The organism is Epibacterium sp. MM17-32, assembly GCF_022348205.1.
In the GTDB taxonomy this organism is placed as follows: domain Bacteria; phylum Pseudomonadota; class Alphaproteobacteria; order Rhodobacterales; family Rhodobacteraceae; genus Epibacterium.
The window spans coordinates 1-57,671 of record NZ_JAKRFC010000019.1 but is presented as its reverse complement, the minus strand read 5'-3'; the positions used below and the strand labels follow the sequence as shown (position 1 = coordinate 57,671).

At 60.2% G+C, this 57,671-nt stretch carries 51 protein-coding genes and 4 pseudogenes (1 of these 55 running past the window's edge); 25 read left to right on the top strand and 30 right to left on the bottom strand.

Going from position 1 to position 57,671, the window contains the following annotated elements; genetic code table 11:
• Nucleotides 1-350: the beginning of a dioxygenase gene (locus MHM88_RS21055; RefSeq protein WP_040179347.1), read on the bottom strand. It extends 526 nt beyond the left edge of the window; only the first 350 of its 876 coding nucleotides appear in the window; the start codon lies at nt 348-350; its stop codon lies beyond the left edge, outside the window.
• Nucleotides 351-615: 265 nt separating this feature from the next.
• Between MHM88_RS21055 and MHM88_RS21050 the strand changes: the two genes are divergently transcribed.
• The 6 genes from MHM88_RS21050 to MHM88_RS21025 all read left to right on the top strand — a co-directional run bounded on the left by MHM88_RS21050 (nt 616) and on the right by MHM88_RS21025 (nt 5,491).
• Nucleotides 616-996: a hypothetical protein gene (locus MHM88_RS21050; protein ID WP_040179435.1), complete on the top strand. Its 381-nt coding sequence runs from the start codon at nt 616-618 to the stop codon at nt 994-996.
• A complete protein-coding gene (locus MHM88_RS21045) occupies nt 993-1,850 on the top strand; it encodes an alpha/beta fold hydrolase (protein ID WP_040179345.1) in 858 nt (285 codons plus the stop codon). Before MHM88_RS21050 ends, MHM88_RS21045 begins: the two co-directional genes overlap by 4 nt.
• Before the next feature lie 232 nt (nt 1,851-2,082).
• Nucleotides 2,083-2,943 (top strand): 3-keto-5-aminohexanoate cleavage protein, encoded by an 861-nt coding sequence (locus tag MHM88_RS21040; protein ID WP_040179341.1) that lies wholly within the window; start codon nt 2,083-2,085, stop codon nt 2,941-2,943.
• Nucleotides 2,940-3,668, top strand: coding sequence for a CoA transferase subunit A (locus tag MHM88_RS21035; RefSeq protein WP_040179339.1), 729 nt, complete (start codon nt 2,940-2,942; stop codon nt 3,666-3,668). Before MHM88_RS21040 ends, MHM88_RS21035 begins: the two co-directional genes overlap by 4 nt.
• Nucleotides 3,668-4,291 (top strand): 3-oxoacid CoA-transferase subunit B, encoded by a 624-nt coding sequence (locus MHM88_RS21030; protein ID WP_040179337.1) that lies wholly within the window; start codon nt 3,668-3,670, stop codon nt 4,289-4,291. Before MHM88_RS21035 ends, MHM88_RS21030 begins: the two co-directional genes overlap by 1 nt.
• Before the next feature lie 75 nt (nt 4,292-4,366).
• A complete protein-coding gene (locus MHM88_RS21025; RefSeq protein ID WP_209227859.1) occupies nt 4,367-5,491 on the top strand; it encodes a benzoate/H(+) symporter BenE family transporter in 1,125 nt (374 codons plus the stop codon).
• Nucleotides 5,492-5,609: 118 nt separating this feature from the next.
• Here MHM88_RS21025 and virB11 read toward each other — a convergent pair whose 3' ends face one another.
• The 13 genes from virB11 to MHM88_RS20960 all read right to left on the bottom strand — a co-directional run bounded on the left by virB11 (nt 5,610) and on the right by MHM88_RS20960 (nt 17,090).
• Nucleotides 5,610-6,590 (bottom strand): P-type DNA transfer ATPase VirB11, encoded by a 981-nt coding sequence (virB11, locus tag MHM88_RS21020; protein ID WP_180888392.1) that lies wholly within the window; start codon nt 6,588-6,590, stop codon nt 5,610-5,612.
• A gap of 82 nt (nt 6,591-6,672) precedes the next feature.
• The gene (locus tag MHM88_RS21015) at nt 6,673-8,115 is read right to left on the bottom strand and encodes a TrbI/VirB10 family protein (protein WP_180888393.1); all 1,443 of its coding nucleotides are present in this window, start codon (nt 8,113-8,115) and stop codon (nt 6,673-6,675) included.
• Nucleotides 8,116-8,117: 2 nt separating this feature from the next.
• Nucleotides 8,118-8,852, bottom strand: coding sequence for a TrbG/VirB9 family P-type conjugative transfer protein (locus MHM88_RS21010; RefSeq protein ID WP_180888394.1), 735 nt, complete (start codon nt 8,850-8,852; stop codon nt 8,118-8,120).
• 5 nt (nt 8,853-8,857) lie between these two features.
• A complete protein-coding gene (locus tag MHM88_RS21005) occupies nt 8,858-9,538 on the bottom strand; it encodes a virB8 family protein (protein ID WP_180888395.1) in 681 nt (226 codons plus the stop codon).
• Between the two features lie 17 nt (nt 9,539-9,555).
• Entirely contained in the window at nt 9,556-10,569 is a 1,014-nt protein-coding gene (locus tag MHM88_RS21000) for a type IV secretion system protein (protein WP_180888396.1), read from the bottom strand.
• A complete protein-coding gene (locus tag MHM88_RS20995) occupies nt 10,570-11,004 on the bottom strand; it encodes a hypothetical protein (RefSeq protein ID WP_239368750.1) in 435 nt (144 codons plus the stop codon).
• The gene (locus MHM88_RS20990; protein WP_180888397.1) at nt 11,001-11,768 is read right to left on the bottom strand and encodes a type IV secretion system protein; all 768 of its coding nucleotides are present in this window, start codon (nt 11,766-11,768) and stop codon (nt 11,001-11,003) included. Before MHM88_RS20990 ends, MHM88_RS20995 begins: the two co-directional genes overlap by 4 nt.
• Complete coding sequence (locus MHM88_RS20985) at nt 11,765-12,877, bottom strand: transglycosylase SLT domain-containing protein (protein WP_180888398.1); 1,113 nt, start codon at nt 12,875-12,877, stop codon at nt 11,765-11,767. The genes MHM88_RS20990 and MHM88_RS20985 overlap by 4 nt, the downstream gene beginning before the upstream one ends.
• Nucleotides 12,878-13,082: 205 nt before the next feature.
• Entirely contained in the window at nt 13,083-15,476 is a 2,394-nt protein-coding gene (locus MHM88_RS20980) for a type IV secretion system protein B4 (protein WP_180888399.1), read from the bottom strand.
• Nucleotides 15,451-15,729 (bottom strand): type IV secretion system protein VirB3, encoded by a 279-nt coding sequence (locus MHM88_RS20975; protein WP_180888400.1) that lies wholly within the window; start codon nt 15,727-15,729, stop codon nt 15,451-15,453. Before MHM88_RS20975 ends, MHM88_RS20980 begins: the two co-directional genes overlap by 26 nt.
• 111 nt (nt 15,730-15,840) lie before the next feature.
• Complete coding sequence (locus MHM88_RS20970) at nt 15,841-16,122, bottom strand: TrbC/VirB2 family protein (protein ID WP_009574106.1); 282 nt, start codon at nt 16,120-16,122, stop codon at nt 15,841-15,843.
• Between the two features lie 16 nt (nt 16,123-16,138).
• Nucleotides 16,139-16,816 (bottom strand): lytic transglycosylase domain-containing protein, encoded by a 678-nt coding sequence (locus MHM88_RS20965; protein WP_239368748.1) that lies wholly within the window; start codon nt 16,814-16,816, stop codon nt 16,139-16,141.
• Nucleotides 16,776-17,090: a hypothetical protein gene (locus MHM88_RS20960; protein WP_008335576.1), complete on the bottom strand. Its 315-nt coding sequence runs from the start codon at nt 17,088-17,090 to the stop codon at nt 16,776-16,778. Before MHM88_RS20960 ends, MHM88_RS20965 begins: the two co-directional genes overlap by 41 nt.
• Before the next feature lie 132 nt (nt 17,091-17,222).
• Between MHM88_RS20960 and MHM88_RS20955 the strand changes: the two genes are divergently transcribed.
• Nucleotides 17,223-17,801 (top strand): hypothetical protein, encoded by a 579-nt coding sequence (locus MHM88_RS20955; protein ID WP_152460878.1) that lies wholly within the window; start codon nt 17,223-17,225, stop codon nt 17,799-17,801.
• Between the two features lie 271 nt (nt 17,802-18,072).
• Here the strand turns inward: MHM88_RS20955 and MHM88_RS20950 are convergent, their stop codons facing one another.
• From MHM88_RS20950 to MHM88_RS20890, 13 genes and pseudogenes are all read right to left on the bottom strand, one after another.
• Nucleotides 18,073-18,282 carry a helix-turn-helix domain-containing protein gene (locus tag MHM88_RS20950; RefSeq protein ID WP_152460876.1) on the bottom strand — a complete coding sequence of 70 codons (210 nt, stop codon included), beginning with the start codon at nt 18,280-18,282 and terminating at the stop codon, nt 18,073-18,075.
• 100 nt (nt 18,283-18,382) lie between these two features.
• Nucleotides 18,383-18,583, bottom strand: a pseudogene (locus MHM88_RS20945) (transposase); the annotation flags it as partial.
• Between the two features lie 141 nt (nt 18,584-18,724).
• The gene (locus tag MHM88_RS20940) at nt 18,725-19,570 is read right to left on the bottom strand and encodes an alpha/beta fold hydrolase (RefSeq protein ID WP_040179405.1); all 846 of its coding nucleotides are present in this window, start codon (nt 19,568-19,570) and stop codon (nt 18,725-18,727) included.
• A 20-nt stretch (nt 19,571-19,590) separates the two neighbouring features.
• Nucleotides 19,591-20,232, bottom strand: a pseudogene (locus tag MHM88_RS20935) (OmpW family protein).
• Between the two features lie 32 nt (nt 20,233-20,264).
• Nucleotides 20,265-21,998: a GMC family oxidoreductase N-terminal domain-containing protein gene (locus MHM88_RS20930; RefSeq protein ID WP_040179402.1), complete on the bottom strand. Its 1,734-nt coding sequence runs from the start codon at nt 21,996-21,998 to the stop codon at nt 20,265-20,267.
• Between the two features lie 86 nt (nt 21,999-22,084).
• On the bottom strand, nt 22,085-23,581 hold the full coding sequence (locus tag MHM88_RS20925) for an aldehyde dehydrogenase family protein (RefSeq protein WP_040179400.1): 1,497 nt from the start codon (nt 23,579-23,581) through the stop codon (nt 22,085-22,087).
• Nucleotides 23,582-23,674: 93 nt separating this feature from the next.
• Entirely contained in the window at nt 23,675-24,607 is a 933-nt protein-coding gene (locus tag MHM88_RS20920) for a helix-turn-helix domain-containing protein (RefSeq protein WP_040179399.1), read from the bottom strand.
• 487 nt (nt 24,608-25,094) lie between these two features.
• Nucleotides 25,095-26,294, bottom strand: a complete 1,200-nt coding sequence (gene pcaF / locus MHM88_RS20915; RefSeq protein WP_009804213.1) for a 3-oxoadipyl-CoA thiolase — start codon at nt 26,292-26,294, stop codon at nt 25,095-25,097.
• Between the two features lie 2 nt (nt 26,295-26,296).
• Nucleotides 26,297-27,217 carry an electron transfer flavoprotein subunit alpha/FixB family protein gene (locus MHM88_RS20910; protein WP_009804214.1) on the bottom strand — a complete coding sequence of 307 codons (921 nt, stop codon included), beginning with the start codon at nt 27,215-27,217 and terminating at the stop codon, nt 26,297-26,299.
• Nucleotides 27,217-27,975, bottom strand: coding sequence for an electron transfer flavoprotein subunit beta/FixA family protein (locus tag MHM88_RS20905; RefSeq protein WP_009804215.1), 759 nt, complete (start codon nt 27,973-27,975; stop codon nt 27,217-27,219). Before MHM88_RS20905 ends, MHM88_RS20910 begins: the two co-directional genes overlap by 1 nt.
• 76 nt (nt 27,976-28,051) lie before the next feature.
• Entirely contained in the window at nt 28,052-28,807 is a 756-nt protein-coding gene (locus tag MHM88_RS20900; protein WP_009804216.1) for an SDR family NAD(P)-dependent oxidoreductase, read from the bottom strand.
• Between the two features lie 72 nt (nt 28,808-28,879).
• Complete coding sequence (locus MHM88_RS20895) at nt 28,880-30,517, bottom strand: NAD(P)/FAD-dependent oxidoreductase (RefSeq protein WP_239368746.1); 1,638 nt, start codon at nt 30,515-30,517, stop codon at nt 28,880-28,882.
• A 115-nt stretch (nt 30,518-30,632) separates the two neighbouring features.
• Nucleotides 30,633-31,535: an alpha/beta hydrolase gene (locus MHM88_RS20890; protein WP_017468330.1), complete on the bottom strand. Its 903-nt coding sequence runs from the start codon at nt 31,533-31,535 to the stop codon at nt 30,633-30,635.
• Nucleotides 31,536-31,822: 287 nt separating this feature from the next.
• Here MHM88_RS20890 and MHM88_RS20885 point away from each other — a divergent pair.
• Nucleotides 31,823-32,850: pseudogene (locus MHM88_RS20885) on the top strand (IS110 family transposase).
• 324 nt (nt 32,851-33,174) lie between these two features.
• Nucleotides 33,175-33,923 (top strand): annotated as a pseudogene (locus MHM88_RS20880) (IS5 family transposase); the annotation flags it as partial.
• On the opposite strand, the gene MHM88_RS20875 reads toward MHM88_RS20880, so the two are convergent.
• Complete coding sequence (locus MHM88_RS20875) at nt 33,911-35,950, bottom strand: FAD-dependent oxidoreductase (protein ID WP_040609072.1); 2,040 nt, start codon at nt 35,948-35,950, stop codon at nt 33,911-33,913. The pseudogene MHM88_RS20880 and the gene MHM88_RS20875 overlap by 13 nt on opposite strands.
• Before the next feature lie 8 nt (nt 35,951-35,958).
• Nucleotides 35,959-37,404: an NAD-dependent succinate-semialdehyde dehydrogenase gene (locus MHM88_RS20870; RefSeq protein WP_084658595.1), complete on the bottom strand. Its 1,446-nt coding sequence runs from the start codon at nt 37,402-37,404 to the stop codon at nt 35,959-35,961.
• 180 nt (nt 37,405-37,584) lie between these two features.
• Here MHM88_RS20870 and MHM88_RS20865 point away from each other — a divergent pair, with 180 nt between their 5' ends.
• From MHM88_RS20865 to MHM88_RS20795, 15 genes are all read left to right on the top strand, one after another.
• The gene (locus MHM88_RS20865; RefSeq protein WP_009804224.1) at nt 37,585-38,379 is read left to right on the top strand and encodes an IclR family transcriptional regulator; all 795 of its coding nucleotides are present in this window, start codon (nt 37,585-37,587) and stop codon (nt 38,377-38,379) included.
• Between the two features lie 15 nt (nt 38,380-38,394).
• Complete coding sequence (locus tag MHM88_RS20860; RefSeq protein WP_007120593.1) at nt 38,395-39,555, top strand: acyl-CoA dehydrogenase family protein; 1,161 nt, start codon at nt 38,395-38,397, stop codon at nt 39,553-39,555.
• Nucleotides 39,556-39,573: 18 nt separating this feature from the next.
• Nucleotides 39,574-40,728: an iron-containing alcohol dehydrogenase gene (locus tag MHM88_RS20855; RefSeq protein WP_007120592.1), complete on the top strand. Its 1,155-nt coding sequence runs from the start codon at nt 39,574-39,576 to the stop codon at nt 40,726-40,728.
• Nucleotides 40,728-41,930: a CaiB/BaiF CoA-transferase family protein gene (locus tag MHM88_RS20850; RefSeq protein ID WP_007120591.1), complete on the top strand. Its 1,203-nt coding sequence runs from the start codon at nt 40,728-40,730 to the stop codon at nt 41,928-41,930. The genes MHM88_RS20855 and MHM88_RS20850 overlap by 1 nt, the downstream gene beginning before the upstream one ends.
• A gap of 52 nt (nt 41,931-41,982) precedes the next feature.
• Nucleotides 41,983-42,864 (top strand): AraC family transcriptional regulator, encoded by an 882-nt coding sequence (locus tag MHM88_RS20845; protein ID WP_232272173.1) that lies wholly within the window; start codon nt 41,983-41,985, stop codon nt 42,862-42,864.
• 73 nt (nt 42,865-42,937) lie between these two features.
• A complete protein-coding gene (locus MHM88_RS20840) occupies nt 42,938-43,396 on the top strand; it encodes a thioesterase family protein (protein WP_007120589.1) in 459 nt (152 codons plus the stop codon).
• Between the two features lie 149 nt (nt 43,397-43,545).
• Complete coding sequence (locus MHM88_RS20835; protein ID WP_009804227.1) at nt 43,546-45,717, top strand: ParB/RepB/Spo0J family partition protein; 2,172 nt, start codon at nt 43,546-43,548, stop codon at nt 45,715-45,717.
• A 126-nt stretch (nt 45,718-45,843) separates the two neighbouring features.
• The gene (locus tag MHM88_RS20830; RefSeq protein ID WP_009804228.1) at nt 45,844-46,224 is read left to right on the top strand and encodes a DUF3768 domain-containing protein; all 381 of its coding nucleotides are present in this window, start codon (nt 45,844-45,846) and stop codon (nt 46,222-46,224) included.
• Nucleotides 46,225-46,340: 116 nt separating this feature from the next.
• Nucleotides 46,341-46,637 carry a hypothetical protein gene (locus MHM88_RS20825; protein ID WP_009804229.1) on the top strand — a complete coding sequence of 99 codons (297 nt, stop codon included), beginning with the start codon at nt 46,341-46,343 and terminating at the stop codon, nt 46,635-46,637.
• 80 nt (nt 46,638-46,717) lie between these two features.
• The gene (locus tag MHM88_RS20820; protein WP_009804230.1) at nt 46,718-47,101 is read left to right on the top strand and encodes a DUF6878 family protein; all 384 of its coding nucleotides are present in this window, start codon (nt 46,718-46,720) and stop codon (nt 47,099-47,101) included.
• Between the two features lies 1 nt (nt 47,102).
• Entirely contained in the window at nt 47,103-47,579 is a 477-nt protein-coding gene (locus MHM88_RS20815; protein ID WP_037930962.1) for a hypothetical protein, read from the top strand.
• A 105-nt stretch (nt 47,580-47,684) separates the two neighbouring features.
• Nucleotides 47,685-48,314 (top strand): hypothetical protein, encoded by a 630-nt coding sequence (locus tag MHM88_RS20810; protein WP_037931030.1) that lies wholly within the window; start codon nt 47,685-47,687, stop codon nt 48,312-48,314.
• A gap of 515 nt (nt 48,315-48,829) precedes the next feature.
• Nucleotides 48,830-53,227, top strand: coding sequence for a strawberry notch-like NTP hydrolase domain-containing protein (locus MHM88_RS20805; protein ID WP_239368744.1), 4,398 nt, complete (start codon nt 48,830-48,832; stop codon nt 53,225-53,227).
• A complete protein-coding gene (locus MHM88_RS20800) occupies nt 53,224-54,270 on the top strand; it encodes a toprim domain-containing protein (RefSeq protein WP_008335668.1) in 1,047 nt (348 codons plus the stop codon). Before MHM88_RS20805 ends, MHM88_RS20800 begins: the two co-directional genes overlap by 4 nt.
• Before the next feature lie 298 nt (nt 54,271-54,568).
• Nucleotides 54,569-55,480: a DUF2493 domain-containing protein gene (locus MHM88_RS20795; protein WP_009804234.1), complete on the top strand. Its 912-nt coding sequence runs from the start codon at nt 54,569-54,571 to the stop codon at nt 55,478-55,480.
• 8 nt (nt 55,481-55,488) lie between these two features.
• Here the strand turns inward: MHM88_RS20795 and MHM88_RS20790 are convergent, their stop codons facing one another.
• Nucleotides 55,489-55,782: a DNA-binding transcriptional regulator gene (locus MHM88_RS20790; RefSeq protein ID WP_008335665.1), complete on the bottom strand. Its 294-nt coding sequence runs from the start codon at nt 55,780-55,782 to the stop codon at nt 55,489-55,491.
• A gap of 129 nt (nt 55,783-55,911) precedes the next feature.
• On the opposite strand from MHM88_RS20790, the gene MHM88_RS20785 reads away from it, so the two are divergent.
• Nucleotides 55,912-57,075: an ATP-binding protein gene (locus tag MHM88_RS20785; RefSeq protein ID WP_008335662.1), complete on the top strand. Its 1,164-nt coding sequence runs from the start codon at nt 55,912-55,914 to the stop codon at nt 57,073-57,075.
• The last annotated feature ends 596 nt before the right edge of the window (nt 57,076-57,671 follow it).

The following is a 57,671-nucleotide window of genomic DNA, read 5'->3' as shown; positions in this document are numbered from 1 at the left end:
CCCTTGGGCAGAACCGGCGGGTTCTCGCGGTAGAACGGGCCCAGAACGGTGGATTCGCTTTCGTTGCCTTCGACGGGATTGGTCATCATGTCGACCAGAACCTCGACGCCAAGGATGTCGCCCAGAAGGATGAACTCCTGCCGGTTGTCATTGCAGAGCTTACCAGCGCGGGCGAGGTAGTCGCAGACGAACAGGAATTCGTTATGCTGCAGTTTCACGTCCTTGATGAATGCGTGCAGGTGTTTGACCAGGCCAGTCGCGAGTTCGCGCTGGCGGTCGGTGATGTCTCCATGCTTACCGAGGCTCGCGATCACGACGTCGGTGATGTTGTGTTGGTTGACGATGCCCATGGGTAGTTCCTCCTCCTGGCAATCTGTAGATCCGGTTACGAGTTGCTTGACTGCCTCTCGTCGCAATACAGACTTTGCCGAGTCCGCAGATTTCCCCAATGCCCACAACGGTATTGCTTGATACCGACGGTAACCCGAGTCCTGTGAACCGGTGTTTTTCCAAAGACCTCAAGGTAGAGTATTGACCCATACCCTTGCCGGTATGGCCGACGGGTTCGCGATCGTGGCAGCTTTTGCTCAACTTATTAACGCATGGGAGGCCAAGGTGATCGACACCTTCACGCACATACAAACACGCCTTGAGGTAACGCCGCATTTGCTGCGCCTCGGCCGGCTGTTTTCCGAAACCGTGCTCATCGAGGTGGGCGGTGACGAATTTTACCTGACTTTCGACAAGGGGCACATCGTATCGGTCGTAGAGGGCCCAAGCCGCAAGACGCCTTGGCGCTTTGCATTGCGGACCGACTCCGAGGCTCTTACCAAATTCTGGCAAGCGCGCCCCGAACCCGGCTTCCATGACATCTTTGGACTGGTGAAGATCGGTCGCGGTCGGGTCGATGGCGACATTCTGAACCTCGTCAAAAACCTGCGCTTCTTCAAGGAAGTGCTGACTCTCGCCCGTGCAAAAGAGGAGTTGGTAGCATGAGCATCGAACCGATCACCGGTCGCTATGTAACTGCCACCATGAGCGGTGCCCCGCGCCGTATCTATTTCGAAGAGGCGGGGCAAGGGCGTCCGGTCATCTGCCTGCACACCGCAGGCGCCGATACCCGCCAGTGGCGTCACCTGATGAATGACGCCGAGATCACCGCATCGTACCGCCTGATCGCCTTCGACATGCCGTGGCACGGCAAATCGCTGCCGCCAGAAGGCTTCGAGACACAGGAATACCTCCTGACGACAGAAGCCTACATCGAAACCGTTCTGGCCGTCGTCGACTGTCTGGGCCTTGATCGCCCAGTCCTTGCTGGCTGCTCGATGGGCGGGCGCATTGCCCTCCAAATCGCGGCGCTTCACCCGGAAAAATTTAGCGGCTTCATTGCGATCGAAGCGTCGGATTTTCAGCCTGCCTGGTACGACATCGACTGGTTCCACAGACCCGATGCCCATGGCGGCGAGATGGGTGCTGCTCTCGTATCCGCCAACATCTCACCCTTTGCGCCCAACTCCGAACGCTGGAACACGCTTTGGATGTTCATGCAAAGCGGTCCGGGCGTTTTCCGCGGCGATCTGAGCTTTTACACCAAGGATGACAGCCTGATCCCGCGCTTGCCAACGATCGATACTGCAAAGACGCCGGTGCACATCATCGTAGGCGCCTATGATTTGACCTGCACGCCCGAGGATGCCGAGCGAACCGCCAACGCCATTCCTGGCGCCACTTTGGCCGTCATGGATGAACTGGGCCACTTTCCGATGAGCGAACACCCTGAGGGCTTCCGCCCGTTCTTCGTGGACGCACTGGAAAAGATGCCAAGCCCGGCGGCGAAAACTACCTGACCGATAACCCCTGCGCAGGAGGAGGAGTCATGTGCACGAACGCGAAAACCCCGTGTCCCGGATGCAAGAAACATGAAAAAGCCGACGCAGACTGGATGTTCTTCACCGATGACGAGCGAAAGGCCACCGAGGCATTGCGCAAGCGTCCGGCACTTTTCGACCGTTCCTTTCTGAAACCTGAACCCGCACATGCTGGCACCCGTCCGGTCGCATCCAACGGAGAAGTACACCCATGACCAATCCCTGCATTATCTGTGTGGCGATCACGGGCAGCCTGCCCACAAAAGCCAACAATCCGGCTGTCCCGATCAGTGTGTCGGAACAAGTAGATTCCACACACGAGGCTTTTGAGGCCGGGGCCACCATCGTGCACGCCCATGTGCGCAACGATGATGAATCTCCGTCTTCAGACCCTGAGAAGTTCGCCGCGCTGAAAGAAGGGATCGAGAAACACTGCCCCGGCATGATCATCCAGTTCTCGACCGGAGGGCGATCAGGCGCGGGTCAGACGCGTGGCGGGATGTTGCCGCTTTCGCCCGACATGGCCTCGCTGTCCGTCGGATCGAACAATTTCCCGACACGTGTTTACGAAAACCCGCCTGATCTGGTGGACTGGCTGGCCAGCGAAATGCTGACCTACAGCGTCAAACCGGAGATCGAAGCCTTCGACCTGAGCCATATCCTGAAAGCCAAGGACATGGCTGACAAAGGTCAGCTTGTGGGCACGCCTTACATCCAGTTCGTGATGGGCGTGAAAAACGCGATGCCGGTCGATCGTGATGTGTTCGACTACTACATCCACACCGTGCGCCGCCTCTTCGGTGAAGACGCTCCATGGTGCGCCGCGGGCATTGGTGCCAACCAGCTCAAACTGAACGAATGGGCTATCGCTGCGGGGGGTCATGCCCGCACCGGTCTGGAAGACAACGTTCGACTTGATCGCGACACGCTCGCTCCCAGCAACGCAGCCTTGGTGCGCCGGGCTGTTGAGATTTGTGAAAGAAACGATCGCTCGGTGGCAACGTGGCAAGAGGCGCGCCGCATTCTTGGACTGCGCTTGTCTGCGAATGCCTCAAAAGGACGCGCATCATGAACAAGGTATACAAAACAGCCGCCGAGGCTCTGGATGGCCTCCTGCATGACGGGATGTTGGTCGCGGCCGGAGGCTTTGGCCTCTGTGGCATTCCGGAACTTTTGATCGACGCCATTATGGCAAGCGGCGTGAAGGACCTGACCGTCGCTTCGAACAATGCGGGCGTCGATGACTTCGGCCTCGGCAAGCTCTTGGCCACCCGCCAGATCAAGAAGATGATGTCGTCCTACGTCGGCGAGAATGCCGAGTTCATGCGCCAGTATCTGAGCGGAGAACTGGAGCTGGAATTTAACCCGCAAGGCACGTTGGCCGAGCGCATGCGCGCTGGCGGGGCAGGCATCCCCGGATTCTACACCCAGACAGGTGTTGGCACCCAGATCGCCGAAGGCAAGGAAGTCAAAGAGTTCAACGGCAAAGAGTACATCCTCGAAGAGGGCATTTTTGCCGACCTGTCGATCGTCAAGGCGTGGAAAGCCGATGACACAGGCAACCTGATTTTCCGGAAGACCGCGCGCAACTTCAATCCGCCCGCCGCCATGTGCGGCAAGGTCTGCGTAGCCGAGGTCGAGGAAATCGTGCCGCGCGGTTCGATCAACCCCGACCATATCCATCTGCCGGGGATCTACGTGCACCGCCTGATACAGGGCGAACACGAAAAGCGGATTGAACAGCGCACAACGCGAGCGCGGTCCGAAGGGGCAACACGCAAGCGGGAGGAAGCATAATGCCCTGGGATCGCAACCGGATGGCGGCACGTGCCGCACAGGAACTCGAAGACGGCATGTATGTGAACCTCGGGATCGGCATCCCGACGCTTGTCGCCAACTACGTCGGCGACAAGGATATCACGCTGCAGTCGGAAAACGGCATGCTCGGCATGGGTCCGTTCCCGTTCGAGGGCGAAGAGGACCCGGACCTGATCAATGCCGGCAAGCAGACGATCACCGAGCTGAACCGAACCTCGTACTTCGACAGCGCCATGTCCTTCGGAATGATCCGCGGCGGCAAGATCGCCGCGGCAGTCTTGGGTGCAATGGAAGTTTCCGAGAAGGGTGACCTCGCAAACTGGATGATCCCGAGAAAGCTCGTGAAGGGTATGGGCGGTGCGATGGACCTCGTTGCCGGTGTTGGCCGTGTTGTGGTGGTGATGGATCACACCAACAAGCATGGTGACAGCAAGCTCTTGAAGGAGTGTACGTTGCCGTTGACTGGCAAAGGCGTGGTCGACAGGATCATCACCAACCTCGGTGTTCTGGACGTGACCCACAAGGGCCTGCACATCGTCGAATGCGCCGATGCTGTCTCCCGCGACGATATCATCAAGGCGACCGAGGCAACGATTGTCTGAAGCATCTAGATATCACGGGCTACGCCTGAATGACATTCCGGCTCCGCAATCGGGGCCGGTTTTCTTGCAGTCCTTGTGTCCTACGCCGGTCCGCTTCTGATCTATCTGAGCGCTGCGGAATCGGTGGGCACCTCGAAGGAGGGTTTTTCGTCCTGGGTCTTCGCAATTTCCGTGGCAGCTGGGCTGTCGAGCATCGGGCTCAGCCTGTGGTTCCGTGTTCCGGTCGCGATGGCATGGTCGGCCCCTGGCACGGTCCTTCTGATTTCTCTCGGGACATCCTTGTCACCCGCCGAGATGGTCGGTGCCTATGTCGCTGTGGCAGCGATTCTGGTGCTCATCGGCTTTTCCGGCGTCTTCGAACGGCTTGTACAACTCCTCCCGCCTTCGGTGACCAATGGAATGATGGCTGGCATACTCTTCGGATTCGGCCTAAAGGCCGCCGGAGGATTGGCAACTGATCCTGCCGCAATTGCGCTGCTGATCGTCGTCTTCGCCGTCTGCGCGATGCTCTTTCCCCGTTATTCCATGCTTGTCCTGCTGGCCTCGGCACTGTTGATCAGCGCCGTCTTCTACGATGCATCGGTTGGAACCGTGGGCGTGGTTTTCGCGTCCCTCGAAGTCAGCGGACCGGTCTTTTCAATGGGGGCCATGCTGAGCCTGGCATTGCCTTTGCTCATCACAACACTGAGCGGACAATACCTTCCGGGGATGGCGATCCTAAGGGCCAATGGCTTCCGGATTTCGGCAAATCCGATCCTCATTGTTGGCGGCCTTGTCTCTGTCTTGGCCGCGCTCTTGGGCGGAATAACAACCGCTCTGGCCTCGATCACCGCAGCCTTCTGTGCGGGATCGGATAGCCATGAAGACCCCGACCGCCGTTATGTCGCCGGCATCGCCTGTGGCGTTTTCTTCTGCCTTGGCGGCGTTTTCGCCGGGACCATCGTTGAAGTACTGGTGCTTTTGCCGACGGCGCTTATTGCCCTGCTGGCTGGTCTCGCGCTCTTACAACCTATCCTGAAATTCACCGGTGCGATGCTTGCGTCTGAAGATGCTCAGGCGGGGCTGCTGACGTTCCTGTTCACGGCATCTGGTGTGACCCTGTTCGGAATCGGTTCGGCCTTCTGGGGGGTGGTTATTGGGATCGCCGTCCACTTTCTAGGCAGGTCCGCCGAGTTGTTTTCGGGCAAAACACACACCTGAGAATTTGTGTCAAACGTATAGCCTAAGTGTAAGGTCGCAAGCCTTCTTGCTGTAGGTTACAGGCTTAAGCTTACTCGCTGCGCCAAATGTGTGCAAAGTACGGCTTCAATGATGTAAGTCACCACCCCGGCAAATAGAACTCCGTAATCCCCCGCTTCCCCTCGGCCCGCCCCAGTTGTACGATCACATCGATGGACTTGCGGATGTACTCGCGCACCTCGGCGAAGGTCAGCGGCGTTCCCGCCTGCAGTACCATGATCGCCAACCGATCGATGGCGAGTTCCGCGGTTTCGGCGTGGATGGTGGAGACCGAGCCGCCATGACCGGTGTTGATCGCTTCGAGATAGGTCAAGGCCTCGGCCCCGCGCAGCTCGCCAACGATGATCCGATCGGGGCGCATGCGGAGGGAGGCCTGCAGAAGGGCGTTGGCGCTGCGTTGCGACCCGGCACCTCGGTCGGCCAGAAGGGCGACGGTGTTCGGCTGACCAGGGAAGAGTTCGAAGGCGTCTTCGATGGTGATCAGCCGTTCGTGTTCACTGACATGGGTCAGAAGGTGGCGGGCGAAGGTGGTCTTACCGGTCGAGGTGCCGCCGCTGATCAGGACGTTGAGCCGCGCCTCGACAAGAGTTTGCAGTGCGGCCTCGAGGCTTTCTTCGGCGAGACTGGCGATGTTTTTCATTTTCTCGGCGCGGAGCGCATCGAGCGAGACGGCCTTGCCGAAGAGATAGGCGGGGGCGTAATCCTGGACGCTGCCCGAGGCGAAGAGGCGGATGGTGATCGAGGCCCCGCGATCGATGGCGGGTGGCACGGCGACCTGGACCCGAAGCGGGCGGCCGGCATATTCCACCTTGCCGGAGACGAGGGGGTTCTTTTCAGAGACGCGGGCCTTGGCGTCGCCGACGATGGTCTGGGCCATGTTGAGGGCGGTGGTGCGATCCACGGTCTGACCTTCGTGGCGCATGGTGGCGTCGCCTGCGACCTCGAGCCAGACCTTGCCGTCCGGGTTGATCGCGATCTCGACCACGTCGTCACGCCTTAGAAGGTCGCGGAACGGGTCGAGATATCGCTCGAGGTAGGAGGATGGTGACGCCTGATCCATCAATTCGGTGATTCCGGTAATATTGAACCTGGTTTCGCTGCCTCTCGCCTGCGGCTCGAACGCGAAACCTGATGCTTCTTTTTCATTGTGAACCGGAACCCCCGTAGATCACCACATCCCTGTCCACGAGCACGGTGACCGAGGCACCCTGATCGACATAGATCGTCGGTGCGATCGAAACCTGCTCGGCGATGACGGACCCGACCGCATCCTGCAGGTCGCTGCCGACATCGCCCAGGACGATGCTTGTCGTCTCGTTGTTGGCACTTTCCGCCGCCACGGCCGGTGCTGCCCCGATCACGGAAATCAGCGCCGCGCCACCGAAGCGCTCGGCGAACTTGGTGTCCACGAGACCGGTGAGGCCTGAGCGACCGAGTTGATCGCCGCCCACGGCGGAGATTTCCATCGAGGTTCCGTCCGGTGTCAGAACGCGGGTCCAGAGGATTAGGATGCGCTTCTGGTGCATCTCGATGCCGGAGCGGTATTGGCCAAAAAGGCGGGAGCCTCGGGGGATCAGGATCCGGTCCCCGGAAAACGCCGGGACCGGCTCGGAGACGACCGCCACGACAGACCCGGGTAGATCGCTGTTGATGGCGGTCTGGAGCGCGGCCTGGATGACGGACCCTTGGGTCAGCGTGCGCTCGGGATGGGTGAGGCGGGCGGCTTCTTGCACTTCGAGCGGTCGCGCGCTCTGCAGGAACTGCTCGTTTCCTGACAGGACCGGCTCCCCGGCGACAGCGGCCGCAGTGTCGGCCTCCGCCGCTGCACTTTGGCCACCACGCGGACCGTCTGCGTAGACCACGGCGGGGGATTTGATCTGCGCGGTCAAAAGCTCCTCGGCGACCCGTTCGGCCTCGCGCTGGCGCTGCTCCTCTTCCTGACGCCGGCGCTCTTCGAGAAGGCGCTGGTCGGCGATCAAACCTTCGCGGTCCAACTCTGCCTCCAGTCCCTCGCGCTGCGCCCGTTCGGCATCGAGCAAGGCTTGCAGCCCTTCGATGCGGGTATCGGTCTGGCGCTGCAGGTTGGCCAGCTCGGTTTCCTTTGCGGTCAGCGTCGCTTCAAGCGCTTCCTTTTGTTCGTCGAAGGCCTCGCGCAGGTCTGCGACGGCGGACTGGATTTCCGAGTTGCGGGCAGCCTGGCTGGCGGCGAGGGCCTCGCGGAGCTTGGCGATCTCGGCCAGCACCTCGGCGCTCGGTTCCGGGGCAGGGGCGGCGGGCACGTCCAGCGCTTCCTCGACAGCGATCAGCGCGTCATTGACCCTTTGCTCTGTCTCATCGGGTGGAAACTCCAGCCGCCCGCCGGTGCCGGGGCGGCGGTCCTGAAAGGTCTCGACATCGGAGGTCTCAAGCGCGCTGTCACTTGTCCGAAGCCCGGTGGCCAGGAAATACGCGACGCCGGCGCCACCAAGGGCGAGGGCGGCGGCGAGAGCACCAACCCCGAGGCTGTTGGCCCGGTGTTTGGATTTGCCGCGCTGGCTGAACTGGTCGAGGCGGTCCTGCAGATCGGGAGGGGTTTGATCGGCCATGGTCAGTTGCTCACGTATATGGTGCGCTCGTCGCGCCAGGCGCAGATCACCTCGTCGCCAATGCGTAGTGTCCAGTAGGTGTTCACCCCAAGCACCCGGACCGTGTTGCCTTGCTGGGTCCAGTTCACCGTGCGTTCGCGGCCCTGGTCATCGGCCTTGAAGAGGGCAGGTTGGCGACCGTTCTCCGGGAAGACGAAATACGTATAGCGCCCGTCGTCATAGATATGGCTGGGGCGGAAATCCCCTTCGCCCGAGACGCGGTAGTTGTAGTTGCGCGGGGCCTCAAAGCCCTTGGGCTGGGTTGCACCTGCCGTGCGACGCTCTTCGTCCGGGTAGCGGAAGCGGACCTCGAAGAACATGCCGGTGCGGTTCGGGATCGAGCCCTCGCGCAGGTGGAAGGAATAGGTGCGGCGGTTGGTGATCACCGTCATGTTGGTCGAGGCATTGGCCACATGCGGTTTGATGGTCAGCACGTTGCCAAGCTCGGGGATCGGGTCGACCTGGAAGCTTTCGGTGTCGCCGACAATCACCGCCTCGAAGCGCTCCCCCGCCCCAAAATGGATCGTCGTTGAATGCCGAAGATCGGTTTCGATCCTGTAGACCTGGTTCTCATTGTAGACGGCGGTGCGAATGCGGATGTCGAGCGGGCCGCCTTGCGGGGTGGCCTCGGCGAGGGCGGCAACAGGAAGGGCAAGCGCCAAGAGGACCATGGTGGGGAGCGCAGGTAGAGATCTCATTTGGGTCAATTCTCCAGGGTCTCGGCGTCGACGCGGTAGGAGGTCACCACGAAGCCCAAGGGGTTGGCCCAGACGTCCTGAAGGCGCTGGCGGGTTTCGGGTTGGAAGTCGTAGCCGACGGTGGCCACGTAGGATCGGGTCACGGTGCGGGTGTCGCGGGGACGGCGCAGCGTGCGGGTGAAGCGGACCTGGGCCACGCCGCGCTCGATCTGATTCACGGACTTGATGACCACTTCGATCTTGGCGTCACGGCCATATACGGTGATCGGATAGTCCTCATTGGTAGATGACCAGAGATCGCGCAATGTGCGGGCGGCATCGCCATCCGAGCGATCGAGCACCGAGTTGATGCGTTGCTCGCCATCTGTCAGGTCATAGGTCTCGCGGTCATCGACATAGGCCACGAGATTGGCCTGGATGATGGCGTCGCTTTCGGAAAGGGTCAGCGCCTGAACAGCGGCGACCCGGTCCATCTCGCCGGTCTCCTTGTCGACGACGACGACGAAGGTTTCGGTCGATTTGAGCGGAAAGAGGCTCGCGCCCGCGACCATGCCGGCCACGCCGACCAGCACGCCGGCCGCCGCGACGAACCAGGCGAAACGCTCGCGCCGCCGCGGCCCGTAGATGAAATCCGCTTCAAACGCGTCGCGGTCAGGCGCGGAGGAACTAAGTACCTTCTTCTTCAAGTCAATCGTCTTTCACATCAGGGTTTGCGGAAGGCCTTGGCGGCGGAGAGGAGCGCGCCGGGGCTTTGCCGGATCATCTCGCCGGTCTTCACCACGCCCGCATTGGCCATTTGGTTCAGCTCCTGCGGCGATTTGCCGGTGACGAGGCGCGAGGCAGCACCCGTGCCATACTCCCGCGTGTTCACGAAACCCTGGCGCGCGAGGCCGGTCAGCCCCACGGCATTCGAGGCAATGCCGACCACGCCGGTGAGGTTGGAGGCGATGTAGGGGACCGAGGCCATGATCCCGGCGCTAAGGATCAGGATGACGAGAAAGGGCAGGATGAGGCTGACGGTCTCGACATCGCCCGGATCGGCGGAGGCGTCCCCGATGGCCTCGGCGATCGCGACGATGATGCCCGCGGCCCCTGCGGCGGCGACCGGCATGAGCGCATAGCCGATGGTGGCGCGAGTCCAGGCCTCAAAAAGGGATTGCGTCGGTTTAAAGAGCGAGGTCACGATCATGAAGGGAGCGATCACGATCATCAGCGCGAAGACAATGCGGGCGAAGGCGATGATCCCTGCGGTGACGGCGGCGAAAACGGCGGAAAGGACGAAGAAGATGGCACCGAGGACCGCGCCGAAGACCCAGCCCGCGCGATCGCCGATCGTGTCGCCATAGGCGGTGATGCGGGCGACCATGTTGTCGAGGCTCTCATAGACGCCGGCCTCGTCGCCCGAGCCGGTGAGCGCAAGGATCGAGGCTCCGACGGAGTCGGGCACGCGCGTGACGATGTCGTAGATCATGCTGAAATTGTCCCAGCTCTGCGCGAAGATCCCCACGAGCGCGATCTTCATGCCGAAGGCAAAGCCGGTGCCGAAGGGCAGGGGGCGGAGTTGCATCACCGCGTTGATCCCGAGGAGCACGACAAGGAGCGCGGCCCCGGCAGAAATCACGTCACCGACAGCACCTGCCGAGGAGACAAAGCCGTCCTGCGCCACGGTATCCACCGCCGCGTCGACCTGGCTCAGGATGTCGCGAATAACACCCATCTACTTTACACAGGCCTCCGCAACTTGCGCCTCGAACGCGTCGGCCTGCGCGTAGAGATCGAGCACCTTGAAGGGCAGGCGTGGATTGTCCGAGGTCTGGAACCGGGGCAGGGCGATGAGTGCCTGGTCCCAGGTGAAGTCGTCCAGCAGGCAGGTGCAGTTCTCTGTGGCCAGTGCCTCTTCGGCGATCAGGATGCGCAGGATCGCGCGGTAACCATTGCGCAAGTATGCGGTCTCGGCGAGATCCACCGGGGGTTTGGGGACGCGGCACGCATCGGCGTCATCCCGTGCGATTTCCATCGAGGTGAAGGGACGATCCTGACCCAAGGCCGGGTCGGGCAGGACGAGGAGACCGACCGGCAGGGCAAGCGAAAGGCTGAGGAGGCCAGCTTCCATCAAGGTGAAACAGCTCGGGGTGAGTTTGGACTTGCTCATGGATCCACCGCCATCGAGCGGAACTTGCGCTCATCTGCCAGCGTCGCGGCATCGACAACGCCGAGTTGACCGGCACTGACGCCCTGGGCCGCTTCCAGCCGCCAGATCTGGGTCAGGATGATGCCGAGCTCGGCGGTGACGCGGGTATTGAGATCGACGGCGGCCTTCAGCCCGTCCTGATCGTCGATGAGCCCGACCATGGTCTCGAGCCGTTCGAGGCTTTGACCGGCCTCCTCGTGGCTTTCCTGCGCCGCGACCGACAACATGGCGCTGGCCCCGGCGGAAGCGGCGATGCGGTTGTCGGCGGGTTGATCAGAGCCCGAGAGCGTGCTCAGGCGCTCCGAGGTGAAACCGCTGCCAGACAGCACCCGCTCGACCGAGGCCGAAAGCTCGGCGCCGGGATTGAACCCGCTCAGAAAATCGCCACTCGCCAGCGACTGTGCGGTATTGAGGGGCGCAACCAGCTTGCCGCGGAGCGCGCGGAATTCTTCGACCGTGGCAAAAAGCTCGCCCAGCCCACTGCCTTCGATCAAGGAGGTCAGCTGCGCCTCGAGGTTCGTCAGTTGCGACAACTGGGTCTCCAGTTCCAGCCGCATGGTGGCGAGCTGCTGCATCTGGACATTCAGGTCCTCGGCCATGTGCTCGAGCTGTGCCACGAGCTTACCAAGCTGTGATCCATCGAAGGTCGGCACGCCTTGGGCAGCAGCGGGCGAGGCAAACCCGAGTGTGGTGACCGCAGCTACGGTCAGGAGAAGCTGTCTCATTCGGGAACTCCCATCTGCATGAAGTCGCGCTCGGCCAGCCGGTCGGCGACGAGGTGCTGCGCATAGGCCGCCTCGCGCTGCTGGTTGGCGGCCATCAGCCGGACGCGAAGGTTGAGGATGCGGCCGATCTCGGCCTTGGCGTAGGTGTTGAGCTCCCAGGCCGCCTTGGCATTGGGCTGCGCATCGATCTGCAGGATGATCGCGCGCAGGCGATTGATCACCTGTTCGGTGGTGGCCAAACTGTCGGCGGCGTAATAGACGCCCGCCTCGGAGATGCTGGCATATTCGGCCAACGCAAAGTCCGAGGGCGAGAGTGTGCCGAGCGCGTCGGCGCCGCCCACCACGGCGAGGTATTCGTTGTAGAACTTCGAGATATTGCGCACGTAGCCCTGCGTCTCGGCAAAGGGTGGCACGCCGCCATATTCAATGACCCGGCCCGGCCCCGCGTTATAGGCTGCGAGCGCATGGGGGATATTGCCGAAGCGATCGAGCTGGGTCGTGATATAGCGCGCGCCGCCGCGCAGGTTGTCCTTCACGTCATAGCGGTCAACGCCGAGGTCGGAGGCCGTGCCGGGCATGAGCTGGGTCAGACCATAGGCGCCGACCGGGCTTTGTGCCGCGACGTTGAAGCGGCTCTCCTGCTTGATCAGGGCCTGGAAGAGGCAGCGCCACTGGGTGGCCGAGAGACCGGCGCGGGCCACACCGGGGGCACTCGCGAACTCGCCCGCAACTTCGACGATCATCATCTCGACGGTCTCACGGCCTTCGCCGAAGAGACGGCTGTTCATGGGGCTTGGATCGGTGTTCGGGTAGACCGCCGCCACCCCGAAATCCGCATTGCCCTCGAGCGCGCGGATATCGAAGCCGGGACCAGTAATTGCGGCGGTCATCTCCTCGAGGACGCGCAGCTGGTCGGCTTGTACGTCCGCCAGAGTGGACTCCGTCCGATCCTTGTCCTGCTGGACGCCCAGATCCTCTGCGAGCGCCGTCACCCGCGCGATCGCGCGGCCGATCGCGGAATTGTCCTGCGTCGGCACGCCCTGGGCATGCGCGGGCAGGGCACTGAGGCCGAGGCAGAGCCCGGCGGATATGATCGCGGCGCGGCTCATTCCGGACGGGGCAGGAGCTCGAAGCTGCAGTCGGGTTTGCTTCCTTGCTTAACCGGTGCGCCCATGGTCGAGAAAGAGAGGGCCGCGCGCGTCACCCGCGGTTCGCCATTGCGACCGAAGCAGGGCGAGGTTTGTTCGGTGTATTTCTCGCAAGCTGAGAGAAGGACTGCTGCGGCGGCGCAAAGCATAAAGAGGGGTTTCGAACTCATAGCACATTTCTCCAGAAATTGGGATTGGCGCGCCAATCGGCGGGTACGCGGGCCTCTCCGGTGGCGCCGCCGCCAAGGATGGGGAGGAGGGTGCCGAGCGCGGAGAGGTCGGCATCGACGAAGACGCTGTCGCCCGCCGAGCGAACGAGCGCGATGCGCTGGCCGATGGTAGGCTGGACGAGAAGAGCCGCCTCTTTGGCGTTCACGCGCAGGAAGTCGTAATCGGAGAACGTGGCGCGATCGTTCGGGAAGAGGATCTGGGTCGGCACCGTCTCGACGATGGTCTTGCCCACGCGGCTGTCGCGCAACTGGCTCGGATATTGCGTCATCATGATCACGACGCAGTTCATCTTCCGAAGCGTGACCAGCCAGTTTTCCAGCCGCGCCCCGAAGTAGGGATCGTCCAATAGCTTCCAGGCCTCGTCGAGCACGATGATGGTGGGTCGGCGGTCTTCGACCACGCGTTCGATCTGACGGAAGATATAGGAGAGCACCGCCATGCGCTCGGTGGTCATGTCGAGGATTTCGGTCATGTCAAACCCGACGATGTCGCCCGTGAGTTTGAGGCCCGCGCCGCGCTCGGGCTCGTCAAAGACCCAGCCATAGCGTCCGCCCGGGGCCCATTCGGCAACGCGGGATTGCAACTCGCCGTCGTCATCGAGCGACTGGAACAGCGTCTCGAAACTGGCGAAGCGCTGCAGCGCCACGCCCGCATCGGCGTTCTGCCCGACGGCACTCTGGATATGGCGAGATTGCTCGCCCGAAAGTGTGCCATTCCGTGTGAGAAGTGTCGCAAGCCAGTCCGAGAGCCAGGCGCGGCCGCGCTCGTCGGTCTCGGTGGCGAGCGGGTTCAGCCCCGTGGGAACACCGGCACGGATTTCATTGTATCGCCCGCCAAGGGCGCGGACGGCCATCTCGAGCCCGCGATCCTTGTCGAAGAAAAAGAGCCGCGCGCCGACCCGCTGCGCCTGCGCCGCAAGGAAGGCGGTGGTGAGCGTCTTGCCCGTGCCGGTGCGCCCCAGAACGAGGGTGTGTCCGACGGTCGGTTCCTTGGCCGAGCTTCCCGCCTCGTGGAAGTTGAAGCGGTAGCCAGAGGTGCCGACTGTCGGCAGAACCGAAATGGTCTGGCCCCAGGGCGACTGATCCGGGCCGCGCCCTTCGACACTGCCATGCAGGGCCGCGAAGTCGGCAAAGTTGATCGAGGAGATCGGTGTCTTGCGGGCGCGGTAGCCGAAATTGCCGGGGGATTGCGCGAAATAGGTGGCTTTCAGCGCCATGTTTTCGCGCACGATCACCGACATGATTTCCTGTCCGACGCGCTTGATCTGGGCGGCTGCCCGTTCAAGCGTGTCGCGGTCAGGCACATAGACGGCGATGGAGAGGTGATGGTCGCCGAAGGCGATACGGCCTGCTTCCTGGTCGTCTGCGGCCTGGCCCAGTTGTTCGCGCAGGGAGACGGCGGCATCGTCGGAGGCCTGCATTTGGCGGATGATGCGCTGGATGCGTTCGGCCATGATGTTGTTCGGGATCGGGCTGAAAGAATTCGTCAGCACGATGTCGAGCGGCAGGTCGAGCGCGTCGAGGAGCGTCACGTCGGTGAGGGCCGGATAGGTCTTCATCGAGAAAAGTGCGCCATATTTGACCTGACCGGTCACGGCATCGGTCAGGGTGACGACGTCGCCGTCAAAGGTCGCGCGGCAATTGCTCAAGGTATGTGAGAGGGGCAAGGCGCTTTGCCCGAAGGCGATGGGGGAGAAGCTGCCCGCGTTCAGCGTGTTGAGATAGCCCAGCCATTCGCCTCCCTTGCGGGTCAGCCGCACGGGATTGGCCGAGGCAAGTGCCACCTCGAAGAAGCCCATGACCTCGTTCAGCTCCTGCAGGCGCGTCGCGCGGTCCTTGACCCAGGCCTTACGGGCCAGCGCCCGCAGAAGCGGAATGCGCGCCGAGATATCAGGCCGCCGAATGACGCTGAGATAGAGTTGGCGCTTGGCCGGGCGCAGGTCTTTCACATGGTCCTGCCAGCGCGCGTCGATCGCGGCGGCGAAGCTGTCTCCCTCGATGGGGCGCATTCCGAGATCCTGCGGCACGGAGATCCGGTGGATGTAGAAGCCGAAGGCATTGCCGGTCTGAGCGACGATGGCGGCAACCGCGCGCTTGAGCGCATCGAGCCGGGTGTCTTCGCTGGTCATCGGATTGAGGCCATCAAAGCGCAGGCTCGCCATGAGGTCGCCCTCGCGGAGCACCATGACATCGTCATCGGCAAGGGCAAAATACGGCAGGTGTTCCGCGAGATAACTCTCCCGCGCGAACGCCCCGCCGCCAGCCTGAAGCAGAGCGGTTCCGTGAGTGGAAAGTGTGCCCGTATCAAGCGCCAAAGCTGTCCCCTCCATGCAGGGTGCGGTTCTTCGTCGGGCGCACCGAACCGTAGGAGACGCGCAAGACCTCGAAGAAATGCGGCTCGCGGTCGGCGACAAACCAGAGGATCGGATAGGCGATGATACCGATCAGGAAGAAGACCATAGACTTCGTCCAGATGAACGGCAGAACGACCCCGGTCGCCAGCACCACGAGGTATCCGACAGGGAGGCCCAGATACTTGGGCGGTCGGGCGAGGCCCAGAAAGAGGGGGGATCGTTCTGCCATAGGGTGATATTCCGGCTTAGAAGGAAATGTGTGTCCGGAGAGGGACCCGAGGCAGCGTTTGCGAAGCACAACGCGTTCGGGTCCCTCGTAGGACGCTATTTTGCCGGAATGTCACGAGAAGCCGTCGACGATGGTGCCAGCCGAGAAAATCAGGACGATCCCGATGATGACCGAGGCAAACCAGCCCCAGTTGAGGCGCCCCATCATGCACATGAAGCCGGTGCCGATGACCGCGAGCGTGGCGACCGCAATCCCGATCGGACCGGTCAGCGCGGCCTCGACGGTTTCCAGCATGGTCTGGATGGGTGACAAGTCTTGCGCGAGGGCGGGCGTTGCGAAAGCCGCCAGGGTTGTGGCGGCAGGCAAGAGGCGGCTGAGGCGATGTCGAAGCATGCGAAGTTCCCTTGTTTTACTGAAGATCGATGAGGACTGGCGCGCGGGCTGGCACGCGGGTCGCGACACGGATGTCCGGCGCGGAAACGGATGTGCCCGCGAGTCGGGCCCGGATCCGGTGGATGCGCGCGATGTAGTCGCGGGTCTCGGCGAAGGGTGGAATTCCGGAATATTCGACCACGCGATGCGGCCCGGCATTGTAGGCCGCGAGCGCCAGATCGATGTCCTTGAACGTGGCGATCTGCGCGAGCAGATAGCGTGCGGCGCCATCGAGGTTCTGGGACGGATCGCGCGGATCGACTCCGAGGCTGCGGGCCGTGTCTGGCATCAGCTGGCCAAGACCGTAGGCACCCTTGGGGCTCACGGCAGTCGGATTGTAGCTGCTTTCGGCCTCGACCAGCGCTTGGAAAAGGACCAGCCAGTCGTCCTCATCGAGGCCGACCTGCCGCAGGGCACGGTTCCCCTGGTGCCGGTCAGCAGTCGTGCGGATCAGGGAGAGGATGTCGTCGCGGCCAGACGGCGGTGTGGCATCCAGCGAGGCAAGAACCACCCCGGCCTCAGCGCTATCACTCAGCCCCACCCACGCAGGCCGCGCGCCATGAAAGGTCCAGCCCGAGGTCCGGGCCGCCCCGTCACGGCCAAAGGCGATGACGTCAGCCGCGCTCCTCGAGGGTGATGCTGTAATCAGGACCAAAGCGCAGATCGCGCCCGTCACCGAACTCGAGATGATGTTTGAAGAGCCCTGGCCATATGTTGAAATACCGCGGCTCCGGACCGTGCGGGGTGATCCGGGTTGAGACCAGAATGGCTTCCGGTTCGCCCTCGCGCAGGTAGATGCACTGGTAGCGCGGCTTGCCATCGTCCGTGAACCCCACGAGTTCATACCGGCAGCGGAACGCGATGCCCTTCTCGGACAAGTCTTTGACACCGTCTATGGTGATCAGGATCTGGTTGCGCGCTATCGGCATGTTCGGACTCTCCCCACGAGAGCCCTTCTACTTCACGACACTAAGGCCATAAAGTTATATAGAGTCAATACGACATATTGCAGAAAACTACATATTGCACGATAGTTGCCGCAACTTTTGCGGGAGAGTGGCATGAGACGACAAGTAATGGCGGCGATAATCGGGGGTTTGGCAGGCTTCGGAGCCCCGGAGAAGGCGCAAGCCTATGACATCGACTGCGCCATCATGCTCTGCATGGCGGGTGGTTTCCCCCCGAGTGCTGTCTGCGCGCGGGCCTATCGCACGATGATCCGCCGCATCACGCCCTGGCCGAGCCTGCCGCCCTTCGGGGTATGCACCTTTGCCCATGTGCCGGTCGAGCTGGGCGGGCCCGGCGGCGAGGGCGAGCTCGACACCAACCTGCCCGAATACGAATGGCTGAACCGGACCCATGTGATCTGGTTCACCGGGCGCTCCTACGAGCCGCGTGACGAGCCGCGTCAGTGGGACTGGTCGATCCGCTCCTGCGATCGTGAGAACCGGACCTGCCGCTATATCCAGCGGGTCTACGGGTCCCACACGCCCTGGCCCACGACATTCGTCTCGGAAAGCGGACAGGAGATCGCCTATCCGAGCGGTGGCGGCCTTTGGCACTTCTATTCCCGCAGCATCATGGTCGAATTCGGCGACTACGAGGGCAACATGGGTCACTCGGAGTGGTTTTCCTACTGATGCTGTCTGTCCGACAGTTTGAGTGACACTGGCCGTACTATGACAAGCGTAGGGTCGTAACTGTCAGGATCCACGAATTGGCGGCGGCTCACGCTTCCATCATCCCAGCGATAGTCGGTGAACACATGGGTTTCCTGCGTTCCGTCGATGATAAACCCTTCCAGGAAGGGCCAGCCAGTCTTTCTCTTCGCCATGTACCCGCGCCACTCGTATCGTTCTTGCCGTTATGTCTCTCGCGTTGGGTGACGGGATCAAAGCCTCAGGAAGCGCACTAGCGTTTCGCGAAGAGTTCTTCGGGGTCGACATTGAGCGCCTTGGCGATGCGTTCGAGAAGGTCGAGGGAGGCCGCGAACTTGGCGTTCTCGACCTTGCCCATATGGCCGCGGCTCACGTCGGCCCGATGAGCAAGCTCCTCCTGGCTGAGGCCGCGGGCGCGTCTCAATTCCTGGATGTTCTGTGCTACACGGTCCCGCAAGTTCATGCCCGCGAAACGGACACGATGCGCGAAATGTCACCACGCGATATATGTTACATTCGAAGGTGCTGAGAAGAAATCTGGGAACGGCGCGAGATCGCCGGAATCGGATGCCTGCCTTCTCATCCTCCAAAGCCTTCAGCTTGGCCGCATCAGACACTTCCATGCCGCCATACTTGGATTTGAATTTATAAAATGTGCCCTGGCTGAGACCGTGCTTGCGGCAGACCTCTTCCGTCGGCATCCCGGCTTCCTGTTCTTTGATCATCCCGATGATCTGCGCTTCTGTAAAACGGCTCTTTCGCATCTGTTTGCTCCTTCAAGAGGTTGAGCAAACTCTACATTAAAGTGCGGGAGGTTTCGGGGGGCAGGTCACTAAGGGCGCGATATCGGGGTGTTTTGTTAACGAATGCACGGATACCGGAACACACTTTTTGGCGTGCCACAGTCACGGGTTGTCGACATCCGCGACAAAAGCCGTCAGATCCGCGTTGAACCGATCCGCGTGTTCCAGATGCGGCAGGTGACCGCAGCCATCATAGAGACGTTTGCGAATGGCATTTGTTCCCTGCTCGAGGAATCGCAGGTGATGCATTGGCGTTAGCTTGTCCTGCTTGCCCCAGATCACCATAACCTGCTGGTCGATTTCGCCCAGCCAACCATGCAGGTCACGCACCAGTTCACGGCGGAATCCGAACAGGTTCGACAATCCACGCAGGGTCTTCAGAAAGGCGCGTTGCGCCCCTGGCATGCGGGCGAAGGCCAGTCTTGCGCGCACGAGTTCATCGGTCACCAGGCTCTTGTCATGAACGACCTCCCCCATCAGCATCCGCATCCCCAGCGGGTTCGGCCAGGTCAACATTTCTCCCAGCCCCGGCAGGGTCGAGAGCCGGAAGAGAATGTAGGTCTCATAGCCGATCACTGCAGGCGAGACGAGGGTCAGCGAACGGACCCGAGCCGGCTCTGCGCGCGTGAGCCCCAATGACAGCCGTCCGCCCATCGAGTGCCCCACGAGGTGGAAACTTTCGAGCCCGAGTTCCGTCACGAAGGCCCGCAGAAACGCGACCTGCGCATCGAGCGACAGGTCTAAATCGGCGGGCTTGTCGGTCCTGCCGCAGCCCGGCAGGTCCACCGCCCAGACCCGGTATCGCTCGGCGAGCGGGCCGATATTGCCCTGCCAGTCCTCGATGGACGAATAGATCCCGTGGACGAGGAGCACCACCGGACCGGACGTGCCGACTTGCCGGTAGCGCGTCCTCAGCCCCATGATATCGACGTAACGATCTTCGCTCATGCAATGCTCCTCGTTTGTCGTCAGAACCGATACGACACACCCAACGTGACCGTGACCGGATCGAGCGTCAGCTTTGAGCCCCCCACCACCGGTCCGGCCCCAGTGGGCGCTGTGAAATCTGTTTCGGTTTCCAGCCAGGATTTCTTGATCTCTGCAAAAGCGCCCCATCTGTCGTCGATGGCGTAGTCGACACCGGCGACCAGCACCGTGCCTCAGCCGTTATCGACCGACACGTCAGCAAGCGCCGCATCTTCTTCGTCGAGGATCAGCCCATAGACCGCACCTGCTCCGATATAGGGTGATACCCTGCCGTCGGTGTTGAAATGGTAGCGCAGGGTCAGGCTTGGGGCGCCATAGGTGACATCGCCCAGATGCCCGAACGCCTCAAGCGAACCGGCACCGTAAAGGCTGGTTGTCGCGGGAAGGCCGAGGCCCAACCAGACCGAAATGTCCGGGCGAAAGAAGTACCCAACCTCGAAAATGGCTGTGACATTGTCGTCGATCCGAGCATCACCGCCTGGCACTTCTACGCCGCCTATGCTGACGGTCGCGGCCTCGTCAAAGAACACACCCGTCAGCCCGGCCTTCAACTCGATCTTGCGATCCGAAAAGTCCTGCGCCTGAGCGCTCTGGAGCGCCGCCACCAACGCAATCGCGGCCATAGCGGGTCGGGTCAATATCGCTTGCAAAGTCATCAGATCGCTCCCACCAGAATGTCGGCCATCCGTTCGCCGATGATCACGGTTGGGGCCATCGTGTTGCCGGTCGAGACCTGCGGCATGACTGAGGCGTCGGCAATCGACAGTTTTTCGATGCCATAAACTGACAGCGACCCATCCACGACCGACATCTCGTCCGTACCCATCTTGCAGGTGCAGCTTTCGTGGAAATAGGTCCCGGCAGCGCTGCGGGCGAAGTCCTTGAGGTCTTCGCCCGACAACGCGCCGGGCATCACCTCGCGTTTCACGAACTCGGCCATCGGGGAGGAGTTGCCGATTTCGCGGCACAGTTCAATGCAGCGGGTGAGCGCGGTCAGGTCGGCCTCTTCCTTAAGGAAGCCGCCGTCAATCGAGAGGGGATCGCTGGGGTTCGGCCCCGTGAGCCGCACCTCGCCGCGCGATTTCGGTTTCACGATGCCGGGCGCGATAGTCCACGACCCCGCCGGAACCTCGAAGGCCGGGCCATGGACTTCCGATGCGTAGGGCACCTCAATCTGGAAAGGTTGTAGGTCGGGTGTGTCGAGGTTGGAATTCGACTTCCAGAAGAATGTCGCCTCGGCCGCCGAGTTATGCGGCGGCAGCGGGGTGTCATACTCCCATACGCAGCCCGCGGCGAGGATGTGATCCTGGAAATTTTGGCCGACCCCGGGCAGATCATGCGCTACCTCCACGCCAACCTCGCGGAGGTGAGCCGCCGGACCAATACCTGACTGCATCAGGATTTTCGGCGTGTTGATCGCACCTGCCGAGAGCACGACGCGTTCATTCGCGCCCACGGTCATCACTTCGCCGTCCTTCTCGAAAGTGACGCCCGTCACGGTGGTTCCATCAAGCTCGACGCGGTGGACGGTTGCGCCGGTCACCAGTGTGATGTTCGGGCGCTTCAGCGTTTCCCAAAGGTAGTCGGCGGGCAGGTTGCGGCGCATCCCGTCCTTGATCCGCACATTGGCGAGTGCCGCACCGCCCTCGCCTTCCATCATTTCGCCGTTCATATCGGAATAGGATGGAATCCCGACGCTTTCACAGGCTTGCAGAAAGGCCGGCGCGATCGGGTTAGGGTCTTCGACCTCAGTGACGAAAAGTCGCCCTCCCGTGCCGCGGCGGCTGTCATCTGCTGGGCCGTGCCAATCTTCGATCCGCTTGTAAATCTTCAGCACATTCTCGTAGTTCCAGGCCTCATCGCCGGTTTCGGCGGCCCAGTGGTCGAAATCGTTCTTGTGGCCACGCGCCCAAATCATCACGTTGATCGACGATCCGCCGCCAACAACCTTGCCCATCGGTAGGATCAGAGAACGCCCGTTCACCTTGTCGGAAGCCTCTGCGGTATAACCCCAGTCACGTTCGGAACGGATATTGGTGGGCCACATCAGCGGGTTCAGTACTTCGTCAATCTGATCGGTATCGCCGGCTTCCAGCACCAGTACGTTGGCATCGGTTTCGGCTGCCAGTCGTCCAGCGACCACAGCGCCGCCTGACCCGGAGCCGACGACGATATAGTCATAGGATCTAGCCAGGTTCTGCGCATTATAGCGCTGCGTGATCGCCGCATCGCCCAGTTCCTGTGCCCAGACTTTGGCTGTCGCCAGCGATGCGCCGGCCGCCACGGCCATCTGTATAAAGGCCCGCCGCCCGATGCGGCCATGCACCAGCCCGGCCTGAAGCGTCATCAGCCTATCGCCCTTTTCGAGTGCTTTCGAAAAAATTTTCATGATTGTCCTCCCAAAGACATAGTCGCCCGCTCCAAACGGCTCCTCACCGCATGAGGAGCGGGCCAATTCTTACTTTCGGCTAGCGTCTAGAACGGCAGTGGGTGCGGCTGACGCTGGGTCGAGATCCAGCGCTGCGTTGTAAAGGCCTCGATGGCGCCTTTCGGTCCCCATTTGCCGCCGCCACCCGAAGCCCCGATTCCCGAGAATGGGCAATGCGGTTCGTCGTGGACCGTCGAGTCGTTGATGTGGACCATGCCCGCATGGATGCGCTCGGCCAGAAGTTCACCGTGCAACACATCGCCGGTAACGACAGAGGCAGACAGACCATAAGGCGTGTCATTGGCCATCGCGATGGCTTCATCTTCACTGTCAAACGGCGTCACGGTGGTCACGGGGCCAAAGACTTCATCTGTCCAGACATCCATCTCCGGCGTCACGCGGGTCAGCACCGTAGCGGTGTAGAACGGTCCTTGGGCCTTGCCGCCGCATTCAGCTTTGGCACCAGCCTTGACGGCTGAATCCACCATGGCCTCGATCCGGCGCAGCTGACGGGTGTTGATGATCGGGCCGACCACGCAGGTCTGTTCGTCGGGGTTGGTGGGGACGAAATTGACTGTCTTAGCCACAAGCTTTTCGACAAACGCATCATAAATCGAACGGTCCACCAGAACTTTGTCGCAGGACATGCAAATCTGGCCCTGATGCAGGAACGAACCAAAGAATGCCAGATCGACTGCACGGTCGAGATCGGCATCCTTGCGCACGATCATCGAGTTCTTGCCGCCGAGTTCGAGCACGATCGGTTTGAATGCCTTGGCGCAAGCGGTCGCGAGAAGCTGACCGACGCGTGTTGAGCCTGTAAAACTCATCACCGCGATCCGTTTGTCATCTACAAAAGCATTTCCCACCATGGCCGCACCGTCGCGGGAGGTCGTAACAACGTTGAAAACACCCGCTGGGAAACCCGCGTCGTTGAAGAGTTCCGCCAACATCAGGCCACCGGACAGGGGACTGTCTTCTGAGGGTTTCAGAACGGCGGTGTTGCCGAGCGCCAGCGCATAAATGAAGCCTCGCAGCGACAGGTAAAGGGGGAAATTCCACGGGCTGATTGCGCCCACGACGCCTGCGGGCGAGCGCAACGTGCGATTTATCTTCCCCGGTACCTGGCTCGGATAGATCTCGCCGATCTCGCGGGTGGTCAGCCCGGCGGCTTCGGCGAGCGCCAGCGGTACTAGCGAGCATTCAAACATCGCCTTGCCAAAGCCCGAGCCGGTCTCAGCGACGAGCATGTCCACGAAATCCTGCTGACGCTCCACAAACAGTGCCGCAGCGCGGTGAAAAAGCCCTGCGCGCGCAGCAGGAGGCAACGCCGCCCAGTCTGGCTGCGCCTTTGTCGCTGCGTCAATGGCCGCCGTCACATCGTCCGCAGTTGCGTCCGCGACTTGCGCAATGGTGTCTCCGGTGGTGGAATTGTCCGTCGCGAATGTCTTTTCGTTGCTGGCCGCGCTCCACGCGCCGCCAATAAACATCTCGCGGGCCGGCACTTTTGTGTCCCCGCTGCCTCGCTTAAGCCAATCGAGCATTTTCTTTCCTCCCAAGATGAATTTTGGATATATGAAAATGCGATCAGAATTATTGCGCCATGAACAAAACACGCAACACTTGGAACAAAACAATCAAGACAACATACTTGGCGGTCTCTGACGGCGCTTACGATAACCCGCAGGCGTTTCGCCTGTGGTCTTGCGGAAAGTTCGACCGAAATGGCTCGCATCAGAAAAGCCAAGCTCAAAGGCAAGAGCCTCTATCGGCGTCAGAGACTTGCGCAATTGACGTTTTGCCTCGGCGATGCGGACCTTGTTGGCAAAGCGCGCCGGCGTGGTGCCGAAGTACTTCTTGAACTGGCGGTTCACGGACGATTCCGACGTCGCGGCAGCACGTGCCAGTTCCGCGATCGGCACATGGCGGTGCAGGTTGTCCCGGATGAGGCTGGCTACCGCCGCAATACCGGAATCGTGCGATCCGTATTTGCTGACAAGCAGGGAACGCCCGCGAAGCTGGAGTAGCCGTAGAAGAAGATCGTCAATCTTGGAGTCAATGCGCAAATCGGAAAACACATCTCTTTCGGTCCGAAACAGGCGCATCAGGTTCGGCAGATCAAGCTCATCCGCCTCGCCGCCCCGCAACACCGAGAACGCTGTCCAGTCGAGCGACATCGCGATCGGGTGCCCGCCACGCGTCATGGTCTCGTTCAGTCGTCCAAGCACTGACTCGACGCGCTCGTTTTCGATCTCGATGCAATCGCATTCAATCGGAGCGTCCGTGCGCGCCATGCTCAAGTCGATGTCGATTTCCAGCCCCGGCGGGACGAACATGACATCGCCGGGCATGAAGTCGAATGCGTCGCTGTCCGACACGCTCATGATTTTGTGACCGCGTCCCAGGCGGCAGATGATCGGGTTGGCAAAGCAAAACTGGACCCGTGCAGGGGTGTTTGTGAAGTAACTCGCTGCCTCCGAATGCGAAGCATAATGCGCGGACCGGTATTCGACCAGTTTCCTCACCCGGCGCTCCGCCTGACTGTTTCTGGCTAAATCTAGCTGGGTCATTTCATTTCTCCCTTCACGACCGACTGACGCGGCGCCCCTTTCCCGGTCACTCTATGAGGTGCGCACCGAGGAAATTTCTATTAAACTAATTTTCTGCCAATCGGGGTGTGCAACAAAGGTAACAATTGATACCTTGTGTTTACCGCGAAGCTCACATGTAGGATTGGGTCGAAATGGTATCACTCGAAACCGCTAGCGGCAAAGTCCGCGACGGTTATCTGTGAGCGATATCTGAACTGCGACTCATGTTGGGATTGTCCGTCGTCAGAGTTTCCCGGATCACTTCGGCCGTTTTCCATCCGAGGCATTTTCTGGGTGTTGCGTTGAGGCGGTCACAGATCATTTTCAATTCATGATCTGTGACCGCCGTGATGTTGCGCTTCCAGCAAGATAGGGCATTTATCGCAAGCCAGTTTAGAATGTGCCCGGCTACAAGAAATTAAACGCATAATTAGACTTATGTTAGTTTTGTGGTTGTCGCGGCACCTCAGACAGCTTCGAGCGCGATTGCAATCCCCTGTCCCACGCCAATACACATGGTCGATAACGACTTTTCTCCAGGTTTGAGGTCCAGCATCGCTGAACCAGTGATGCGGGCACCTGACATGCCAAGCGGATGGCCGAGAGCAATAGCGCCGCCGTTCGGGTTCACGCGGGCGTCATCATCCGCGATCCCCAGGTGCCGTAGTGTGGCCAGACCCTGCGAAGCAAAGGCTTCGTTAAGTTCGATTACCGAGAAGTCTTCTTGTTTCAGTCCAAGTCGCGCCATCAGCTTTTCCGACGCCGGTGCCGGCCCGAAACCCATGATGCGCGGTGCGACGCCCGCGGTTGCGCCGCCCAAGACCCTTGCGATCGGTGTGAGGCCAAATTTTTTTGCGACGTCGCTGGTGGCAAGGATCAATGCTGCGGCACCATCGTTCACGCCCGAAGAATTCCCAGCGGTTACAGTGCCGTCCGCTTTTACGAAAGTTTTCAGTTGGGCGAGCGCTTCCAAAGTCGTACCCGCGCGAGGGTGTTCATCCTGTACGACGATCTTTGGCTCCCCCTTTCGCTGAGGAATCTCTACCGGGACAATTTCACGGGCCAAACGACCGTTCGCCATGGCATCTCTCGCCTTTCGCTGCGAACGCATGGCGAAGGCATCTTGGTCGGCGCGGTTGATGCTGAAGTCTTCCGCTACGTTTTCGGCCGTTTCAGGCATGCTGTCGACGCCGTATTGACTCTTCATCTGTTTATTGACGAAGCGCCAGCCGATGGTGGTGTCTTCAGCAGAATTTTCGCGCGAGAATGCAGTTGTAGCTTTTGGCATCACAAACGGAGCACGAGACATGCTTTCCACACCGCCAGCAACAATGAGATCGGCTTCTCCAGCTTTGATCGCGCGGGCGGCTGTGATTACGGCGTCCATACCCGATCCGCACAACCGGTTCATCGTCGTGCCAGGGACACAATCCGGAAATCCCGCGAGTAGCAGCGACATGCGTGCGACGTTGCGGTTGTCCTCGCCCGCCTGGTTGGCGCAGCCGAAAATCACTTCGTCAATGGCCGCTAGATCTAGCTTCGGGTTTCGGCTGGCCAGGGCCCTGAGTGGGATTGCACCAAGATCGTCGGCTCGCACAGAAGAAAGCGCGCCGCCATAGCGACCAATTGGTGTGCGGATGTAATCGCAGATGTAGACGTTTGTCATTCTTAGAGTGCCTTTGTCATATCCGGGACGGCGTCGAGCAGGTCTGCGACCAGGCCGTAGTCGGCGACCTGGAAGATCTGGGCCTCTTCATCCTTGTTGATGGCGACGATGACCTTGCTGTCCTTCATGCCTGCAAGGTGTTGAATTGCCCCGGAAATCCCGACCGCGATGTACAGCTCGGGCGCCACGACCTTGCCGGTCTGGCCGACCTGCCAGTCGTTCGGTGCGAACCCGCTATCCACCGCCGCGCGCGAGGCGCCGACCGCCGCGCCCAGCTTGTCGGCCAGGCCCTCGATGATCGCGAAGTTCTCCTCGGAACCGACGCCGCGACCGCCCGAGACCACGATCTTGGCCGAGGTCAGTTCCGGACGATCCGACGCCGCGACCTTGTCCTCGACCCAGGCGCTCAGGCCCGCGTTGCCGGCCGCTGCGATGGCCTCGACGGCGGCCGAACCACCCTGGCCAGCCGCGTCGAAGGCGGTGGTGCGGACGGTCAGTACCTTCTTGGAATCGTTGGACTTTACCGTCTGAATCGCGTTGCCCGCGTAGATCGGGCGTTCGAACGTGGACCCGTCCACGATGGCGGTGACGTCCGACAAAACCATCACGTCCAGCAGCGCCGCGACGCGCGGCAGGATGTTTTTCGCGCTCGCCGTGGACGGAGCAACGATATGTTCATAATTGCCTGCCAGGCTGACCACCAGATCGGCGACCGGCTCGGCCAGGCCGTTGGCATAGGCGGCGTCATCCGCCACCAGAACCTTTGCCACGCCGTCGATCTTCGACGCGGCCTCGCCTGCGGCAGCGGGGCCCGCAACCAGAACGGTCACATCGCCCAGCGATTTGGCAGCGGTCACCGCCTTGGCGGTGGCGTCCAGCGCCAGTGCACCACCGGCGATTTCTGCAAGGAGAAGAACAGCCATTACACGATCCCCTTTTCTTTCAGCTTCGACACCAGCTCGTCGACCGAGCCAACCATTTCCCCGGCCGAACGCGCGGCGGGCTCTGCCGTCTTGACGACGGTCAGGCGCGGCGTGACATCGACGCCGAAATCGGCGGCGGTCTTTTCGTCCAGCGGTTTCTTCTTGGCTTTCATGATGTTGGGCAGCGAGGCGTAGCGCGGCTCGTTCAGGCGCAGGTCGGCGGTGACGATCGCCGGCAGCTTCACCTTGATGGTCTGCAGACCGCCGTCCACTTCGCGGGTCACGACGGCATGCTCGCCCTCGATCGCAACCTCAGAGGCATAGGTCGCCTGACCCCAGCCCAGCAGCGCCGCCAGCATCTGGCCGGTCGCGTTCATGTCGTTGTCGATCGCCTGTTTGCCCGCGATCACCAGGCCCGGCGCCTCGGCGTCGATCACGGCCTTTAGGATCTTGGCCACCGCCAGCGGCTCGATATCTTGGTGCACGTCGTCGGCGGCCACGACGAGGATCGCCCGGTCCGCGCCCATCGCCAGCGCCGTGCGCAGCGTTTCCTGCGCCTGTTTCACGCCGATCGACACGACGACAAGCTCGTCCGCCTTGCCCGCTTCCTTCAGACGGATCGCCTCTTCAACCGCAATCTCGTCGAACGGGTTCATCGACATCTTCACATTCGCGAGACCAACTCCGCTACCGTCCGCCTTAACGCGAACCTTCACGTTGTAATCAATTAGGTGTTTTATAGGTGCAATTATTTTCATTGGCGTTTATCGTCTTGGAAATTTGCAATGGCAGTAACGGCCCGGGTTCCAGGCCGTTACTTGGGATGTGTCTCTGTCAATTCGCAGTATAACCGCCATCTACTACAATCTCTGCTCCGTGAACGAACGATGACTCATCCGATGCGAGGAACAGGACCGCATTCGAAACCTCTTCAGGTTTGCTTGGCCGCTTGAGCAGCGTGGCCCCCAGAATTGCCTGCCGGGTCTCTTCGTCGGCGTGTAGCAGATCTTTTGTCATGGGAGTATCGATGACACCGGGATGGATCGAATTGACACGTATGCCACTTTCGGCCAGGTCGACTGCGCAGGATTTGGTCAACATCCGTACGGCGCCTTTGGATCCAATGTAGGCTCCCGCCGAAGCGGCACCAACAATCCCATAGATTGAAGAAATATTGATAATTGATGCTTTTTCGGTCTCTTTCATCAATGGAACCGCGGCTCGGATACCGAGATAAACACCGCGTACATTGACGTTGATCGTCATGTCAAATTCGTCAGGCGAGGTTTCGTGGAGCGGCTTCAGAATGAGAATGCCAGCGTTGTTCACTAGCACATCAAGTCGACCAGCACTTGATTGCACCGTGGAGATGACATTCTTCCAATCTTCTTCAAGCGTCACGTCATGCTGAATGAATTCCGCCTTCCCTCCGGCTCCAATGATACCTTTTACTACGCTTTCACCCGCTTCCGTATCACGGTCGGTTACAAATACATGCGCGCCTTCACGTGCCAGCGTTTCACAATGGGCTTTTCCCATGCCCATGGCGCCACCTGTTACCAGTGCGACTTTTCCGGATACCCGTCCCATAGTTCTCTCCTGAGTGTTCATGAACAAATTTAATTGTTTCCGCCGGGTTTTCTTAATGCCCGACGGAATTCTTTACACCTTCTCGGCAGTGCGGTCGCGGATCAGGGATGTATAACCTTCCTCCTTAACCGCACTAATGGCATTGCGATAATTGCCAATCCCGGCCATGTAGAACATCACCGCATTCTTCTTTCCGGGGATATTTGCGCCGAAGATCCAGCTTTCAGCTTTGGGGAAGAGTGTCATGTCGGCGATTTCACGGCAGGTGCCAACCCAAGCGTCGCGCGCCTCCACGGTTGGCTCCACACTTTGAACCCCCTCTTCTTCCATTGCGCAAATCGTGTCAGCGATCCATTCAACTTGCGTCTCAATGCTGGGGGGCAGGTTAGTGAAGGGGCCATTAGGGCCAAGGATCATGAAGAAGTTAGGGAAGTCTACCTCCATCATGCCGAGGTAACCGAGTGGGCCTTCCTTCCAAGTGTCGCGCATGGTCACGCCTCCGCGTCCGCGGAGGTCCATTTTGACGTAATTGCCGTCGACCGCATCGAAACCAGTGGCAAAGATTACGATGTCAAGCTCATGCTCCTCGCCGCTTTCGAGACGAATGCCGTTCGGAGTGAACTCTGCGATCGGATCGGCCTTCACGTCGGCGAGGGTCACGTTGTCTCGGTTGTAGACCTCGTAATAGTTGTTTCCGCAAAGCGGGCGCTTGGCGTAAAGGTCCTTCGGCGTCAGTTTCTCTGCGACCTTGGGGTCCTTCACGATTTTCTTGATCTTGCCCTTGATGAAGTCAGCGGCCGCATCATTGGCCACTTGGCTGGTCGCAATATCGCAAAAGGTGCCAAACATGAAATAGAAACCACCGCCGCGCTGCCAGGCGGCTTCGAAGACCCGCTCCCGTTCCTCGGGCGAGGCGGTTTCGGCGGGTTCGGCGCTTTCTTCGAAGCCGAAGGCCACAACAGAATTCTTCACTTGATTCCAGATATTATCGTAGTTCGCCTTTTGCTCGGCGATGGTAGCATCGTCTTGCGGGGTGTTCCCAATCGGCACGACATATTGTGCAGAGCGCTGAAAAACAGTCAGGTGTTTTGCAATTGGTGCCGTTGCAGTGATAACCTGAACACCCGTCGAGCCGGTGCCGATAATGCCCACGCGTTTGTTGCTCAAGTCCACTCCCTCGGGCCAGGCACCTGTGTGTAAGATACGGCCTTTGAAATCATCGATGCCCTTGAATTTTGGAACATTCGTTGCGGACAAGAGACCGAGGCCAGTGACAAGGTATTTTGCGGTAACTGTCTCACCACTATCAGTGATCACGTTCCAGAGACCGGTTTTTTCATTATAGTGCGCGCCATCCACTTTGGTGTCGAACTTGTAGCTGCGTCGAAGATCGAGATGATCCGCTACCTCGTTCATGTATTCGAGGATCTCGGGCTGGGTCAGATACCGGGTTTTCCAGCGGCCTTTTCGAAGCAACTCTTTGTCAAAAGAATAGCGATAGACATAGCTTTCCGTGTCTGACAGCGCACCGGGATATCGGTTCCACCACCAGGTGCCGCCAACGTCACTGGCGCTGTCATAGCCCCGGACGTTCAGTCCCTGCTCGTTGCGAAGTTTGTGGACAGCGTAAAGCCCGCCGAAGCCCGCGCCAATGACGACTGCGTCAAAATCCGCTCCGACCGTTTTAGTATTCTCAGTCTGAATGTTCATATCACTCCTCCCAGAGTAAGACCGCTCCGCCCCGCAGATTGCGGGTGAGATGCTAGATGAATGTTTCGTAGGGGTTTGTCTCGCACCGCACCGCAATGCAGTGCGAGTACAGGTCTCAGAGGGCCCGATACCATGCGGCGATGCGACCAAGTTCCTCGTTTGCCTCGGGCGCGCGTCCCGAAAGCGCGGGAAAGACATGCTGCATGCCTTCGACGATAGACAGGGTCACGTTTACGCCCTGTGCCTTGGCCTTTTCGTGCAACCGTTCGGCATCGCTCTTAAGCGTCTCGGCCCCTCCGGCATTGATATAGAGCGGCGGGTAACCGGTGAAATCGTTCTCCAGCGGGTTGGCCAACGGATTAAGCGGATCCGTGCCTTCACCGAGGAACATCCCCGCCATCGCTTCGAGGATCGGTTTGCCGACTAGCGCATCGGTTTCCGCGTTGGTTTCCAGTGTTTCCCCGCGCATCGCCATGTCGAGCCAGGGCGAATAGGCGATGACCGCTCCGGGCAGTGGCAACCCAAGTTCGCGTAACTTCAGCACGCTGGCGATGGCAAGATTGCCGCCAGCACTGTCGCCAGCCGTCAGAATATTTCTTGCCTTGAAACCCTTATCCAGCAGCGCTTTGTATGCGGCTACTGCATCTTCGATCTGCGCCGGAAATGGGTGCTCGGGTGCGCGCCGATAGTGCAGGATCACCGACGTAACCCCAAGCACCTTAGCGAGGTGCCCTGCCATTTTTCGATGACTATCGGCTGAGCCGACGGCAAAGCCGCCACCATGAGTGTAAACAATTACACGCGAGGTATCTGCCCCGGCTGGTAGGGCCCAGATAGCCTCAACTCCTCCGACATGATCGCTTTTGTAGCTAACGTTTTCCGGCTCTAGTGCGGGCTGCCCCCATTCATCGAACATGCTGCGCAGGTTCGCGATCGTCAGGTCTGGGTTCTCGACCATCTGATCGGTCCAATTCTGATAAAGCGCCCGCAGCGTATCCGCTTCTCTACTGATTTCCATGTTTATCCTCCCAAGCATAACATTTGGCAAAGCCACCAACTGACGTCGGCAATCTCGAAGACGTCAAACGGTCAACGGCATACGCCAATTATCTCAGAGTAAGGGCGAAAAATGCGCCATGTATTGAACAATCCTGCTTTGGAAATAGTATGATCGTGCTCAGCCTGTCGTGAGGCAGATATGCCCGTTACTAGGCTCTGTTGATGGCGTGGATACCCCCTCCCGACGGCATCGCAATGTGCCACTATGATGAGCGTTAAAAGCCATCACAGAAGGAAGGAGCATCTATGTCCGAAATTAAAATTATCGGTGTCGACTTGGCAAAGCGCGTTATCCAGTTGCATGGTGCGTACAATGATGGGTCAGTCGCGTTTCGCAAAAAGCTTTCACGAGGCCAGTTTCTCGCGTTCGTGGCACAGCAACCCAAATGCATGATCGCCATGGAGGCGTGGCCACGGCGTATGGCTGGGGCCGCGAATTTGAGAAGCTGGGGTGCGACGTGCGGTTGATACCGCCGGTCTATGTGAAGCCGTTCGTCAAACGCCAGAAGAATGATGCGACCGATGCAGAGGCCATCTTGGAGGCTGCATTGCGTCCAACCATGCGCTTTTTCGCAGTGAAGACGGAAGATCAGCAGGCCCGTGCCATGCTGTTTCGCACGCGGCAGATGTTTGTCGGCCAGCGCCCCCAGATGATCAACGCTTTACGCGGCCACCTCGCCGAACACGGATTGGTCGCGGCCCGCGGGCCTGCCCATCTCAAGCGACTCGCGGACGCAATCGCAGGTGATGACACCGCGCTGCATGCTGAGGTTCGTGACCTCGGCCGGATGTATCTGGGGCAGATTGAGGGGCTGAATACGCGTGTTGCAGAGCTTGACGCGAAGATGCGATGTGCCGCCAAGAAAGCCGACTTGGTGCGCCGAACACAAACCATGCCGGGCGTGGTTCCTGTCACGGCGCTTGCGATCGAGACATTTGCCCGTGACCTGGCCACCTTCCGGCGCGGGTGCGATTTTGCCGCCTGGCTTGGGCTTGTGCCGAAGCAGCACTCGACGGGCGGCAAAGCCCGGCTCGGGAAGACCTCGAAGATGCGACAGCGCGACTCCGGACACTCTTGGTCTCTGGCGCTATGGCTGTCCTCCAGGCTGTCGAGCGGTTTGACACACCGAATAATGGCTGGCTGAAACGCCTACTAACCCGCAAGCCGCGCATGGGTCGCCGCGATTGCGCTGGCCAACAAGATGGCGCGTGGCCTCTGGGCCATCATAATGAAACAAGAGGATTACCGGAATCCGGTGGCGGCGATGGCATAGCGAAGACGGCATGCCACGACGTCCCGGTAAGTTGGGAGTGTGAGGAGGTCACTGAAAAGTAAGGGCAAAGGATCGATCAGATCCGGGTCAGAGAAAGCAGCATTTGTGCAGGAGCCACCGAGCTCGGTTTGTTGATATGCCTCTGGTCCGCGCATCGCCATACCGGCCCGCGGTTACATCAGCGCCGCACACAGAGGCCTGATACATGACCGCACCCGATCACACGCTCGCGCCGTTCAAAAAATCACTTGCACCAATGGGGGCATGCATGCACAAATCCCGTGTCGGACTCATCTTATGAATCCAGCGTGGTAGCTGAGGTGCATGAGCAGACCGACAACCCCGACATACAAGACCATGAACTGGCCCGCTTATAACGAAGCGCTCAAGCGCCGTGGCTCGCTGACGATCTGGTTTGACCCCGAGATGAGCTGGGAGGCCGTGCCGACAGGCAGAAGAGTTACAGCGACGCCGCGACCCAGACCTGTCTTTCGATGAAGGTCCTGTTCGGCATGGCCTTGCGACAGGCGACCGGGTTCGTCGAGAGCCTGTTGCGGCTGATCGGTCTCGACTGGACGGTGCTCGACTTCAGCACCCTGTCCCGGCGCCAGAAGACCCTGGCCGTGAACATCCCGTATCGCGGCTCCAAAGGGCCGTTGCACTTGTTGGTGGACAGCACGGGGATCAAGCTTGAAGGTGAGTGGCATGCCCGCAAGCATGGCGGCCCCAAGCGACGGGTCTGGCGCAAGATCCACCTCGGGATCGACGAGCAAACGTTGGAAGTGCGCGCTGTTCAGATCACCGGGAGCCACATCGGTGACGCTCCAGTGTTACCCAACCTTCTTGAACAGATCCCGGCAGACCAGCAGTGTCACGGCTGACGGTGCGTATGACACACGAAAATGCCAGGACGCGATTGCGGACCGTGGCGTCCACGCCGTTATCCCACCAGGTAAGAACGCAAAGTCTTGGAAGACCATCACCGCCTAAGCCGCGTCGAGACGAAGATGCACTGTGTTAAGTTGCTGGGGCAGCGCCTTATGGCGCGGGACTTTGACCGTCAGGTCGCGAAAACCCTTTCTAAATAACGAGGCACCCTCCAGTCGCAAGGGTCCTCTTTGACAAGCGCGCTAAACAGCGCGGTCAACCGATCCTTGCCGATATTTTTGGCGTGGTGCATCAGGCCTCCCCGCCAGCGGGGAAATCCGTAGCCGTGAATCATTACTAGGTCGATGTCTTGCGGTTTTTCTGCTACGCCTTCGTCAAGGATATCGCAGGCTTCCGCCACCATTGTGAGCAAGAGCCTTTCTACGATTTCGTCAGCTGAGAACTCGCGGCGAGTGAAGTTCATTTCTTCTGAGACACGGAGTATTTCGCTAGCGACCAGCTCCGAATGTGAGGGTTTGCCGTCTGGCCCATAGTCGTACCATCCGGCGCCCGATTTGCGTCCTAGGCGTTTGTGCTTTTCGACCAGCCGCTCGACCAAGGGCACGTGACCACAGCAGTTCCCTTCGGCAACTGCCTTGCGACGGATATTCGCGTAGGCGATGTCCAGCCCCGACATGTCCTGTGCAGCATATGGACCCATCGCCATACCGAATCCGCGCATAGCCGCGTCGATCTCGTCGACATTAGCCCCCTCCACCAGAAGGCGATTAGCGGCGCGACGGTAGCTCGACAAAATTCGGTTTCCGATGAAGCCATCGCAAACACCAGACAGTACCGGGATTTTACCAAGCCTGTGCGCCAGCACAAGTGCTGCACCTAATGTTCCGTCTGACGTTCGGTCGCTCCTGACGACTTCCAGAAGTTTCATAATATGCGCAGGACTGAAGAAATGCATCCCTACAAAGCGTGCCGGGTGTTTCAACCCATCAGAGAGCCGATTTACATCGAGATAGGATGTGTTTGTGGCAATGATGGTCTCGGGTGGCAGTGCGCCTTCGAGTTCGGTCAGGATCGCGGTCTTAACCGCAAAATCCTCGAAGGCCGCCTCGATTGCTAGATCGGTTGGTGGCAGAGCGTCATAGCCTGAGACCGTAACCAGCCGGTCTTCAACCGTCTTTGCCGCATCGACGGACAGAATACCGCGACTGATACCCTGATCAATCAGCTTTTGCAGGTTTTTACTGGCCCACTCGGCGGACGAGGCACTACGTTCGACGACAGTCACCGAGATCCCTGCGGTCGCCAGCGTGTACGCAATAGCTGCGCCCATATTGCCACCACCGACCACGATGGCGGTTTCAGCATCTCGGGAAGGTCGGGGGTAGGCGCGCCCCTTGTTGGTTGCGGTACGCTCGGTGAAGAAAACGTGCCTAAGGGCCCGCGCCTGATCCGAGGTACGAAGGTCCAAAAACGCAGAGCGCTCGCTGGCTAGTGCGTCGTGCAGCGGCGTCGTCGCACTGGTCGCGACTAGGTTCACCGCAACCTGCGGGGCATTCTGGCCAGGCATACGCCGCGCTACATGCGCTCGGGCGACTTCCGCTGCGACGTGGTTTGGCTTTGGTGAAGGAAGATTGTCGGGTGCCTGTGCCGCCTCAAGTACATCGTCATCGAGAGCTATGGCCGCGCCAAGCGGGTCATCGGCTAGCAGCTGGATCAGTCCCATTTTCAGTGCCTGCTCGGCGGAAACAGCCTTCCCGGTGACAATCATGTCAAGCGCAGCTTCAATACCGATAAGTCGCGGCAGTCTTTGGGTTCCCCCTGCGCCAGGCACGATCCCCAAGTTTACCTCTGGCAAGCCCAGTTTGGCAGAAGTTGAGGCGATGCGATAGCAGCAAGCCAGAGCAATCTCTAGTCCCCCACCAAGCGCAGCCCCGTTGATTGCTGCGATAGTAGGAATCGGGAGGTGTGCAAGTTGCATCAGCACATCATTTAGTTGTGGATCAACAGGCAACTTACCGAATTCCTTCGCATCCGCGCCCGCGACGAAGGTCGTTCCTGTGCCGGTGATAATCAGCCTGGTAGCCCCAGTTTCGAGGACTTTGAAGATACAGTGTTGTATTCCAGCCCGAACCTCCGCGTTGATTAGGTTAAGCGGCGAATTGTCTATGGTCAGAATTGCTGCGTCATTTGAGAAGCTTAATTCAACAGGCATGGGCATCCTCACAGCACTGGCGCGCGATTGCGCGAGATAAATTTGGTAATGAGATAGCCTTCGAAGGTTTCCGTCCCGCCTTCAGTCCCATAGCCGCTGTCTCTCACGCCTCCAAACGGAGTCTCGGGCAGAGCGAGGCCGAACTGGTTGATGCTTACCATACCTGCCTGCAAACCCGCAGCTGCTTTATCTGCACGCTCTAACGAATTGGTAAAGACATAGGACGCCAGCCCGAAGGGTAGCCCGTTGGCCCGCGACAGTCCGTCCTCTATGTCACGAAAAGACGAGACGACAGCAATCGGGCCGAAGGGTTCTTCGCGCATCAAGTCAATGTCGTCGTTGGGCGTATCGACGATTGTCGGGGCATAGAAGTTACCATGATTTCCAAGCCTTTTGCCTCCCGTCAACACCCGTGCGCCGTTTTCGCGGGCATCCTCGACGAGCTTTTCCATCGCATTCACGCGTCCGCGATGACACAATGGCCCCATCTGTGTGCCCTCGGTTAAACCATCGCCCACCTTTACGCTCTCAAATGCTGAAACTAGCTCGGACAGAAATCGGTCGTAGATGCCTTGTTGTACGTAAAACCGGGTTGGGGCGATGCACACCTGGCCTGCATTGCGCAGCTTGTTGCCCGCCAAGGCGCGCGCCGCGGCCGTGGCATCGGCGTCGTCGAACACCAATACGGGCGCGTGACCGCCGAGTTCCATCGTCGCCCGCTTCATGTGGCGGCCAGCCAATTCTGCCAGATGCTTGCCCACCTCGACCGAACCGGTGAAGGTGATCTTGCGCACCTCGGGGCGCGCAATAAGAGTTTCCGAAATGAAGGCCGCATTACCCCAGACAAGGTTCAGACAGCCTTCGGGCAAGCCTGCATCCAGCAGATAGCGCGCAATTGCCATGCAGCCCGCCGGAGCCTCTGCCGGGGCTTTCAAGATCATCGTGCAACCTGACGCAAGCGCCGCCGCGACCTTGCGTACCGCTTGGCTCAGCGGAAAATTCCAAGGCGTGATGGCAAGGCAGACGCCTATCGGTTCGCGCACGACAAGCTGCTGTACCCCCGGGCTGCGCGATGGAATGATGCGCCCATAAATGCGCCGACATTCCTCGGCGTGCCAGTCGACGTGGTCAGCTGAGGCGCGGACCTCAGCCAAGGCCTCAGCCAGCGGCTTGCCTTCATCGAGAGTGATCCAGCCAGCGATCAGTCTGTCATTTTGGCGCAGCAGGTCGGCAAACCGTCGCAAAATTGCACTTCGTTCCATGGGAGAGCTGTTTTTCCATCGGCGAAAAGCTGATTCGGCCGAGTGAACCGCATGGTCCAGATCTGCGGCGCTAGCCTGCGGAATCTGTCCGATAGTTTGCCCGTTTGCAGGGTTTATGACTGCACGATCCTCCGGCGTGGGAGAAGCGATCCAGTCCCGTCCGATGAGGTGCTGGATGGTCGGATAATTCATTTCTTTCATGGCGTTATGCCCTCGCTCAGTTGTGTCATCCGCAGGATCCGGCACGAAGGGGACCAGATGGACGACTTTAGTTTTCCGCATAGCGGAAAAGTTTACCACAGTATTGACGCGGACGTTATCGATCGTTTAGATGTGTTTCAAGACGCATAATTCTTCCCGAGGAGGGATGTCGTGAGACCAAGGAAAGACCGCACCAAGGACGCCGAGAGACAGGACCGCGATTTTGTCACGGCGTTGGCGCGCGGCTTGGAGCTGTTGCGGGCCTTTCGGCGGGAAGGGGAAGCTCTGGGGAATGGTGAGTTGGCCGAGCGCACTGGCCTGAGCAGATCGACGGTCTCCCGGCTGGCCTATACACTGAACAAGCTGGAATACCTCAGCTACGACCCGGATACAGCACGTTATCGACTGGCCCCTCCAGTGCTTTCGTTGGGTTTCTCCTGCCTTGCAGGGATTCCGCTGCGGCAACTGGCGAAGCCCTTTATGCAGGAGCTGGCTGATTACACAGGCATGCCGGTGGCCATGGCCAGTCGTGACCGGCTATCGATGGTCTATCTGGAGCGGTGCAAGGGCACTAATGCCGTCACGCTGGCGATCGAGGTTGGTGCCCATATTAAACTGGCCACGACCGCGGTTGGTCGCGCCTGCATAGCGGCGCACGACCCGGATGAGCGGGCCAGAATTCTGGCCCTTGTGGAGGAACATGAAGGCGACAACTGGCCGAATGTGCAGCCCGGAATCGAAGCAGCTATCGCAGACTACCAACAGCACGGTTACTGCACGTCCTTCACGGAGTGGAAACGTGATGTGAACGCTGTAGCGGTGCCCTTCGTGCCGAAGGACGGCTCACCCATTATTGCCTTCAACTGCGGTGGCCCTTCGCAAACCCTTACGCGCGACTGGATCGAAAGCGACGTCGCGCACCGCCTTGTCGATCTTGTCCGCCGCGTTGCGGCGGTCGCACCCTGAACAATAGAGAGCATCATGGCCCTTGATAAAGATACCCTTTCCCAGTTTCTCGACGCGCTCGACCGCTTCGTGAAAGAGCGACTAATCCCTTACGAGGATCGCGTCGCCGACGAGGATGTGATTCCGCCGATGCTGGTCGATGAAATCCGCATGATGGGCCTTTTCGGCATGTCGATCCCGGAAGATTTCGGCGGGCTCGGCTTGTCGATGATAGAGGAAGTGCAAGCCGCTTTCGTTCTTGGCCAGGCTTCGCCTGCGTTCCGGTCGCTAGTTGGCACCAACAACGGGATCGGCTCTCAGGGAATCATCATCGATGGAACCGACGAGCAGAAGGCGCAGTATCTACCAGCTCTCGCGTCCGGAGATATGATCGCATCCTTCGCCCTAACCGAGCCAGATGCTGGGTCGGATGCTGGCAGTCTGCGCACTACGGCGCGGCGTGACGGTAACGATTTCCTTCTGAACGGCACGAAACGCTACATTACCAATGCACCGCGTGCCGATCTATTCACGGTTTTTGCCCGGACCAATCCAGAGGCGGAAGGTTCTGCCGGCGTAAGCGCCTTTCTCGTCGAGGCAGGGACGCCAGGCATAACGCTTGGCCAGCCTGACAGGAAGATGGGGCAGAAGGGCTCGCACACATGCGACGTCATCCTTGACAATGTCCGCGTGCCTGCCGCGAACATTATCGGCGGGCCGGACCGTCTGAACAAGGGCTTTAAGACAGCAATGAAAGTCCTTGACCGGGGCCGACTGCATATTTCTGCCGTCTGTGTGGGCGCCGCCGAACGGCTGATCCGTGACAGCCTATCCTATGCGATGGAACGCAAACAATTCGGTGAACCCATCGCTGAAAAGCAACTGATCCAAGCCATGCTGGCTGACAGTCGCGCCGAGGCCTTCGCAGCGCGTTGCATGATCGAAGAAACAGCACGCCGCAAGGACGCTGGTCAGAACGTGTCGACTGATGCTGCCTGCTGCAAGATGTTTGCCAGTGAGATGGTAGGTCGAGTGGCCGATCGCGCAGTGCAAATCCACGGCGGTGCAGGATACATGGCCGAATATGCGGTCGAGCGCTTCTATCGCGATGTGCGTCTCTTCCGCATCTACGAGGGGACAACCCAGATTCAGCAAATACTGATCGCGCGGAATATGATCCGCACTGCAGCAGCTTAACAGGAGCGAAGACAAACTATGGACTTCAATTTCCTTTCCACCCCGAGGATCGTCTGCGAGAGCGGTGGGCTTGGCCGGATCGGCAGCCTGATGCAAGATTTGTCTTGCACCCGTGCGCTGGTCGTGACGGACCCGGGCATATTGGCCTGTGGTTTTGCGGACGAGGCAGCCGCCTCACTTAGGGCTGCTGGCATCGAGGTTGAGATTTTTCATAAAGTCGAAGCGGACCCCCCGATCGCTGTCGTCGAGGCCGCGGTAGAGGTCGCGCGGGCCTTTGGTGCTGACGGAATCATCGGACTTGGCGGCGGCAGTTCACTGGACACTGCCAAGGTCATCGCAGCGGCGGTAGCCAACGATCAACCGATTACGGACATGATCGGGATTAATCAGGTCACCGATAAACGCTTGCCACTGATCCAGGTGCCAACCACGGCAGGGACCGGATCAGAGGTAACATGGGTGTCCGTGCTGACTTCGGAAAGCCACGAAAAAAAAGCGGTATATGCACCGCAGCTTCTGCCTGACGTTGCCTTGCTAGATGCAAAGCTAACATTGGGAATGCCTCGTCACATCACAGCGGCCACGGCGTTAGACGCAATGGTTCACGCCATTGAGGCAGTAACCAGTCGCACCAGAAAGAATCCCATTTCCGATGGAATGGCGGACAAAGCGCTGGTGCTTCTCGGTCAGAACTTACCAATCGTCATGGAAACGCCTTCGGACCTGTCAGCGCGAGAGGCCATGCTGTTGGGGGCGACACTGGCTGGGATGGCCTTCATTAATGCCAGCGTGGGGGCGATTCATGCCTTGTCATACCCACTTGGAACAGGTTTCAAGGTTCCTCACGGGCACGCAAACGCTCTGGTCGCAGGACCAGTGATGAGGTTCAACATGCCCGTTGCAGAAGCTGAATATGCTCGTCTATCGCGGTTACTACTGCCCTCGCGGCCTTTCAACTCTGATGCGGCTGCGGCCCATGGCCTGATCGACGAGATGGAACGGATGCTAGTCGAAAGCGGACTTGAGTCTCGACTTTCTGGTGTCGGAGTGACCGAGGCAGCCATTCCCGGAATGGCTAATGAGGTCGTGACCGGTATCACGCGATTGCTGGAGACCAACCCGCGCGACATGACAGCCGAAGATGTGTCGCGCCTCTATCAGGAGGCGCTTTGATGGCTGGCTCATTGGACGGGATCAAGGTGGTCGACCTCAGCCGCGTGCTGGGCGGGCCTTACTGCACCCAAATGCTTGCGGATCATGGCGCTGAGGTCATCAAGGTGGAGCCGCCTCTGGGCGACGAGACCCGCAGTTGGGGCCCGCCTTTCAATGATGAACTCAGCGCTTATTTCTCTGGCGCCAACCGCAACAAGCGGTCCATCGCTATCGATCTGCAGCAACCGGAAGGGCGCGACCTGATTTTGCGGTTTCTTCAGGATGCGGATGTTTTAGTTCACAATTTTAAGTCTGGTACTCTTGAAAAATGGGGGCTTGGTTATGCTGATGTTCTCAGGGCACGTTTTCCTAGACTGGTACTCTGCCATGTGACTGGATTTGGTTCCGATGGCCCACTTGGCGGTTTTCCCGGCTATGACGCCGTGGTACAAGCTATGACGGGCCTCATGAGCATCAACGGCAATCCCTCCGAAGGCCCGACACGCATGGGTACGCCCATCGTGGACATCGGCACCGGTCTGATCGCCTGTAACGCTATTCTCGCCGCACTTTTGGAACGGGGCCGGTCCGGATTGGGCCAAGCCATCGAAGTGCCGCTATATGATTGCGCGATCAGCATGATGCATCCCCAAGCGGCTAATTCCCTCATGTCCGGACAGATACCAATGGCGACCGGCAATGGGCATCCAAATATCGTACCATACGACATGTTCGAAACAAGTAATGGCAAACTCTATCTGGCTATCGGTAACAATGGTCAGTTCGCAAAACTCTGTGACGTGCTTGGCCTACCTGAGGTGCCCTGCGATCCACGATTTGCCGACAATGCCGCGCGTCTTGCGCATCGGTCAGAGATGACAGAGGTCTTGTCAGAGTGCCTGGTGCAACATGACGCCTTCAAACTTGAGCCGGTGCTTTTGAAAGCTGGGATTCCCGCCGGAGTCGTTCGGAATGTGAATGAAGCGTTGGAGCATCCACACACCCGACATCGCGGCATGGTGGTATCAGTTGGCACCTACCGCGGCACCGGCGTGCCAGCACGCTTGTCGCGTACCCCCGGAGCGGTTCGCGCGGCACCGCCTCGCTTCGGGCAGCATAGTAGGGAGTTGCTTAGCGAGGCTGGACTGACAGAAGCTGAAATCGATAGATTGACTCAAGCGAATATCGTTCGAGAAGAACCGCGGATGCGCGAGACGACCTAAGCCGAAATTTCAGCTCAAGCGGACGATCGTGAAAAAGTTCAGGGAGGCCAAGATGGAAAGACTGCTCATATCACCGGACCGGATACCCGAATGGATTCCCGGCACGACTACGTTGGACAGTTCCGGGTGCAACTGGAACGGCATTACCCTGAAGGGCTATCGTTATGAGCGACAAGACGCGGCAATTCCCCCCATGCGCGACTATATGATTGTTGCATATGATGGCGCGCCAACCACTATGCGCCGCACGAGTGGCGGCCCATGGCAAAGCGCGCGCGTAGAGAAAGGTAGGATTTCCTTGCTCACGCGTGCAGAGGAATCCACTTGGAGTTGGTCCGAGCCTATCACGGTTAGACACGTCTATCTCAGTCACAGTGAACTCGAAAACACGGCCCTTTCGGTCTTTGATCGTGACCCGAAGTCCATTGAGATCAATGATTGTCTGTCTGCGAAGGACCCCTGTATCCTGAACTGCATCCAATTGCTAGAGAATGAGCTAAAGAACGGTGGAATCGGCCAGAGATTGATCATCGACGCCCTGCGCATCCAGATCGCCGTTCACCTTCTGCGTCAGTACGCCAAGGTCTCTTTGACCAGCGACGCAAACTCGAACTTCAGCCCTGCTCAAAGGCAGAGAATCATCGATCTCGTTGAAAGCTGCTTAGGTGAAAACCTCAGTCTGGAAGACATGGCCGCATCTATCGGTTTCAGCCAGTTTCACTTTTCGCGTCAGTTCAAGGCGGAGTTTGGGTTGGCACCGTATGCATATGTTTTGCGCAAGCGAATATCGAAGGCCCAGGAGATGCTGAGAAAGGGTAATGCCCCCCTGAAAGTGGTCGCGCTTGACTGCGGTTTTGCAGATCAGAGTCATTTTAGTCGAACTTTTCGAAAAATGACAGGCGCGACCCCCGCCGAATTCCGGCGCATGGCATAATGACCGGAAAACTATTCCTTCCTATCGCTGTCACGCACCAGAGACAAAGAAATGTTGAGCCCGTAACGCTGCAATGAATGTACCAGAAACAGAATTTAAACCACGATTTGCCTTCGAACGCAGGATTTTCTTTGGCGACTGTGACCAGCTGGGAATCGCCTTTACTGGCCGGATTACGAATTTCGCGCTGGAAGCGATCGAGACTTTCTGGGACGATTTGCTTTCAGGCCGGGGCTGGCTTTTTCTACTCACGGAAAGAAACACGGCCATGCCTTTTGTCTCTATGGACCTACAATTCCATGCGCCGGTGAAAGCAGGCGCGAACCTAGCATGCGAGGTCTATGTGGTCCATGTCGGGGAAAGTTCAGTTGGTCTAAAAGTTGTCGGCCGTCAGCATGACTTGATTTGCTTCGAATGCGAAACGAAGTCAGTTTTCCGAGATGCTTCAACATTTGGTAAAGTCAAAATTGAAAGCTCAATTCGGCAGATTTTGCTCGCGGAAGTGGGTTCGGAAAATCAAACAGTGAGCTAGGCCTGTAGGCTTTGGAGACAGCAAAGCCTGTGCAAAACGATCTCATGTAAGGGAACACAAGAAAAAGCCAGAGAAAGGGAAGCCCGGGTGCCGGGCTTGAAAGGATAGAGAGAGGCTCTTCCGGGTCCGGCGTGACAAGGACCCTGACCATGGCCAAGACCACAACCCGCCCGAAACCCGCCACTGCGAAGAAAACCGAAGCCACTGAGTTGTCCGTGCCTGGCGGCGGGACCGACATCCGGATGATCCCGCTCGACCAGTTGGAGCCGAGCCCGCTCAACGTTCGAAAAGTTGCGGCCAGCGCCAGCGACGATGCTGAGCTCCTCGTCAGTATCCGCGAGACCGGAATTAAACAGAATCTGGTGGTTCATGCGCTGTCAGAGACACGTTTTGCAGTCGATGCCGGCGGTCGTCGCCTCAAGGCGCTGAAGCAGCTCGCTGAGGACAGCGTCATCCCCGCCGATCACCCCGTGCCCTGCCTCGTCGATGATAAGCGCAACGCCATCCTTACTTCTGCAACTGAAAACCTCCAGCGCGCGGCGATGCACCCCGCCGACCAGTTCGAGGCTTTTGAGGCGATGATCGCCGAGGGCCGCAGCGAAGACGAGATCGCGCTCAAATTCGGCGTCTCCGTCGACCTGGTGCGCCGCCGCCTCAAACTCGCCCGTGTCGCGCCCGAGATCATCGAGCAGTTCCGCGCGGGTGATCTGACCCTTGAATGCGTGATGGCTTTCACACTGACCGACGACCATGATCGCCAGCTGGCGGTCTGGAACGCAGTGAAGGGCGGCTATCACATCCATCCGCAAAGCATCAAACGCCATCTTACCGAGACCGCCCATTCGGCGAACTCGGCCATCGGGCGCTTTGTCGGCATTGAGGCCTATGAGGCGGCGGGTGGTGTTCTGCTGCGCGATCTCTTCGACGACCGCGCCAGCGCCCATATGGAGAACCCCGAACTCCTAGAGCGTCTCGCCATCGAAAAGCTGCAGGCTGCGGCGAAAACCTTCGAGGGAACGTGGAAATGGGTCGAGGTGCATCTCTCGGTGGATTACGGCGCGTTTCGCAGCTTCGGGCGGGTCTATCCGCAGGACATCGACCCCGATCCGGACCTGCTCACCGAAGAAGAACGTCTCATTGCGCGCGAGGAAGAACTGGCGGCGAAGAATGACGGCGAGGACTGGACGGACGCGGAGACGGAAGAATATTATGCCATCGAGCCGCGCCTGCGCGAGATCGAGGCCCTGCAACGCGAACGGCAGCCTTACGCGGACGAAGATCGTGCCATCGCGGGCGTGGTTCTGACCATCGGTCATGACGGCGCGCTGCGTGTCGAGAAAGGCCTCGTGCGGCCAGAAGATATCCCCGCTGCGGTCGTCCCGAGCGAAAATAGTGCTGACGCGGGTGATGCCCCGTCTCCTGTCCGCCCGAACGTGACGCCGCCAACCTCCTCGACACCGGTGCCCACCTCCGACCCGGCCGCGACCTTGCGCAAGGCGAACGGGATTTCGGCGAGCCTCGCCGACGATCTGCGCGCGACGCGTCAGCATATCCTTCGGGCGCATCTGGCGGCGGATTTCGAGGTGGCGTTCGATGCGATGCTCTACGCGCTCTGCGAGCAGGCTCTGGGGCGGTCCTACAACAACGAGGCGCTCGATATCTCGATCCGGCCCTTCCAGGCGCAGAACCGCGAGGTGCTGCATTCGGATACTGTTGCCCAGAAGATGCTCGAGGCGCTGGAGCAGGGCCTCGCCACCGACTGGATTACGCTGGAGAAGCCCGAAAACTTCCGGGCGATGTCGGCGCTGCCCATTGCCGCCAAGCAGGCGCTTTTCGCCTGGGCGACGGGTCTGGCAGTCAAGCCGCAGCTTTCCTCCGACAATCGCCCCTCCCCGATCATCGAGGAGATCGGCGCGCGTCTTGACGTCGATGTGGCGGCCTGCTGGCGCCCGACTGCTCAGAATTACTGGGGTCGGGTCAACAAGGGGCATGCGGTCGCTACCGCGCGCAAGCTCATTGGCGACGATTACGCCGAAGATCGCAATCGCGAGCGTAAGGGCGATATCGCGGCCGCGATGGAGCGGGCCTTCGCGGAAACGGCCGGCGAGACGGAAGGGTTCGACGCCGCAACGGTTGTCAGGACGACGCGCTGGCTGCCCGACGGGATGGTGTTTGCCGGTGCGGCGGAGGCTGTTGCCGACATGGCAGGCGAAGCGCCGGAGACCGAGGAGGGGGATGTGTCCGCCGAAGATTCTCTGAGCGACGCCGAGAGCGATGAACCGTCGTCCTTGCCCGCCTTCCTCAGCGAGGATGCGGCTTGACGAGCCGCACGCTGACCTGATCACGACATGAGCCTTGGGCCGTCCTCACATCGAGGGCGGCCCTTTCCGGCTGACGGGTTACCAACAGCCGATATCGGATCGGCGGGCCCGTCCCGGAGATATCCCATGACCACCACACTTGACCTCGATCCCGTTAAGGAAGCCGCACTCGTCGCTTCGCAGAATGACGCCTTTCGTCGCTCTATCCTTGGCAATATCCTCGTCACCGATGCCCCGCAGGGCCAGTTCGTGATGACCCGTGGCGTTGCAGCGCTTGGGCCCGATGCCCAGCTTGCTCTCACCCGCAGCGTGGCTTCATTTGACGCGTTCAACGCTGACAGCGACCCGCAAGGATGGCACGAGATGGGCGTCATCGACCTCGACGGCACGAAGGTCTGGTTCAAGATCGACCTGTACGACGTCGACTACACCTATGGCTCGCCTGAGCCCTCCGATCCTGATCAGACGCGCCGGGTCCTGACCCTGCTTCTGCCGTCGGAATACTGACGCCCCTTTTTCACCGACATCGCCACGGATCGCCCTTGCACAAAGGGCGGTCCTTTCGGGCTGGCGGGTTCCAAGGGGCGCGATGATCGTGTCCGGCCTGCCGCAGGAGACCAGAGATGGCCAAGACACTCGACTACCAGATCACCCTCTATCCCGCACATCGCGATGGCGCCTTCGTCGTCACCCAGTTCCAGATGCTGGCGAACTACCCCGAAAAGCGCATCGAGGCCGCGGGCATGGATGATCTGATCGACCAAGTGACGCAGTTCGCGATGGAGCACGGCGAGAGCTGCAGCGCCTCGGTGCGCTGCCTCGCTCCGCGCAAACCGCCGGGGTTCAAGCGCGCGACCGAGAATTTGTATTTCAACCTGGTTGACCGGACGGCTGAGAAACGCGGCGACGCTGCGGCCTGAAGCCCCCCAAAGGAAACCTCCGGGGCGCGGCCTGCAAGACGGTCGCCCTCACCCTCCCTCAATTCCAAAGGACCGAAGATATGACACAAGCAAATGATTTCTACGCGCAGATGCTCGAAGCCCAGAGACGGGCAGCCGAACAGCGGGTCGAGACCCGCGCGGCGCTTCTCACCGAACTGCGCGGCCTCGGCGTGACCGGCCTCGACGTGCAATATGAAGGCTATGGCGATTCCGGCAATGTCGAGGAGGTCGTCGTGACGCCTGACACGATTACCCTGACAGAAGAGCTGCGGCGACGGGTCGAAGATTTCGGCTGGGACTTTGCCTATGCGCTGAGCCCTGGCTTCGAAAACAACGAGGGCGGCTATGGCGAATTGACCTGGGCGCTCGAGACGGACAAGATCGATGTCAGCCACTCGAACCGCTTCATCGAGACCGACACCACAGAACATGAGGGGCTCTGACATGGCACATCCTCTCCACCACGCCGAAAGCTCGGCCCGTAGATTTGGCGGTGTTCCAGATGATTACCAACATGTGCATGACTGGTTTGACTCATCTAAAGAGCACCTAGGTCTCTTTGTTCACAGAGCCCAAAAACATCATACGGTCGGGATTTATGATGCCGAGCGGGTGTTCGGTCGCAGCCTGATCAACAGCGCGGGCCGGGTCGTTCCGATCCGCTGGATCGGCGAGCAGCATGTGCGCGAAGACTGCCAGGGGCGTATCCCGTCACTGGCTGACTGGCTCGGACGCATACAACCCGAACCGTGGATGGCCAATGGCCGGATCGACAACGACCCGACGCAGATCGGCAGCGATCCGCGTGCGGCCTGGGTCCAGGCGGTTGCGGGTCACCAGACCATTCTTGGCTTTGAGGATTGGCTTCTCAAGGTCTCTGTCGAGCACGTCCAGCATCGCCAGAATCGCGCCGCCGCCTGATCCGCCGGGCGGCAAACTCACCAACCATCTGATCCCATCCAGATCGACCCGCCTGCGCCACAACCGGCTTGGCGGGTCGATTGCGTTTCGAGAAAGGACATGGACATGCAAGATCCCGTCTACGAGGAGGTCCACCAGGGCCACACGATCAAGATCTACCACGACCCCGACGCTGAGGACCCACGAGAGTGGTGCAACCTCGGTACGCTGATCTGCTGGCACCGCCGCTATCGGCTGGGTGACAGCCATCAGTACGACAGCCCTGAGGCGTTCCTGCGCGATCTTGCGGGCGTCTCGGATCAGAGCGATCTCTCGATGGATCGTCTGCGGGACCGCGCCGAGCGGAAGGCAATCATTCTGCCTGTGTTTCTCTATGACCATTCCGGTCTCGCGATGAACACCGTCGGGTTCCACTGCCCGTGGGATTCTGGGCAGGTCGGTTACGTCTACGTGACGCTCGAAGCGGTCCGAAAGGAATTCGGTGTAAAACGCGTGACCAAGGCCCTGCGCGAACAGGCTGTAGACATCTTACGTGGTGAGACCGCCGACTACGATTCTTACCTTGGTGGGCGTGTCTATGGTTACATCGTCGAACAGGGTGGCGAGGAGATCGACGCTTGCTGGGGGTTTGTTGGCGCCTATGAGACGCATTGTTTGCCGGAGGCGCGGAATGCCGTTCCTCGGTCCGATCCCCATGCGCCACCCGCGACCGGTGCATTGACCGCATATCCATAGAATAACTCGCCGCCACACACCGGAACTATGGGCAGCACCCGATCGCGGACATGCATTGCTGCATTGCAGAAAAGTCATAGCCCGCCCATTGTGCGACTGCAGCATTGCTCCTATGTTCGCTCTTGTGATCGGTTCTCTCCTCCTCCCTGAGCCGATCCGGAATAATCGGCGGCATCCACCTCCTCCCGGATGTCGCCTTTTTATTTGCAGATCCCCATTCTGAGCTCTTGCGATTTCTCCTCGTTGACCATTCGGTCCCCGAGCTTGCTGTGTGTCGGGTCCGTTTCGCTGGAGGTGCCCAAAATGCAGGCACGGCCGTGTCCCAGCAGCCTGGCATGGGTTTGCGCGACAACGCCCACAGCGTCATCCCCAGATTTTGTGGATAAGTTTTCGCTGCCAAGACTTCAGTTTTCGAGGCCATGAAAGAGTGAGAGACAGGGCGGGAGGGGTGACCCCTCCCGGGTGAGAGAGTGCACGCGGGGCTCGGGGCCAACCCTCAACCCCGGAGATTGCCGATGAACGCTCACCCCCATTCCGTCCAACTTGCAACCGAGCCCGAAGCCCCTGCCCTGCCGGATGCCCCACGCTTCGCCCAAAACCTGATGCAGGCTGCGAAAATCCTCGTCCCCGTTTTCGAGGCAGGCAGGTCCATCGACGCCGCCGCACTTCGCGCCGCGATGGAAGATGCTTGCGGTGCCAGTGACACAAGTGGTGCCTGGGTCTGGAAAGACGCCTATGAGGCGGCCGAGGTCGCCCAAATCCTTATACTCTCGCGCTACGGCGCGCTGATGCAGCGTCAGGCACTGTCGCCGCAGGCCTTCCTCACCATGATCGAACGTTTCACGGCTCTGGCCCCGTCTCACACGCGCCGCTCCGAAGACAGTATCCGTCTGCAACAGTTTTCCACGCCTTTGCCCCTCGCGGCCATCGTCGCGCAGGCCGCCGGGTTTCGGGACGACGACCTGATGCTCGAGCCGTCGACGGGCACGGGCATGCTGGCCATCTTTGCAAAGATCGCTGGTGCACGGTTGGCGCTGAATGAACTTGCCGACACGCGCCGCGCCCTACTGGGGCAGTTGTTCCCCGATGCCGCCGTATCTGACCACGATGCTGCCTCGATCGACGATCGTCTTGATCGCTCGATCACGCCCTCGGTCGTGGTGATGAACCCGCCGTTTTCCGCTGCCAACCATGTCGAGGGCCGGTTTAGGCAAGCGACCAGTCAGCATGTGCTTTCCGCCCTGGCACGCCTCGCGCCTGGTGGGCGGCTTGTCGTCATCACCGGCGAAAGCTTCCGTCCCTCTTTGAAATCCTTCCAGTCGACATTTCAGCGGATCGGCCAGAGCGCCGATGTCGTGTTTTCGGCCCCCATCGACGGCAAGGTCTTCGCACGGCATGGCACCACGATCGACACGCGGTTGACGGTAATCGATAAGCGCGCGGCTGGTGCTGAAGAGACCGCACCGGCTGATATTGACGCCGCCTATCATCCGATCTGCGCGACCACGAGTGATCTTCTCTCCGTAGTACTCGCCCATTGCCCGGAACGCCGCAGCCCCCCGCCCTGCCCCACCACATCGGCCCTTTCGGTCCCGTCTCAGCCGACCCGCACCAACCTCCACGCCCTGCGCAACGCAGCACGCAAAGAAACCCGTGCGCTCGCCGAGGAACGCGCGAAGCATCCGTTCGACGACATCGAGACGGCCCCGCTCGACTACTTGCCAAAAGCCTGGAGCGAACCCTATGGCACGTTGCAGGACACGGTCTACGAGGTCTATGACCTGCAGGCGATCCGGATCGACGGCGCGGCGGAGCATCCGACAGCACTTGTGCAATCCGCCGCCATGGCCTCGGTGCCGCCGCCCGTGCCGAGCTACCGCCCCGTTCTGCCGAAGACCCTCGTTCGAGACGGTCTCCTCTCTGCGCCGCAGCTCGAAAGCGTGATCTACGCGGGCAATGCGCATCAGACGCATCTCAAGGGCTGGTTCAAGCGCGGCGAGATCGAAGGCCAGCTCATGGCAGCGGCGGAGGAGGACGAAGGCGCCTTTCGCCTGCGCAAGGGCTGGTTCCTCGGCGATGGCACGGGCTGCGGCAAGGGCCGGCAGGTCGCGGGCATCATCCTCGACAATTGGCTGCAAGGACGACGCCGCGCGGTCTGGGTCTCGAAGAGCGACAAGCTCATCGAGGATGCGCGCCGCGACTGGATGGCGCTTGGGGGGCGTGAAAGCGATATCGTGCCGCTCTCGAAATTCCGCCAGGGGAGCGATATCCGTCTCCCAGAGGGCATCCTCTTCGTCACCTATGCCACCCTGCGTTCTGCTGAACGCGACGGGAAAGCCTCCCGCCTCGATCAGGTGACGTCCTGGCTTGGCGAGGGGTTCAACGGGGTCATCGCTTTCGACGAAAGCCACGCCATGGCGAATGCCGCCGGCGAAAAGTCCGACCGCGGCGACAAGAAGGCATCCCAACAAGGCCTTGCTGGCCTCGCGCTGCAAAATGCCGTTCCCGATGCCCGGGTGCTCTACGTCTCAGCGACCGGCGCGACGGTGGTCGGCAATCTCGCCTATGCCTCCCGTCTCGGGCTCTGGGGCACGGGTGATTTCCCTTTCGTGACGCGGGCCGAGTTCGTTGCCGCGATGGAGGCCGGGGGCATTGCTGCCATGGAGATGATCTCGCGCGATCTGAAGGCGCTCGGGCTCTATCTTGCGCGGTCCCTCTCCTATGCCGGGGTCGAATACGAAATGCTGGTGCATGAGCTGACGCCCGCACAGATCGCGATCTATGACAGCTATGCCGATGCCTACCAGATCATCCACACCAACTTGGAGGCCGCCCTTCAGGCCTCGGGTATTTCCTCCGAGACCGGTACGCTGAACCCCCAGGCGAAATCCGCTGCGCGCTCGGCCTTCGAGAGCAACAAGCAGCGTTTCTTCAATCATCTCATCACCGCCATGAAATGCCCTTCGCTCATCCATGCGATCGAAGCGGACCTGGCCGCGGGGCATTCGGCCGTGATTCAGGTGGTCTCGACCAGCGAGGCGGTGATGGAACGGCGCCTCGAAGAGATCCCGCCCTCGGAGTGGGACGACCTGCAGGTCGATTTTACGCCGCGCGAGAACATCATGGACTACCTCATGCACAGCTTCCCGACGCAGCTCTTCGAGCCCTACTCCGACGAGAACGGCGACCTACGCTCGCGTCCCGCCCTCGATGGTGATGGCAATCCGATTATCTGCCGTGAGGCGGAGCGGCGGCGGGATGAGCTTGTCGAGCATCTCGGTGCCCTTGCCCCGGTGCAGGGCGCGCTCGATCAGATCCTGTGGCATTTCGGGGGCGATGCGGTGGCCGAGGTCACGGGGCGCAAGCGGCGCATCGCGAGGACGCGTGAAGGGCGGCTCAAGGTCGAGAACCGAGCCGCCTCCTCCAACCTCGGCGAAACCCAGGCCTTCATGGATGACGCCAAGCGCATCCTGATCTTTTCTGACGCCGGTGGCACGGGGCGCAGCTACCACGCCGATCTTGGTGCAAAGAACCAGCGCCTCCGGGTGCATTACTTGCTTGAGCCTGGCTGGAAAGCCGACAATGCGATCCAGGGGCTGGGGCGTACCAACCGCACGAACCAAGCGCAGCCGCCGCTCTTTCGCCCCGTTGCCACAGACGTGAAGGGTGAGAAGCGGTTCCTCTCCACCATCGCCCGCCGCCTCGATACGCTCGGGGCCATCACCAAGGGGCAACGCGAGACGGGTGGGCAGAACATGTTCCGCGCCGAGGACAACCTCGAGAGCCCTTATGCACGAGCGGCGTTGCGGCAGTTCTTCTACAAGCTGCGCGCGGGCAAGATCGACGCCTGCTCCTACTCCAGGTTCCAGGAGATGACCGGGCTGACGCTCGATGAGGCGGATGGCACGATGAAGGAAACCCTGCCGCCGATCCAGCAGTTCCTGAACCGCTGCCTCGCGCTCCGCATCGACATGCAGGACGCGATCTTCGAGGCCTTCGGCGGGTTTCTTTCGGCGATAATTGAGGACGCGCGTCAGGCAGGCACCCTCGATGTCGGGCTAGAGACCCTGCGCGCCGAGAAGTTTGAGATCGTTGATCGCAAGGTCATCTTCGAGCATGAGGCGACGGGCGCGACGGCAACTGCGCTGACCGTGGAGCGTATCGATCGCAACGATCCGCTCACTCTGCCCCGCGTCAAAGCCATCTGCGCCGACACAAGAGGCGCGACGCTGTGCTGGAACAAGACCTCCAAACGCGCGGCCCTGATGGTGAAAGCGCCGGCCTTCATGGACGAGGATGGCGTGCCGATCTTGCGGGTGAAGCTCCTGCGGCCCATGGCGACCGAAATCCTCGCGCTGACCGAGTTCTCGAAGTCGCACTGGGAAGAGATCGATGATGCGATGTTCGAGCAGCTCTGGCAGGCCGAGGTCGACGCGGTGCCGGAGTTCACTACATCGAAGATCACGCTGATCTGCGGCCTCCTCCTGCCGATCTGGGACCGGCTGCCCGCCGACAACATGCGGATCTATCGTCTGCAGACCGAGGACGGGGAGCGCGCCATCGGCCGCTTGGTCAGCCAGGAACAGCTTCTCAATGTCTATGCGCGCCTTGGTCTCGACTGCCAGATTGAGATGACGCCGCAGGAGGTGTTCGGCGCGGTCATGGACGCGAAGACGACCCTCAGCCTGCTTGGGGGCTACCAGTTGCGTCGCTCTCTGGTCATGGGACAGCCGAGGCTCGAGCTGATCGGAGCGTCGGGCGCGGCACTGCCCGCATTGAAGGCCTTGGGCTGTTTCACCGAGGTGATCCAGTGGAAGACGCGGGTGTTCATCCCGGTGGATTGCACCGAGGTGCTGGCGCGGGTCCTTGCCGCGCATCCGGTTGGCGCAAGCGCAGCGGATGCAGCCGCATGAGCGCGCGGCGCAGCATCGCAGACCTCTCGGCTGATCTTGCAGACCGCGCCGAGAGTTTCTGCCGCCAGTATTTCCCCGAGGGGTCCAAGCAGGGCAACTATTGGCAGGTTGGCGACACTTCGGGCGCAAAGGGTCAGAGCCTCGCCATCCGGCTGCAAGCTCAGGGTGGGCGCAAAGCCGGATCTTGGACCGATTTCGCGACCGGTGAGTATGGCGATCTGATTGACCTGATGCATGAACGGCTTGGTTCGGTCACGCTCAAGGAAACGCTGAGGGAGGCCCGGTCCTTTCTCGGCGAGGCCCCCTGCCCTTCCTTACCTTGTGACACCCAAAGGGCTGAGTGCCCCGATGCTGCCTCTAGCAAACGCATTGCGCGGGCGCGGAAGCTCTTTGCCGCTGGCAAGCCGGTTCTCGGCACCTTGGCTGCCACCTATCTGCAGGGGCGCGGGATCACACGGCTGGGTCCGGCGCTGCGTTATCACCCGCGGGTTTTCCTGCGGCAGGGCGAGGACGACGCCGATCCGCCGCAAAGGGCCCCTGCCCTGCTCGCGAAGATCACCGACAATCGGGGCCAGATCACCGGCTGCGCACGCTTCTATCTCGACCCGTCCACCGGCGGTTTGGCCGAGATCGAGAGCCCGAAGCGGATCCTCGGACAGCTGCACGGCCATGCCATCCGCTTCTGGTCCGGCAAGGCGCGCAGCGATCTCATCGTCGGTGAAGGTCTCGAGAACACCCTCTCGGTCGGCACGGCTCTCTCCGAGTTTGACCTCGCCTCCTGTCTCACTGCCACCCATCTCGGCCTCTTCATCCCGCCGCCGGGGATCAAGCGTATCTGGATCGCGCGGGACAATGACGAAGCGGGACGAACCGCATCACTGAGACTGCGTAACCAACTGGAATCGCTTGGTATTGCCTGTGGTGGTCTCGTGCCAAACATGGGCGATTTCAACGACGATCTGCGGGCATTTGGCAAAGATGCGCTGCGCCGGTCGTTGCTTGAGGCCATGAAAGTACAAGGTCTGGAGATCGAGGACGGGTGAGCGCCAGCCCCATAAGTGACGTCCGACAGGGCAAAGGTTCCGCGGGTTCGATCTGAACCCGTTTGGAAAAGAGGAGCGATGGACCGGCGGGTCGGAGCAGAGTGCTCCTCGCCCGGACAGCAATGCGCCCCGCACCAGAAAATTCCCCTGAGCCTTCGGCTCATTCCTCGCGGGAGCAATTTTCCGGCCCTGGGCGCATTCTCCGCTGCGCTCCGATCCTGACGGATGCGGCCCGGTCGCCGCCGGTCCTGTTATCGCCCCATCCAAATCGGGTCAGATCAATCAGAGGAACCAGACAATGCCCCATCAGACAGACATCCCCGAGGAAACCGGCGTAACCTCCGCCATCCTCGACCACCTCGCACTTCATGGCGCAACACCAGGACCCGGCGAGACCGATCATCGCCCCCTGCCCCAGCCTGACGAGGTCGAGCTCGCCATGGCGACACTTTTCGACACCACTATCGGCCTCCTCACCGGCAGCCAGTTGGAAGACAATCTCGAAGAGATGCTCTGGTCCCTCACCTCGATCTTCCATCGCCGGCTTGCCCATATCCAGAAGCTTCTCGACGATAACGAATTCGAGGTCCGGGAAAGTTTGGCCATCCAGGACGGTTCCGAGGTCGCTTCGGTTGAACTGGAACGCCTCCAGTTGATCGGGCTTAAGCTCTGGGACCATCGCGACGCTTTCGAGCAGATGCGCGATCTGGCCGTGGACCACTTCTCGGCCGCCACCGGTTCACCCTGGCTGCCCCGCACCGGATCCAAGGTCTCGCATCGCGGTCTCACCTCCGCCGTGGTGGACAGCCGGGCCTATCTCTCGGCCAAGCGGCGCAAGGAGACCGAGGTTCACTGCCCCGAAGGCACGCGGATCGCCTTCTCGGGCGGGGACTATCACGCCTACGACCTGATCTGGTCCGTCCTCGATGCCACCCATGCGAAATACCCAGACATGATTCTTTTACACGGCGGCACACCAAAAGGTGCCGAGATGATCGCTGCCCGCTGGGCAGATACCCGTGGTGTCACGCAGGTGGCGTTCAAACCCGACTGGAAGAGCCATGGCAAGGCTGCCCCCTTCAAGCGCAACGACAAGATGCTCGAAACCATGCCACAGGGTCTGATTGCCACGCCCGGTTCGGGCATCACCGAGAACATCGTCGACAAGGCCCGCAAGCTCGGAATCCGCATCAAGAGGATCGGGGCTTAGGCCCCGGTTCACGCCCCGCGCAAGAGGTCCTGTACGACGGAAGGCTTCTTGGCGATCAATGCCAGCAGAACCTGTGCTGGGCCTGTCGGGTGCCGGCGCCCGTGTTCCCAGTTCAGGAGCGTACCTTTCGCGACGCCAATGCTCTTGGCGAACTCGGCCTGGGACAGGCCCGTCCGTTGCCGGACTTCGGCGACATCGACCTCCGCCACGGACACTTCATGCACTTTGGCGTCGGCCAAATCGCCATTCGCGAAGGCCAGAGCCTCTTCGAGGCCCTTGGATACAGATTTGAATGCACTCATTTTGCGTCGATGCTCCTTGGCCACGGCTGTTTTGCTGGGGCAGTAAGATACTTCGGCTTGAGCAACTAGCTATGGCCGTAGGTAAGATTAACCTTGCAAATCTTCCGTATCGTGGAGTAATTGCAAGGTATGTACAAACGCAAGACCCAACAATTCGTTCAGTCTTCCTTGGAGAGCCAAGCGGCTGTGGTCCTTCTCGGCCCCCGACAGGTCGGAAAGACAACACTTGCACTCGACATCGCATCAGAGCGCCCATCTGTCTATCTCGACCTTGAGCGTGAGGCGGACAGGCAAATCCTGACTGAACCAGATCTCTATCTGGACGAACAGGCGGGCAAACTCGTCATCCTCGACGAGGTGCAGCAGATGCCTGACCTCTTCAGAACCTTGCGCGGCCAGATCGATCAGCGTCGGCGGGCCGGGTTTCGGACGGGACAGTTCCTGCTATTGGGATCGGCTTCCAATATCCTCTTGCACCAAACGGCGGAATCCCTCGCCGGTCGTGTTCGATATGTTGAAATGCCCCCCTTGCAGCCTGACGAGGTGGGGGCCGATCAGTTGAACTTGCTCTGGCTGCGCGGCGGCTTTCCCGACAGCTTTCAGGCCGCGAGCGATCGGGCAAGTATGGACTGGCGTCTGGATTTCCTGCGCACCTATCTGGAGCGAGACATCCCTGCCCTCGGACCTCGGATTCCGGCAGCGACCTTGCGGCGGTTCTGGACGATGCTTGCGCATGTCCAGGGCGGCCTTCTGAACGCCGCGGCCCTTGCCGAGGGATTGGGCGTGTCCGGCCAGACCGTTGGGCGCTACCTCGATCTGCTCGTCGATCTCATGCTGGTGAGACGCCTGCAGCCCTGGCACGAGAATGTCGGCAAGCGTCTGGTGAAATCGCCAAAGGTCTATGTGAGAGACAGCGGCATCGTGCATGCGCTGTTGGGCATCGGCACGACAGAAGGCTTGCTCGGGCACCCGGTCGTCGGTGGCAGTTGGGAGGGGTTCTGTATCGAGGCGCTTCTTGCTGCCGCCCCTTTAGGCACCGAACCTTTCTTCTATCGCACTTCGGCCGGTGCTGAACTCGACTTGGTTTTGCGTTTGCCAAGCGGCGACATCTGGGCTGTTGAGATCAAACGGACGACTGCACCAAAGGTTTCGAGAGGATTTCACACAGGGGCCGAGGACATTGGAGCCAACCGAAAGCTCCTGGTCTATGCCGGTGAGCATGAGGTCCCCGTCGCGAAGGACATTCGAGCGTTACCACTGGCACATGCAATCGAGTTGTTGAGCGCGCTATGACCTCGTTTTTATCTCTGGCTCAGGACACTTCCATTGGTCTGAGGATAACAGCGACACGCGAAGAATCTCAGAGCCAGGTCTGGCCATTAGTCGGGCACCAGAGCGGATGAGTGTCTGGCAACTCGATGGTATCTGGACGCCTGCATCTCCGAATGCGAACGCAAACGCCCCTGTGATGCCACGGAAGGATGGGCGAATGCTCTGCCGTTGCCATCGATTTGTGATCTGACGGCTTTGGTCTTCGAAGAGTCTTGAAGTTTGGATGGACGAGAAGACAATCCCTACTCCTTGCGGCATCTCTCTCGTCTGTTCCCCTACTTTCCTTCATGGCCACCGCACTTCTCCCTTTGTCTGAGTTGCATGACATGCTGGTCGCAGCTGTCGTCCCGTCCACAAAGGTTGTCGCCGATCTTTTTCCCCTGACCCTGCGGGTCATTCCGCGCGGACCAAAAAGACCGGCGCCTGCCCCTCTCCGCTGCGCTCCGCCTTCGGTGTGGCCGGGCCTTGGCCAGCTGCAAGGTGACCATCATTGCAACGCAAACAAGGAGAAGAGCAATGACCACGAACTGCATCAAATTCACCAGCGCCGACATCGA

Excerpts from the sequence above, each read along its gene's own strand:
- MHM88_RS21045 (WP_040179345.1), top strand. The coding sequence starts at position 993 with ATGAGCATCGAACCGATCACCGGTCGCTATGTAACTGCCACCATGAGC.
- MHM88_RS21040 (WP_040179341.1), top strand. The coding sequence starts at position 2,083 with ATGACCAATCCCTGCATTATCTGTGTGGCGATCACGGGCAGCCTGCCC.
- MHM88_RS21035 (WP_040179339.1), top strand. The coding sequence starts at position 2,940 with ATGAACAAGGTATACAAAACAGCCGCCGAGGCTCTGGATGGCCTCCTG.
- MHM88_RS21030 (WP_040179337.1), top strand. The coding sequence starts at position 3,668 with ATGCCCTGGGATCGCAACCGGATGGCGGCACGTGCCGCACAGGAACTC.
- virB11 (WP_180888392.1), bottom strand. The coding sequence starts at position 6,590 with ATGGATCAGGCGTCACCATCCTCCTACCTCGAGCGATATCTCGACCCG.
- MHM88_RS21015 (WP_180888393.1), bottom strand. The coding sequence starts at position 8,115 with ATGGCCGATCAAACCCCTCCCGATCTGCAGGACCGCCTCGACCAGTTC.
- MHM88_RS21010 (WP_180888394.1), bottom strand. The coding sequence starts at position 8,852 with ATGAGATCTCTACCTGCGCTCCCCACCATGGTCCTCTTGGCGCTTGCC.
- MHM88_RS21000 (WP_180888396.1), bottom strand. The coding sequence starts at position 10,569 with ATGGGTGTTATTCGCGACATCCTGAGCCAGGTCGACGCGGCGGTGGAT.
- MHM88_RS20995 (WP_239368750.1), bottom strand. The coding sequence starts at position 11,004 with ATGAGCAAGTCCAAACTCACCCCGAGCTGTTTCACCTTGATGGAAGCT.
- MHM88_RS20990 (WP_180888397.1), bottom strand. The coding sequence starts at position 11,768 with ATGAGACAGCTTCTCCTGACCGTAGCTGCGGTCACCACACTCGGGTTT.
- MHM88_RS20985 (WP_180888398.1), bottom strand. The coding sequence starts at position 12,877 with ATGAGCCGCGCCGCGATCATATCCGCCGGGCTCTGCCTCGGCCTCAGT.
- MHM88_RS20980 (WP_180888399.1), bottom strand. The coding sequence starts at position 15,476 with ATGGAGGGGACAGCTTTGGCGCTTGATACGGGCACACTTTCCACTCAC.
- MHM88_RS20975 (WP_180888400.1), bottom strand. The coding sequence starts at position 15,729 with ATGGCAGAACGATCCCCCCTCTTTCTGGGCCTCGCCCGACCGCCCAAG.
- MHM88_RS20970 (WP_009574106.1), bottom strand. The coding sequence starts at position 16,122 with ATGCTTCGACATCGCCTCAGCCGCCTCTTGCCTGCCGCCACAACCCTG.
- MHM88_RS20960 (WP_008335576.1), bottom strand. The coding sequence starts at position 17,090 with ATGCCGATAGCGCGCAACCAGATCCTGATCACCATAGACGGTGTCAAA.
- MHM88_RS20955 (WP_152460878.1), top strand. The coding sequence starts at position 17,223 with ATGAGACGACAAGTAATGGCGGCGATAATCGGGGGTTTGGCAGGCTTC.
- MHM88_RS20950 (WP_152460876.1), bottom strand. The coding sequence starts at position 18,282 with ATGAACTTGCGGGACCGTGTAGCACAGAACATCCAGGAATTGAGACGC.
- MHM88_RS20940 (WP_040179405.1), bottom strand. The coding sequence starts at position 19,570 with ATGAGCGAAGATCGTTACGTCGATATCATGGGGCTGAGGACGCGCTAC.
- MHM88_RS20930 (WP_040179402.1), bottom strand. The coding sequence starts at position 21,998 with ATGAAAATTTTTTCGAAAGCACTCGAAAAGGGCGATAGGCTGATGACG.
- MHM88_RS20925 (WP_040179400.1), bottom strand. The coding sequence starts at position 23,581 with ATGCTCGATTGGCTTAAGCGAGGCAGCGGGGACACAAAAGTGCCGGCC.
- MHM88_RS20920 (WP_040179399.1), bottom strand. The coding sequence starts at position 24,607 with ATGACCCAGCTAGATTTAGCCAGAAACAGTCAGGCGGAGCGCCGGGTG.
- pcaF (WP_009804213.1), bottom strand. The coding sequence starts at position 26,294 with ATGACAAACGTCTACATCTGCGATTACATCCGCACACCAATTGGTCGC.
- MHM88_RS20910 (WP_009804214.1), bottom strand. The coding sequence starts at position 27,217 with ATGGCTGTTCTTCTCCTTGCAGAAATCGCCGGTGGTGCACTGGCGCTG.
- MHM88_RS20905 (WP_009804215.1), bottom strand. The coding sequence starts at position 27,975 with ATGAAAATAATTGCACCTATAAAACACCTAATTGATTACAACGTGAAG.
- MHM88_RS20900 (WP_009804216.1), bottom strand. The coding sequence starts at position 28,807 with ATGGGACGGGTATCCGGAAAAGTCGCACTGGTAACAGGTGGCGCCATG.
- MHM88_RS20895 (WP_239368746.1), bottom strand. The coding sequence starts at position 30,517 with ATGAACATTCAGACTGAGAATACTAAAACGGTCGGAGCGGATTTTGAC.
- MHM88_RS20890 (WP_017468330.1), bottom strand. The coding sequence starts at position 31,535 with ATGGAAATCAGTAGAGAAGCGGATACGCTGCGGGCGCTTTATCAGAAT.
- MHM88_RS20875 (WP_040609072.1), bottom strand. The coding sequence starts at position 35,950 with ATGCCTGTTGAATTAAGCTTCTCAAATGACGCAGCAATTCTGACCATA.
- MHM88_RS20870 (WP_084658595.1), bottom strand. The coding sequence starts at position 37,404 with ATGAATTATCCGACCATCCAGCACCTCATCGGACGGGACTGGATCGCT.
- MHM88_RS20860 (WP_007120593.1), top strand. The coding sequence starts at position 38,395 with ATGGCCCTTGATAAAGATACCCTTTCCCAGTTTCTCGACGCGCTCGAC.
- MHM88_RS20855 (WP_007120592.1), top strand. The coding sequence starts at position 39,574 with ATGGACTTCAATTTCCTTTCCACCCCGAGGATCGTCTGCGAGAGCGGT.
- MHM88_RS20850 (WP_007120591.1), top strand. The coding sequence starts at position 40,728 with ATGGCTGGCTCATTGGACGGGATCAAGGTGGTCGACCTCAGCCGCGTG.
- MHM88_RS20845 (WP_232272173.1), top strand. The coding sequence starts at position 41,983 with ATGGAAAGACTGCTCATATCACCGGACCGGATACCCGAATGGATTCCC.
- MHM88_RS20840 (WP_007120589.1), top strand. The coding sequence starts at position 42,938 with ATGAATGTACCAGAAACAGAATTTAAACCACGATTTGCCTTCGAACGC.
- MHM88_RS20835 (WP_009804227.1), top strand. The coding sequence starts at position 43,546 with ATGGCCAAGACCACAACCCGCCCGAAACCCGCCACTGCGAAGAAAACC.
- MHM88_RS20830 (WP_009804228.1), top strand. The coding sequence starts at position 45,844 with ATGACCACCACACTTGACCTCGATCCCGTTAAGGAAGCCGCACTCGTC.
- MHM88_RS20825 (WP_009804229.1), top strand. The coding sequence starts at position 46,341 with ATGGCCAAGACACTCGACTACCAGATCACCCTCTATCCCGCACATCGC.
- MHM88_RS20820 (WP_009804230.1), top strand. The coding sequence starts at position 46,718 with ATGACACAAGCAAATGATTTCTACGCGCAGATGCTCGAAGCCCAGAGA.
- MHM88_RS20815 (WP_037930962.1), top strand. The coding sequence starts at position 47,103 with ATGGCACATCCTCTCCACCACGCCGAAAGCTCGGCCCGTAGATTTGGC.
- MHM88_RS20810 (WP_037931030.1), top strand. The coding sequence starts at position 47,685 with ATGCAAGATCCCGTCTACGAGGAGGTCCACCAGGGCCACACGATCAAG.
- MHM88_RS20805 (WP_239368744.1), top strand. The coding sequence starts at position 48,830 with ATGAACGCTCACCCCCATTCCGTCCAACTTGCAACCGAGCCCGAAGCC.
- MHM88_RS20800 (WP_008335668.1), top strand. The coding sequence starts at position 53,224 with ATGAGCGCGCGGCGCAGCATCGCAGACCTCTCGGCTGATCTTGCAGAC.
- MHM88_RS20795 (WP_009804234.1), top strand. The coding sequence starts at position 54,569 with ATGCCCCATCAGACAGACATCCCCGAGGAAACCGGCGTAACCTCCGCC.
- MHM88_RS20790 (WP_008335665.1), bottom strand. The coding sequence starts at position 55,782 with ATGAGTGCATTCAAATCTGTATCCAAGGGCCTCGAAGAGGCTCTGGCC.
- MHM88_RS20785 (WP_008335662.1), top strand. The coding sequence starts at position 55,912 with ATGTACAAACGCAAGACCCAACAATTCGTTCAGTCTTCCTTGGAGAGC.